The sequence below is a fragment of the Kutzneria sp. NPDC052558 genome, assembly GCF_044547355.1.
GTDB lineage: Bacteria > Actinomycetota > Actinomycetes > Mycobacteriales > Pseudonocardiaceae > Kutzneria.
This window is the reverse complement of record NZ_JBIUAG010000056.1, coordinates 1-47,190: the sequence shown is the minus strand read 5'-3', so window position 1 is coordinate 47,190 and position 47,190 is coordinate 1. Positions and strand designations below refer to the sequence as shown.

Sequence of the window (47,190 nt, the reverse complement as noted above, 5' to 3'; positions counted from 1 at the left end):
GTATCGAGGCAGGCGGAGCCTGCCCTATAGCGCCTTGATACGCCATCGCCCAGAGGTCTCCACAAAAAATCCACCCGGAGCCACCAACCACCCGCCCCACCCCACCCCCAACCACACAACGTCCCCGCCCCGCCGCCTCCAACCAAAACCCTCAACCCCCCACCACAACAACGAACACGCCCCGGCCAGCCTAAAAGCCCACAAAGCAAACAAAGCGAACAGTCAGCTGACCGCCGTCCGAGCCAACACAGTGTCCACAAACGCCAAGCATGTCGCGCGCATACGAGCCGCGGTGAGGCTCTGGGACCCGGCCAGCACCTGCACCGCGAGCCCGTCGATCATGCCGACGAGCATGTTGGCCAGCACGAGGGGGTCGCCGTCGGCGAGCTGGCCGCGCTTCTGGCCGTCGCGGACGATGTCGGCGACGATGCGGCGCCAGTCGCCGTAGAGGCGTTCGTTGAGTTCCCGCAGGCGAGGGGAGCGGGGGCTTTCGGCCCAGAGCTCGACCCAGACCTTCCACGCCTCGATGGTCTCGGGGGTGCCGGGCACGTACGAGTCGACGATCTGGCGCAGCCGGGTGAGGGCGTCGGCGCGGGAGTCGAGCAGCCAGCGGCGGCGTTCCAGGGAGCGTTCGAAGCAGTCCTCGAAGGCGGCCTGGGCGAGGTCCTGCTTGGTGTCGAAGTAGTAGTGCACGGTCCCGCCCGACACCCCGGCCAGCCGGGCGACGTCGGAGATGCGCAGGTTGCGCAGGCCGGCGTCGGCGATGACCTGGCAGGTGGCGCGGAGGATCTGGGCCCGCCGCTCGGCCTCGACGCTGGGGCGCGGCATGGGGCTACTCCTCGAGGTCGACGGGCGGCCAGATTAGCGTTGTCAGGGGCACGGGGTTCAATAGGACTCGATGACTGCCATCGACGACTCCCTCGAGCCGCTGCTGGGCCGCAAGACGGCGGACGCCCTCGCGGAAGGGCTGGGCCTGCGCACGGTCGGCGACCTGCTGCGCCACTATCCGCGCCGCTACGACGAGCGCGGCCGCCTGACCTCGATCGCGAGCCTGGAGCTGGACGAGCACGTCACGGTGCTGGCCGACGTGGCCAAGGTGACCAAGAAGCCGATGCGCACCCGGCGCGGCACGATGACCGAGGTGATCGTCACCGACGGCACGCGGCCGCTGAGCCTGGTGTTCTTCAGCCAGAAGATCCCCAACCTGAGCAAGCTGGTGCCGGGCAAGCGCGGGCTGTTCGCCGGCAAGGTCGGCAAGTTCAACAAGACGATGCAGCTGGCCCACCCCGAGTTCGAGCTGCTCGACGACGCGGACGGCGACGAGGCGGTGGCGTCCTTCACGCGCGGACTCATCCCGGTCTACCCGGCCGTGCACGGCCTGCCGACCTGGAGCATCGCCCGCTGTATGCGGCAGGTCATCGCGGTGTGGGACGGTGTGGTCGACCCGCTTCCCGGTGAGCTGATCAAGCAGCACAACCTGCTCGACCTGATGTCGGCGCTGAAGCTGATCCACCTGCCCGACAACCAGCAGATGGTCGAGGAGGCCAGGCGCCGGCTGAAGTGGGACGAGGCGCTGTCGATCCAGCTGGCCCTGGCCCAGCGGCGCAAGTCGGCGGCGGCCCGGCCGGCGATCCCCAGCCCCCGCCGGAAGGGCGGGCTGCTGGACGAGTTCGACGCGCGGCTGCCGTTCCAGCTGACCAACGGCCAGCGCGAGATCGGCGAGGTGATCGCCGAGGAGCTCGGCGGCACGCATCCGATGAACCGGCTGCTGCAGGGCGAGGTCGGCTCGGGCAAGACGCTGGTGGCGCTGCGGGGCATGCTCCAGGCGGTGGACGCCGGCAAGCAGGCGGCGATGCTGGCGCCGACGGAAGTCCTTGCCGCGCAACATGCCCGCTCGCTGCGGGACATGCTCGGGGATCTGGCCACGGCCGGCGAGCTGGGCGCGCCGGACCAGGCGACCCGGGTGGTGCTGCTGACCGGCTCGATGAACACGGCCCAACGCCGGCAGGCGTTGCTGGACATCGCGTCCGGCGCGGCCGGGATCGTGGTCGGCACGCACGCGCTGATCCAGGACAAGGTGTCGTTTGCGGAGCTGGGCTTTGTCGTTGTCGACGAGCAGCACCGGTTCGGCGTGGAGCAGCGGGACGCCCTGCGCGGCAAGTCGGGGGAGGGTGTCAGCCCGCACGTGCTGGTGATGACGGCGACGCCGATTCCGCGCACGGTGGCCATGACTGTGTACGGCGATCTCGAAGTGTCGGCGCTGCGTGAGCTGCCGCAGGGGCGGTCGCCGATCACCAGCTCGGTGGTGCCGGTCGCGGAGCGGCCGGAATGGCTTCGCCGGGCCTGGGAGCGGATCCGCGAGGAGGTCGCCAAAGGCCACCAGGCCTACGTGGTGTGCCCCCGCATCGGCGACGACGAGGACGCCGAACCCAAGGAGCCCAAGGGAGCAAGCTCCGACCAGCGGCCGCCGCTGGCGGTCATGGACGTGCTGCCCAAGCTGGCCGGTGGCGCGCTCAAGGGCCTGCGGGTGGAGATGCTGCACGGCAAGATGCCGCCGGAGGACAAGGACGCCGTCATGCGCGCCTTCGCCGCCGGCGACGTGCAGGTGCTGGTGGCCACCACGGTGATCGAGGTCGGCGTGAACGTGCCGAACGCGACGGTCATGGTGATCATGGACGCGGACCGGTTCGGCGTCAGCCAGCTGCACCAGCTGCGCGGCCGGGTCGGCCGGGGCAGCGCCGCCGGCCTGTGCCTGCTGGTCTCCGAGGTCCCGGTCGGCACGCCCACCATGGAGCGCCTGAAGGCCGTGGCCGACACCCTCGACGGTTTCGAGCTGGCCCAGATGGACCTGGAGCTGCGCCGCGAGGGCGACATCCTCGGCGCCGCCCAGTCCGGCGTGAAGTCGGGCCTGAAGATGCTGTCCCTGCTGGACGATCTCGACGTGATCGAGGAGGCCCGCGAGGAGGCGCAGCGGGTCGTCGGCGACGATCCCGACCTGGCCGAGCATCCCGGCCTCGCGCAGATGGTGCGCGAAGTCGTGGACGCCAGCCGGGCCGAGTACCTGGAGAAGAGCTGACCCACACCCGAGAACAGGTGTGGGCCGGCCCGGTGATCAGTGCTTGGTCAGCTGGTACAGCGTGGACGCGCCCGGCCTCAGCGAGATCGAGAGGCCGCCGGCGTCCCGCTGCGCGGACAGCTTGCTGCTGCGGCTGTCGAACTGGTTGACCCGGGCCACCGAGGAGGACCGCAGTTTCACCGTCGCCTTGGCGGCGGCGGTGTTGGAGCGGTTGACCACCAGCAGCCAGCGGTCGCCGGCCTTGTCCACGAAACGGCTGAGCACCACGGCGTTGCCGGAGGTGTCGGTGACGAAGTTGTCGGGACCGAAACGGGCGGTGCGGGCCGGGGCGGTGGACTCGTTGGCGTGCGTGACCGACTCCGAGGTCATGGCCCGCAGCTTGTTGCCCAGGCCGGCCAGGGTGCCGGTGTTGATGTCCTGCACGTCGTAGTAGTGCTGGGTCTTGCGGCCAAGGGAGTCGATCATGGCGGGTTGGAAGTTGTGGCCCCGCTCGGGAGTCGGCGTCCAGTAGGTGAAGTACTGCACGCCCTTGCAGCCGTAGGCCAGGCTGGTGTTGACCTGCCAGGCGATGTCGTCGTAGCTGGGCGAGCGGTGCCCGTCGAAGCCGACGGTCTGGATGAAGCCCCACACCGGCAGCCCGGCCTGGGCGCCGGCGGCCCGCATGTCGGCCCAGTTGTTGACGTAGTCGGGATCGACGGTGCCGTCCGAGAGCATCGGGTACCGGTCGAACGACAGCATCTGCGCGCCGGCCTTGCCGACGTACTCCAGGACGCTGGCCTGGTAGCCGGGCCCGGTGCCGGGCGGCAGGTTGCTGTAGCGAAGGTAGTACGGGTTGGCCGCCCGCAGCGCGGCGACGGTGGCGGTGAGCTGGTTGTACGACCAGGGCTCGGTGTCCTCCAGCAGCGAGAAGCCGGCGAAGGACGGGTGCGAGACGTAGGTGCCGAAGGCGCGGTTGGCCATGGCGACGGCGTCGGCGGTGCTGATGGACATCGGCACCGACCGGTCGTCGGTGATGGTGAACCAGTGGGCCAGATTGGCGATGTCGTGGTCGTCGCGCACGATGACGTGCATGCCGCCGACGGCGTCGGCCATGCTGAGCGCGCGGGTGACGATGTAGCCGTCGTCCAGGTAGTTGCCGGTGATGAAGAAATTGACGCCGGAATCCTTCATCTCCTGGATCCGGGCCTGGGTGATCTGGCTGGGCGGCGGCGGCCACACCGCGCCGATCGGAAACTGGTCCTGCGACAGGATCGGGGTGAGATTGACCTGGCGGCCGGGAGGAATGGCCGGACCGATGGGCAGCGGCGGCGGTTTGGCGACCGCGACGCCGGCGCCGGCGGCGACGACCGGCAGTGCCGCGGCCAGCGCACCGGCGGTGCGCAGGGCTCCGCGTCGCGTGATGCCTGACGAGTCCGATGAAGTGGCCATGTGGTGCTCCCTCCAGCGGCCGCGCAATCGATCTCTGGCCAGATGGTAGGGGCTGATGACCTTGAAACGTGACCGTCGCCTCACCCGGCTTTGGAAAAAGACCCAAACGAGTGGTTTGCTTCACGGCTTTGACGGGTGAAGACCAGAATTCCGTGGACCTTCGCCTGTGCTGGCAACACTTTCACGGCCGCAGCCCGGCCGCCACCATGGACACCAACAGGCGGTGGCTGGCGTCGATGTCCTCGGCCAGCCGGAAACCGCCGGAAATCTGCAGCGAGGCGAATCCGTGCATCGCGGCCCGCAGGCAGCGGGTCGTGTGCACCAGGGCGGAACCGTCCAACCCGTACCCGCGCAGCACGGCGAAGATCACCTCGATGACCCGGTTGCTGGCCTCGGCCAGTTCCGGTTCGGGGCGCGGTTGTTGCGGCAGCGCGGTGTAGCGGTGGGGAAACGCGACGGCGTAGTCCCGATAGGAGTCCATCAACGCCTGCACGGCCTCGTCGCCGCCGCGGCCAAGCACGGCCGCGGCCAGCGCGTCCCCCAGCTCGGTCAGCACCCGCAGCTGCACCAGCCCGCGCAGCGCGTCCAGGCTGGACACGTGCTTGTACAGCGACGGGGTGGCAACGCCGGTCCGGCTGGCCACGGCGGCCAGGCTGAGCGCCTCGGGCCCGTCGGCGTCGATCACGGCGATGGCCGCGTCCACGACGGCGTCGGGGGACAGGCCGACCCTGGGCATGTCAGACCTCCTTGAGGAACGCGGTGATCACGTCGGCAGTGGTGTCGACGCTGTCGGCCATCGGGTAGTGGCCGGCGCCGTCGATCATCTCAACCCGGGCCGGTCCGCCGAGGGTGTCGGCGATCCAGCGGGCCTCGGCCGCCGGGTCGGGGAAGTCGGAGTCCTTGGCGCCCATGACAACCAGCGCTGGGCAGGCCACCCTGGACACCCGGGCGGCGCTGTCGGCGCGCGAGCCGCCCATCATCGCGGTCAGCGCGGCCAGGTGCCCGGGTTGGCGCAGCGAGGCCTTGAGCTCGGCCACGTACGCGGCGAAGTCGGCCGGCTTCCGCACCGGGTAGAGGGTCTTGTAGTACATGGCCCACAACGCCGCGCTGCGGCTGATGAGCTTGGCCAGCAGGGCCACGACCGGGTTCATCTTGGCGTCCCGCACGAACGAGTCGAGCAGCACCAGGCCGTGCACCAGGTCCGGGGCCTCGGTGGCGGCCCACACGGCCGAGGCGCCGGTGTAGGAGTGTCCGATCAGGATCGCCGGCCGGCCGAGGTGGCGCAGCAGGGCCACGGTGTCCGCGCCGACGGCATCGGGGCTGTAGTCGGTGAACTCGGCCGAGGACTCGCCGCAGCCGCGCATGTCGCTGGTCACGACCCGGTAGCCGGCCGCCGCGAGCCGCGGGGCCAGGAACCGGTGAATCCGTCTGGTGTCGCCCAATCCGTGCAGGCAGAGCACGAGCCGGCCGTCGGCCGGACCCTGCTCGTCGTACGCGATCCGGCCGCCGTTCACGTCCAGGTGCTGGGTGGTCATCGCCGCCTCCTAGCTAATGTATGTAGCTAAAAAGCTAATGGCGTTAGCTTCCACTGTCAAGGGGCAGACTGGCCGCGTGCGCGACTTCGATGTGCTGGTGCTGGGGTCCGGCCCCGGCGGGCAGAAGGCCGCCATCGCGACGGCCAAGCTGGGCAAGAAGGCCGCCGTCGTGGAGCGGCGGGACATGGTGGGCGGGGTGTGCATCCAGACCGGCACGATCCCGTCCAAGACACTGCGGGAGGCCGTCCTCTACCTGACCGGACTCAACCAGCGCGAGATGTACGGCGCCAGCTACCAGGTCAAGGAGGACATCACCGTCTCCGACCTGCTGGCCCGCACCAACCACGTGATCGGCCGCGAGGTGGAGGTGATCCGCAGCCAGCTCACCCGCAACCACGTGGCGATGCTGCCCGGCATGGGGCACTTCGTGGACGAGCACACCGTCGAGGTGGTCGACGGCACCGGCCGCGAGCAGACGGTGACCGCCGACAAGATCGTGATCGCCACCGGCACGCTGCCGGCGCGGCCGTCCACTGTGGACTTCGACGGTAAGACGATCATCGACTCGGACGGCATCCTGGCCCTGGAGCGGGTGCCGCAGTCGATGATCGTGGTCGGGGCCGGCGTGATCGGCATCGAGTACGCGTCCATGTTCGCCGCGCTGGGCACCAAGGTCACCGTGGTCGAGTCCCGGGAGCGGATGCTGGAGTTCTGCGACGGCGAGGTCGTCGAGGCGCTCAAGTACCACCTGCGGGACCTGGCCGTCACCTTCCGGTTCCGGGAGACGGTGTCCGCGGTCGAGCGGCACGAGCGCGGCGCGCTGGCCGTGCTGGAGAGCGGCAAGAAGATCCCGGCCGAGGTGGTCATGTACTCGGCTGGCCGACAGGGCATGACCGAGACCCTGCAACTGGACAAGGCCGGCCTGGTCGCCGACAAGCGCGGCCGGATCGAGGTCGACGAGTACTTCCGCACCTCGGCGCCGCACATCTACGCGGTCGGCGACGTGATCGGCTTTCCCGCGCTGGCCGCGACCTCGATGGAGCAGGGCCGGCTGGCGGCGTACCACGCGTGCGGCGAGCCGGTGCAGGCCATGTCCTCGCTACAGCCGATCGGCATCTACACCATCCCGGAGATCAGCTTCATCGGGAAGACCGAGGACCAGCTGACCGCCGAGCGCATCCCGTTCGAGGTCGGCGTCTCCCGCTACCGGGAGCTGGCCCGCGGCCAGATCATCGGCGACTCCTACGGCGTGCTCAAGCTGTTGGTGTCGCCGGAGGACCGGTCGCTGCTGGGCGTGCACGTGTTCGGCACCGGGGCCACCGAGCTGGTGCACATCGGGCAGGCGGTGATGGGCTGCGGCGGCACCGTCGACTACCTGGTCGACGCGGTCTTCAACTACCCAACCCTGGCCGAGTCCTACAAGGTCGCCGCCCTCGACGCCATGAACAAGATCCGCCAAATCGAACGCCTTTCGGGCTGACCCGCGCTTGGAAGGGGGCTTTCCTACACTCGGAGTGGAGGAAAGCCCCCTTCCAAGCATCAGGGGGTTTGCTTGCGGGTTAGTTCACGGAGTCGTTGTAGTCCTTGATGGGCTGGGTGAGGGTGGCGGCGGCGTCGGTGAGGGCCTGGCGGGGGTCCTTGCCCTGGAGCACCGCGGCCTGCATGGCGTTCTCGGCGGCCTTGCGCACCTGGGGCATCACGCCGAACAGGCAGCCCTGGGTGGCGGTGGACAGCTTGGTGTTGTCGAGCTGGGTGATCGCGGTCTGGAACTGGGGCTTGGCCGCGACCCACTGCTTGTCGACGTCGGTGTCCAGCGCGGCTTTGCTGACCGGGAAGTAGCCGGTGGAGGTGTGCCAGGTGGCCTGGGAGTCCTTGCTCTCCAGGAACTTCACGAACTCCCAGGACGCCCGCTTGTGGGCGTCGTCCTTGCCCTTGCCGACGATCCACAGCGACGCGCCGCCGATGATCGGGCCGGCGCTGTCGGAGGCGTTGATCTTCGGGTAGAAGCCGGTGCCGACCTGGAAGCCGGCCTTGGTGAAGTCGCCAAGCGATCCGGTGGACTCCAGGGTGATGGCGTCCTTGCCGGCCACGAAGGCGGAGTCGCCGTTCTTGGTGTCGCTGTCCAGCTTCAGCGCCAGGCCCTGGTCGACCATGGACTTCCACCAGGTCAGCAGCTTGACGTTGTTGTCGGTGGCGAAGTTGGCCTCGGTGGCCCGGCCGTTGCGGCCGTTGTCCGGGTTGCAGTACTGGGCGCCGGCCACGGCGGTCCACTGCTCCAGGAACCAGCCGTAGAGCGAGGCCCCGAAGCCGTACTGGGTGACGTTGCCACTCGCGTCCTTGACGGTCAGCTTCTCGGCGTCGGCCTTGATCTCGTCCAGCGTGGTCGGGGGCTTGGCCGGGTCCAGGCCGGCCTTGGCGAACGCGTCCTTGTTGATGTAGAGCAAGGGCATCGAGGTGTTGAACGGCATCGAGTACAGCTTGCCGCCGACCGAGTAGTAGCCGGCGATGTTGGGCTGGATGTCGCTCACGTCGTACTTGTCGACGTCGATGAACGACTGGGCCGGCACGGTGGCCTTGGAGTCGATCATGAACTGGGTGCCGATGTCGTACACCTGGAGCAGGTCGGGCAGCTCGCCGCCCTTGAGCGCGTTCTTGTACGCCGACAGGGTGTCGTCGTAGTTGTTCTTGAAGGCCAGGGTGACCTTGATCTTGCCCTGGTTGGCCGCGTTGAACTGGTCGGTGAGCTTCTTGAGCGTCTCGCCGTTGGTGCCGGTCATCGCGTGCCAGAACGTGATGTCGGTTTCACCCTTGCCGTCCAGCGCGCTCGCGGCCGGGGCGGACAGGTCGCCGGAGCCGGACGCCGATGTCCCGGAGCTCGCCGCCGAGCTGCACGCGGTGACGGCGGTGGTGGCGGCGACCGCGACGGCCAGCAGCCCCAACTTGGTAGGCACCTGAGTACTCCTTCGATAGGTCACTTCACGGCCCCGGCCGTGAAGCCGCGGACCAGCCAGCGCTGGCCGAACAGGACGAGCAGCAGGGTCGGCAGCAGCGTGATCGTGATGCCGGCCAGCAACAGGCCCGGATCGGCGCTGTCGTTGCTGCGCAGGGCGAACACCGCGGTCTGCAGGGTGTTCAGCGAGTTGTTGGTCGAGGAGATGATCAGCGGCCAGAAGTACATGTTCCAGCCCTGAAGGAACGACCAGACGGCCAGCGCGGCGATGGCCGGCCGGCAGCCCGGCAGCAGGATCGTGAACAGGAACCGCAGGTGGCCGCAGCCGTCGATGGTGGCCGCGTCCCGCAGCTCGCCGGGGAACTGGCGGAAGGCCTGCCGCAGCAGGAACACGCCGAACCCGTTGGCCAGGAACGGAAGCACCAGCGCCAGCCGGCTGTCGCCGATGCCAAGGCTGCGCACGAACAGCGCGTTGGGCACCACGATCGCCTCGTACGGCACCATGATCGTGGCCAGGAACAGCCAGAACAGCGGCGTGCGCAGCGGGGTCCGCAGGAACACCAGCGCGTACGCGGCCAGGCACGACGTGACCAGGTGCGCCACCATGATCACGAGGCCGACGAAGAGCGAATTGCCGAACGCCGGCAGCAGCGGCACCACGGTCTGCCGCAGCGCCCCGAGGTAGCTGTCCACGGTGTAGTGGCCGAGCAGGTTGGGCGGCTGGCGCAGCAGGTCGATCGACGGCAGGAAGCCGCCGAGCACGGTCAGCAGCACCGGGAACAGCAGCACGACGGCCGCGATCACCAGCCACACGTAGGTGACCGCGCTGGTCACCCGCCCAGGTCGGTTCAACCGGCTCACCGGTAGTGCACCCGCCTCTCGATGACGCCGAACTGCACCGCGGCCAGCAGCACGCCGACGATCAGCAGCACCAGACCCTGGGCGCTGGCCAGGCCGTAGTTGCTGTTGTTGTTGTGGAACGCCTGGTTGAAGATCGAGTAGACCAGCGTGCTGGTCGCCCCGTTGGGGCCGCCGTCGGTCATCACCTGGGGCTGGCCCAGGCTCTGCAACGCGGTCAGCGTGGTCGTGACGATCACGAAGAACAGGCTGGGCGAGATCATCGGCAGCACGATGCCGGTGAAGTGGCGCACGCCGGTGGCCCCGTCGATGCGGGCCGCCTCCAGCACCTGCTCGTCCAGGCCGGCCAGCCCGGCCGCCAGCACCAGCAGGTTGAAGCCGGACACCATCCACACGGTCACGCCGGCCACCGTGACCAGGGCCCAGCCCGAGTCGGTGGTCCAGCCGGGCGCGCTCACCCCGACCAGTCGCAGCAGCCAGTTCACCGGGGACATGGCCGGGTTGAGCATCAGCAGCCACACCACCGAGGCGGCCGAGGCCGAGTAGGCGAACGGCAGCGTGAACAGGGTGCGGAACACCCGCATGCCGGGCAGCCGCTGGCTCAGCGGCACGGCCAGCGCCAGCGGCAGCAGCACCCCGGCGACCACGACCAGCAGGGTGAATCCGGCGGTGCGGGCCAGCACCGCGCCGAACTCGGGCGTGACCAGCTCCTGGAAATGGCGCAGGCCCACGAAGCGGGTCGGGTTGCCGAGGATGTCGCTGCCCATGGTGGCCAGGTAGACCGCCTGGAACAGCGGAAAGACCACAAAGGCGCCGAGGCCGGCGACGGCGGGCGCCAGGAACAGCATGGTGAGCGCGAGCTCCCGCGGCGGCCAGCGGCGGGTGATGACGGACTGTGACACGGGTGCGGAGTCTGTGTCGGTCACTGGGCCAATCGGGGGACGTTTGATGAACGCAGCATTGCTGACGGTCGACGTGGCGCTTACGTCACGCTCGGTCGAGAGCTCGTCACGGGGCATCCGCGCAGGCTAGGCCAAGGAACGTGACCGCGCTCACGTTCGGTCGCCTCGGGTCTAGTTCTATTACGTCCATCACTCGGGATGGTTCTCCCACATGAATGGAAACGCACGGTAGCGTGCCGAGCTGGACGGATCCCCAGGAAAAACGGGAGGAACGCCTGATGTTCCGCAAGGTGCTCGTCGCCAACCGCGGCGAGATCGCCATCCGCGCATTCCGCGCCGCCTACGAGCTGGGCGCCGGGACCGTGGCGGTGTTCCCCTACGAGGATCGCAACTCGCTGCATCGGCTCAAGGCCGACGAGGCGTACGAGATCGGCGAGCCCGGCCACCCGGTGCGGGCCTACCTCTCGGTGGACGAGATCGTCGAGGCGGCCCGCAAGGCCGGCGCGGACGCGATCTACCCCGGCTACGGCTTCCTGTCGGAGAACCCGGAGCTGGCCTCGGCCTGCGCGGCCGCCGGCATCACCTTCGTCGGCCCGCCGACCGAGGTGCTGGAGCTGACCGGCAACAAGGCCAGGGCCATCGCCGCGGCCAAGGCCGCCGGCCTGCCCACGCTGAAGTCCTCGGAGCCCTCGGCCGACGTGGACGCGCTGCTGGCGGCGGCCGACGAGGTCGGCTTCCCGATCTTCGTCAAGGCGGTGGCCGGCGGCGGCGGGCGCGGCATGCGCCGGGTGCTGGAGCCGGGCCAGCTGCGCGAGTCGATCGAGGCGGCGATGCGGGAGGCCGAGTCGGCCTTCGGCGACCCGACCGTGTTCCTCGAACAGGCGGTGGTGCAGCCCCGCCACATCGAGGTGCAGATCCTGGCCGACGGCGTCGGCAACGTGATCCACCTCTACGAGCGCGACTGCTCGGTGCAGCGGCGGCACCAGAAGGTGATCGAGCTGGCCCCGGCGCCGAACCTGGACCCGCTGGTCCGGGACAAGATCTGCGCCGACGCGGTGGCCTTCGCCAAGCAGATCGGCTATCGCAACGCCGGCACCGTCGAGTTCCTGCTCGACCAGCGCGGCAACCACGTCTTCATCGAGATGAACCCGCGCATCCAGGTCGAGCACACGGTGACCGAGGAGGTCACCGACGTCGACCTGGTGCAGTCCCAGCTGCGCATCGCCGCCGGCGAGACGCTGGGCGACCTGGGCCTGAGCCAGAGCGCGATCTACCTGCGCGGCAACGCCCTCCAGTGCCGGATCACCACCGAGGACCCGGTGAACGGCTTCCGCCCGGACACCGGCGTGATCAGCGCCTACCGCTCGCCCGGCGGCTCGGGCATCCGGCTGGACGGCGGCGCGATCGGCGCCGGCAGCACGGTCGGCGCGCACTTCGACTCCATGCTGGTCAAGCTGACCTGCCGCGGCCGCACCTTCGAGGCGGCAGTGGCCCGGGCCCGGCGCGCGGTGGCCGAGTTCCGCATCCGCGGCGTCTCCACCAACATCCCGTTCCTCCAGGCCGTGCTGGACGACCCGGACTTCCGGGCCGGCAGGGTCACCACGGCGTTCATCGAGGAACGGCCGGAGCTGCTGACCGCCCGGCAGTCGGCCGACCGCGGCACCAAGCTGCTGACCTACCTGGCCGACGTGACCGTGAACAAGCCCAACGGCGGCCGGCCGGCGGTGATCGACCCGTGGAACAAGCTGCCCAAGCTGGACCTGTCCACGGAGCCGCCCGCCGGCTCCAAGCAGCGGCTGACCGAGCTGGGCCCGCAGGGCTTCGCGACCTGGCTGCGCAACGAGCCGGGGGTGCTGGTCACCGACACCACCTTCCGTGACGCGCACCAGTCGCTGCTGGCCACCCGCGTCCGGACCAAGGACCTGGTGCAGGTCGCGCCGTACGTGGCGCGGATGAACCCGCAGCTGCTGTCGCTGGAGTGCTGGGGCGGCGCGACCTACGACGTGGCCCTGCGCTTCCTGGCCGAGGACCCGTGGGAACGGCTGGCCGCGCTGCGTGAAGCGGTGCCCAACCTGTGCCTGCAGATGCTGCTGCGTGGGCGCAACACCGTCGGCTACACGCCGTATCCCGAGGCGGTCACGCGGGCGTTCGTGGAGGAGGCGACCGAGACCGGCATCGACATCTTCCGCATCTTCGACGCCCTCAACGACATCGAGCAGATGCGGCCGGCGATCGAGGCGGTGCGGGAGACCGGCAAGTCCGTCGCCGAGGTGTCGCTCTGCTACACCGCCGACCTATCCGACCCGGGTGAGCAGCTCTACACCCTGGACTACTACCTGAAGCTGGCCGAGCAGATCGTCGGGGCCGGCGCGCACGTGCTGGCGATCAAGGACATGGCCGGCCTGCTGCGCCCGCCGGCGGCCGCGCGCCTGGTCACGGCGCTGCGCAAGGAGTTCGACCTGCCGGTCCACCTGCACACCCACGACACCGCGGGCGGGCAGCTGGCCACCTACCTGGCGGCCATCCAGGCCGGCGTGGACGCCATCGACGGCGCCACCGCGTCGGTCGCCGGCACCACCTCGCAGCCGTCGCTGTCGGCGATCGTCGCCGCCACCGACCACTCGGCCCGCACCACCGGGCTGGACCTGCAGGCGGTTGGCGACCTGGAGCCGTACTGGGAGGTCGTGCGCAAGGTGTACGCGCCGTTCGAGGCGGGCCTGCCGTCGCCGACCGGCCGCGTGTACCACCACGAGATCCCCGGCGGGCAGCTGTCCAACCTGCGCCAGCAGGCCATCGCGCTGGGGCTGGGCGACCGGTTCGAGGACATCGAGGCCACCTACGCGGCGGCCGACCGGATGCTGGGCCGGCTGGTCAAGGTCACGCCGTCCTCCAAGGTGGTCGGCGACCTGGCCCTGCACCTGGTGGGGGCGGGCGTGGACCCGGCCGAGTTCGAGGCCGACCCGGGCCGCTTCGACATCCCGGACTCGGTGATCGGCTTCCTGCACGGCGAGCTGGGCGACCCGCCCGGCGGCTGGCCGGAGCCCTTCCGCACCAAGGCGCTGTCCGGCCGGACCGCGCCCAAGGGCGTGGCCGACCTGTCGGAGCAGGACGTGGAGGGGCTGGCCACTGACCGTCGGGCCACCCTGAACCGGCTGCTGTTCCCGGCGCCGACCAGGGAGTTCCTCCAGCACCGCGACGCCTACGGCGACACCAGCGTGCTGCGCAGCAAGGACTGGCTCTACGGCCTGCGGCCGGGCGAGGAGTACTCGGTCGATCTCGGCCGGGGCGTGCGGCTGCTGATCACGCTGGAGGCCATTGGCGAGGCCGACGAGCGCGGCATGCGGACCGTGATGGCCGTCCTCAATGGACAGCTGCGGCCGATCCAGGTGCGGGACCGCTCGGTGGCGGCCGACGTGCCGGCGGCGGAGAAGGCCGACCGTGGCAACAGCAACCACGTCGCTGCGCCGTTCGCGGGAGTGGTCACGATGGCCGTCGCCGAGGGTGACAGCGTCCAGGCCGGGCAGACCGTGGCCACCATCGAGGCGATGAAGATGGAGGCGGCCATCACCGCGCCCAAGGCGGGCACGGTGCAGCGCCTGGCCATTTCCCGTCAGCAGCAGGTGGAAGGCGGCGACCTGCTGATCGTGTTGTCCTGAGCCACCGGTGCCCCCGTGCCGTCCGCGGCCGGGGGCACCGCTGTGTCCACAGTGGACCGTGATCTTGACGACACGCTGACGCGTCAGCCGGTAGAGTGACACGATGTTCCCCGTGTTGCCGGCTAGCAACGCGATCCCCGTGGCTGGTTAGGTGTGATTCGTGCTGGAGTTGCAGTCCGTGGCCCAGCGACAGGGCGCGGTTGTCCCCAAGTCCCCGTGGTTGCCGACCGCCTGCCAGGCGCTGTCCGACCTGGCCGGCCGCGTGCTCGGTCTGGACGTGCGCAGAGTTCCCGTGCGCGCCGGTACGTCCGCCCTTGTCGGCGGCATCCACAACCGTGAGGTGCTGCTGGCCAATCGCGGGTTCCAGGCGCAGTACCTGCGTCACGCCACCGGTCCCGTGCTGACCATCGGCGGCGACTGCGGCGTGGAGACAGTGCCGCTCGGCTTTGCCCGCAAGCGTTTCGGGCCGGCGCTGGGGGTCCTGTGGTTCGACGCACACGGTGATCTCAACACCCCGGCGACCTCCCCCTCCGGCGCGTACCACGGCATGGCCTTACGGCACGCCTTCGGCGAGGGCGACCGGGACTTCGTGCTCGACACCCCCGTGGTGTCCCGCCGCGTGGTGCTGGCCGGGGCCCGCGCGCTGGACCCGGGCGAGCAGGCCATGGTCGACCGGGGGCTGGTCCGGCACGTGCCGATCGAACGCGGCTACGAGACCTCGTGGATCCTCGACGCGGTCATCGCCTCCCGGGCCCCGCAGTTCTACCTGCACATCGACCTCGACGTGCTGGACCCGAGCGAGTTCGCCGACGTCACCTGCCCGGTGCCGGGCGGGCTGCTGATCAGCGAGCTGGTGGACGCGATCCGGGCGGTGGCGGCGATCCGGCCGATCATCGGGGCCGGCATCACCGAGTGCGCCACCGACAATCCGGACCGGTTGCAGGTGCTGGCCCCGATCCTGCGGGCGGTCGGCGCGGCCCTGCACGCCCATTCCACCGTCCTGCCCGCTCAGGCCGCTGTTCCTTATCCGGTCCGCCCGTGACTCCGCTTCCTCTATTGTCTCGCGGGTGACGTCCCCGAGATTCGACATCACCGCCGCACACCCGGAGTTCCTGCGGTTACGCACGGCGGTCGGCGCCGGCGACTGGGCGGCCGTGGAGCAGTTCTTCGCGTCCATGCCCGACGACAACTGGACCGCGCGGGCCACCTGGATCGTGGCCGAGGTCGCCGGCGTCGAGGAGTTCCTGCGGCGCGTGCCGCGGTCCCGGCTGAGCCGATTGCTGCTGGCCTCGCGGCATATCGCCCATGCATGGGAGATCCGCAGCGGCAAGCAGGCCAAGTACGTCTCAGCCCAGCAGTTCGCCGGCATGCACGACGCCCTGCGCGCGGCCGAGGCGATCCTGATCGACCTCACCGCGGAGGATCCCTCCGACACCATCGCCTGGCTCAAGCGGATCCCCGTCTGCATGGGGTTGCAACTCGGACAGAGCGAGGCGCGGCGGCGATATGACCGATTGGCCCGGCACAATCCGCATCTGCTGCCGGCCCAGACCGCCCTTGTGCAACAGCTTTGTCCGAAATGGAGCGGTTCGTGGGAATCGCTGCATGCTTTCGCGCGGGAATGCATGAACGCGGCCCCGCCCGGGTCGCTGAATCCGATTGTGGTCGGTGAGGCGCACCTCGAACACGCCCAGGCGATCGGCAAGGCCGGGCGGGCCGAGTACCTCGCCGGCGTCGAGGCCGAGCTCGACGAGGCGGTGCGCAAGTCCCTGCTGCACCCGGCGTTCCGGAAGGTCCCAGGCTGGGTGAGCGCGCACGGGGTGTTCGCCGTGCTGTCCTCGTGGGCCGGCAACCAGGCCAAGGCCGCCGTGCACTTCCAGGCGCTCGGCGACCTGGCCAGCAGCTATCCGTGGGAGAGCTGCTTCACCAATCCGGCCGCCGGCTTCCAGGAGCTCAGAGCGGCGGCGCTCGGGGGGAAGAGATGATCAGACAGACCGAGGTCGACGGCGTCCGCACGCTCGTCGCCCCCAATCCCGGACCGATGCGCGCCGGCCTGGTGTTCCGGGTCGGCTTCGCCGACGAGCCGCTGCCCCGCCGCGGCATCACGCACCTGGTCGAGCACTTGGCCCTGCACCGGCACGGCCAGACCGATCACCACGCCAACGCCGCCACCTCGGTCACCACCACCCACTTCTTCACCGAGGGCACGCCCGAGGAAGTCGTCGCCTACCTGTCCGCCGTCTGCGAGTCGCTGGCCAACCTGCCGATGGACCGGCTCCCGCTCGAGAAGTCGGTGCTGCGCACCGAGGAGGCTGGCCGGTCTACCTCGTCGCTGGCGCTGTGGCGGTACGGGGCGCTCGGCCACGGCACCGCCGGGTATCCCGAATGGGGCGTGGACGGGCTCGGCCCCGATGATCTTCGCCAGTGGGTGGCGTCCCGGTTCACCCGCGAGAACGCGGTGCTGTGGATCGCCGGCCAGGTGCCGCCCGGCCTGCGGCTGGCGCTGCCCTCCGGGCCGGTGAATCCGATCCCCGCGCCGACCTCGGCCCTGCCGACGACGCCGGCGTTCTACTCCGAGGCCACCACCTCCGTCTCGTTCAGCGGCATCGTGCGCCGTCGGCCGGAGGCCCCGCTGTTCGCCGGCCTGCTGGACCGGCTGCTGTTCCGCGCGCTGCGCCAGGAGGACGGCAACTCGTACTCGCCGTCGGCGACCTACCTGGCGCGGGACGCCGACTTCGGTCAGATCCTGGCCTTCGCCGACGCGTTGCCGGAGAAGCAGTCGGCGGTGCTGGGCGGCTTCGTCGACGTGCTCGCGACCGTGCGCCTCGGTCGGATCGACGAGGCCGACCTCGCCGCCGTCCGGGGCAAGGCGCTGGCCAACCTGGACCGGCCCGACGCGGAGGCCGAGATCCTGCCGTCCAGCGCCGTCGACCTGCTCGTCGGCAACCCGTGGCAGACGGTCGAGCAGCGGCGCAAGGCCGTCGAGGCGATCACTGTCGAGGACATGCGGGCAGTGGCGGTCGAGGCGATCTCCACCGGTCTGCTCCAGGTGCCGAGGGGTCTGGGCGCGGACTGGGCCGGGTTCACCCAGGCCCCGCTGTGGTCGACCACGGTGGTCCACGGCAACCGGCACGCGTCGTTGGAACACGAGGGGCGGAGCCTGGTGCTGGGCGACCAGGGCGTCAGCCTGGTGACCGGCGACGGCACGGTGACCGTGCTGTTCCGTGAGTGTGTGGCGTTGCAGTGCTGGCCCGACGGCGCGCGGCGGCTGATCGGCATGGACGCCTTGAGCGTCGGCGTCGAGCCGACCTTGTTCGACCTGCCGCCGACCGCGATCGGCTGGCTTGACGCGCAGGTGCATCCGTCGGTGCGGATCGTGATGCCGGCCCGGTCCCATGTGCCGCGCCCGTCGCCGAAGACCGAGGCCGCGCCGGCGCCGGCGCGGCGGAGTCGGTCCGCGGTCAACAAGATCGGGCTGGTCGTCGTCGGCTTGGCAGTGGCCTTCTTCGGCCTCCTGGCCTTGGTCGGCACCGTGGTGGCGGTCACGGACCCGCAACCCGATCAGGACGCCACGGGGGCGATCGCGCTCTGGGCCGTCACCCTGATCGCGGCCGGGCCGTTCGCGCTGCTGTGGTCGCGGGGCCGCCGGCGGTAGCCGTGGGAGCGGTACCACGACACGACGGCCACACCGGCGATAAGTGAAGGGCTTTCATCTATTGTCTCGCTGGTGATCATGCCCTCGGCTCGCCGGTTCGATCAGGCGGCGGCCTTCCCGGAGCTGGTCGAGCTGCGCGAGTCGACCCGCGCGGCCGACTGGACGGCCATCGAGCTGTTCTTCGCCGGCCTGTCCGACGTGGACATGACCGTGTACGCGGTCAAGGTCGTCGCCGATGTGGCCGGGGCGGAGGAGTTCCTGGAGCAGCTGCCGCCCTCGCCGCTGGCGCGGCGGCTGCTCGCCGCCCGCCACGTCAGCAAGGCCTGGGAGGTCCGCTCGGCCAAGCGGGCCCGGCACGTCACCCGCGACCAGTTCGAGGGCATGCACGAGCTGTTACGCCGGGCCGAGCCGATCCTGATCGAGCTCACGGCCGAGGACCCGGCCGACGTGGTGGCCTGGGCGTTCCGCCTGAACACCGCGCGCGGGCTGCAACTCGGGCAGAGCGAGGCCCGCCGCCGCTACGACCGGCTGGCCCGCGTCGCCCCGCACTGCTTCGCCGCCCAGAGCCGGCTGCTGCAACAGCTCTGTCCCAAGTGGAGCGGCTCGTGGGAGGCCGCGCACTCGTTCGCCCGGCAGTGCCTGGACGCCGCCCCGCCGGGCTCGCTCAGCCCGGCCGTCGTCGGCGAGGCGCACCTGGAGCACTATCTCGATCTGGAGGGTTCGGATCGCGGGCGGTACCTGGCGAAGGTGTCCGTGCAGCAGGAGATCCGCGCCGCCGCCGACAAGTCGGTGCTGCATCCCGGGTTCTTCGGCGGCTACCACTGGCCGCAGGCGCACGGGGTGTTCGCCGTGCTGTTCGCGGAGATGGGCGATCACCGGCGGGCCGCCGCGCACTTCGAGGCGCTCGGCGACGCGGGCAGCGAGTACCCGTGGACGATGTTCGGCGATCCCGCCGCCGGCTTCGCCCGGCTGCGCGGCCTGAGCGCCGGCGGCGCCCAGTGATCAAGGAGACCGAGGTCTGCGGCATCCGGGCCCTGATCGCCCCGGCCGACGGGCCGCTCACCGCCGGGCTGGTGTTCCGGGTCGGCTGCGCCGACGAGCCGCTGTCCCGGCGCGGCCTCACACACCTGGTCGAGCACCTGGCCCTGCACCGGCACGGCCTCATCGAGCACGACGCCAACGCGGCCACCGGCCTGACCACCACCCATTTCTTCACCAGCGGCAGCGACCAGGCCGTGGTCGGCTACCTGACCAGCGTCTGCGACTCGCTGCGGGACCTGCCGCTGGACCGGATGGCCACCGAGAAGACGATCCTGCGCACCGAGCAGGCCGCCCGCCCGGCTGACAGCCTGCTGGTCTGGCGCTACGGGGCGGTCGGCTACGGCGCGGCCGGCTATCCGGAGTGGGGCCTGGAGGCGATCACCGAGGCCGACGTCCGGGACTGGGCCGCGACCCGGTTCACCCGGGAGAACGCGGTGCTGTGGATCGCCGGCGAGGTGCCGGCCGGCCTGGAGCTGGCGCTGCCCTCCGGCCCGAAACACCCGCTGCCGCTGCCGACCTCGGCGCTGGCCGGCACGCCGGCGTTCTTCGCCGAGGGCAGCGGCAAGATCACCTTCAGCGCCGTGGTGGAGCGGTCCGCGCGGGCCGCCCTGTTCGCGTTCGTGCTGGAGCGGGCCCTGTTCCGCACGCTGCGCACCGAGGACGGCAACTCCTACGCGGTCGCGACCTCGTATGCGCCGAGGGACGGCGACGCCGCCACCATCACCGGGCTGGCCGACGCGCTGCCGGAGAGGCAGGACGCGGTGCTCGGCGGCGTGATCGACGTGCTGGCCGCGTTCCGGGCCGGCCGCATCGACCCGACCGAGCTGGAAGTGGTGCGGGACAAGGCGATCAGCGGCCTCGACCGGCCCGAGGCGATCCGGGCGATGCTGTTCACCGAGGCCGTCGACGTCCTGTACGGGCGAACCCGACCATCCCTCGCGGACTTCCGGGCCGAGCTGGCCTCAGTCGCCGTCGACGACCTGCACGAGGTGGCCGGGCAGGTCCTGGACAGCCTGCTGTTACAGGTGCCGCGCGGTCACCGGGCCGACTGGGCCGGCTTCGCCGAGGCCCCGATGTGGTCGGACTCCACGGTCACCGGCCAGGACTTCCCGTCGTTGCAGAACCCCGACCACACCCTGGTCGTCGGCCCCGACGGCGTCAGCATGGTCGGCCCGCACGGGGCCCTGACCGTGCGGCACCGGGACTGCGTGCTGATGCAATGCTGGCCCGACGGGGCCCGCCGGCTGATCGGCCCGGACGGCGTCAACGTCAGCATCGAGCCGAACCTGCACGACGTGCCGGCCGAGACCATCGCCGACCTCGACCGCAGCCTCCCCGACGCGGTCAAGGTCTGGCAGCCCGCCCGGCCCGCCGACCGCATCCCACCCCGCCGCGTCCCCCACGCCCCGCAACCACCTCCCAACCGCCCGCACCTGTTCGGCCGCCTCACCGCCCTCCTCCGCCGCCGCTGAACCCCGCGAGCCGAGTTCCGGCAGGATGTGACCCGTGACGAGGATCGTGGCCGGCGCGGCCGGGGGACGGCGGCTGGAGGTGCCGCCCAGCGGCACCCGGCCCACCTCCGACCGGGTGCGGGAGGCACTGTTCAGCGCCCTGGAGGCGGCGGTCGGCCTGGACGGCGCGCACGTGCTCGATCTGTACGCCGGTTCCGGCGCGCTGGGGCTGGAGGCGCTGTCGCGGGGCGCGGCCAAGGCGACCTTCGTGGAGTCCGACCGCCGGGCCGCCGACATCCTGCGCCGCAACACCAGGGCGCTGGGCCTGCCCGGGGCCGACGTCCGGCACGGCACCGTGCAGTCGGTGCTGGCCACCACGCCCGGCGACCGCTACGACCTGATCTTCGTCGACCCGCCCTACGCGCTGGGGGAGCCGGAGCTCGCCGCCGTGCTCGAAGCGCTGCCGGCCTGGGCCGCCCCGGAGGCCACGCTGGTGGTGGAGCGGTCCACCCGCGGCGAGGATCCGCGCTGGCCCGAGGGCGTCGAGCCGACCCGGAGCAAGAGGTACGGAGAGACGACCCTGCACTGGGCGTTGATCACTTCTAGGCGGTGACATGACCGTGTCCCTGTTACGGTCCCGGCCATGAGGCGTGCGGTTTCCTCCGGCACCTACGACCCGGTGCACAACGGCCACCTGGACATCATCAGCCGGGCCGCCGACGTCTTCGACGAGCTGGTCGTCCTGGTGGCGGTCAACAAGAACAAGAAGACCCTGTTCACGGTCGAGGAGCGGGTCGACATGATCCGCGAGGTCACCGCCCACCTGCCCAACGTGCGGGTGGACAGCTGGCAGGGGCTGCTCGTGGACTACTGCCGGGCCAACGAGATCAAGGTGATCGCGAAGGGCCTGCGCGCGGTCAGCGACTTCGACTACGAGCTGCAGATGGCCCAGATGAACAACCAGCTGACCGGGGTGGAGACCCTGTTCATGCCGACCAACCCGGTGCACAGCTTCATGTCCAGCTCGCTGATCAAGGAGGTGGCCACCTACCAGGGAGACGTGGCCCACCTGCTGCCGCCGCTGGTGCACGAGCGGCTGACCGGGCGGCTGGCGGAGCGGGCCTGAGCGGCTCCCACTGTCAACCGTCGATTCAGGTTCACTCCTCCTGGTGATCACCTGATCGCGTTACGTTGCCGGTATGAGCTACCTCACGTCACGAGCCGTGAAGGCCCTGCTGGCTCTTGCCCTCACCGTGGTCGGCGCCCTCGGCCTGGCCGCCGTCGGCGTCGCCGCGCCGGTCGCCCACCCGGCGGCCGCGCAGGTCGCCTGCGGCAACACCAGCAGCTACCAGAAGGTCAACCTGTCCAGCCTGCCCGCGCAGGCCGCCACCACCGTCAAGCTGATCCAGCAGGGCGGGCCGTTCCCGTACCCGCAGAACGACGGCGTGGTCTTCCGCAACGACGAGCACATCCTGCCCCTGTGCTCGTCGGGCTACTACCACGAGTACACCGTGCCCACGCCCGGCTCCTCCACCCGCGGCACCCGCCGCATGATCACCGGCTCCGCCGGCGAGTACTTCTACACCGGTGACCACTACGTCACGTTCTCCCTAGTCAACATCTCCCAGTGAGCCGGCCCCGGCGCCCGGCCGCCGCGGCCGGGCGCCGGACACGCCTTCCGAATGTCCCCGCCTCCGGCGGGTCGAGCGGGCAGACTGGACACTGCCAGCCGTATAGCCCTTAGAGGAGAGCGACGTGTACCGGGTGTTCGAGGCCCTCGACGAACTCGTCACGATTGTCGAGGAAGCGCGCGGCGTGCCGATGACCTCCGGCTGCGTCGTGCCCCGTGGCGACCTGCTCGAGCTGCTCGACGACATCCGGGACGCCATTCCGCGCGAGCTGGACGACGCCCAGGACGTGCTCGACCACCGCGACAGCATGATCTCCAAGGCCCAGCACGAGAGCGAGACCGGCGTCGGCAAGGCCCGCGAGGAGGCCGAGCGTCTGCTGGCCGAGGCCCGCGCCGAGGCCGACCGCCTGGTCGCCGACGCCCGCGCGCACGCCGAGCGCATGGTGGCCGAGGCCGAGAACGAGGCCGAGCGGGTCGTCTCCGCCGGCCGGCACGAGTACGAGGACCTGACCGGCCGGGCCCGCGCCGAGGCCGACCGCATGGTCCAGGCCGGCCGCGCCTCCTACGAGCGTGCCGTCGAGGACGGCCGCAACGAGCAGCACCGGCTGGTCCAGCAGACCGAGGTCGTGCAGGCCGCGCACGCCGAGTCCGCGCGCGTGCTGGACGCCGCCAGCGGCGAGGCCAACCGCCTGCGCGGCGAGTGCGACGCCTACGTCGACGCCAAGCTGGCCGACTTCGAGGACCTGCTGGCCCACACCCTGCGCACGGTGGGCAAGGGCCGGGCCAGCCTGCGGGCCCCGATGTCCGCCAGCACCGCCTCGGCCGCCCCGTTCGACTACGCCCGAGACTGAGCTACCCGCTCTGACCTGCTGATTTTCCTTCCGGCCATCTTCTTGAGTACGCTTGACCGGCTGGAAACGGTAAGTCACCCCACCAGCGACACAACCACCATGCCTAAGCAACGATCACACGCGCGCCCTCAGCAGCAGACCGCTGGACCCTGGGTCATCGACACCAGGGACATCGGTCGCCGACCCGGCTCCAGCCGCAGCTACCACCGAGTGGCTCCGGCGCCCGGGGGTTTCGGCTTTCCCGAGGTCATCGGGATCGAAGAGGGCAGCGAGGTCGTGCTGGACCTGCTGGTCGAGTCGGTAGTGGAGGGCGTGCTCGCCACCGGGACCGCGACCGCGGAGACGGTCGGTGAGTGCTCGAGGTGTCTTGACCCGCTTTCCGGCACGGTCGAGGTCCGCTTCACCGAGCTGTTCGCGTATCCGGACAGCGCGACCGAGGCGACCACTGACGAGGACGAGGTCTCGCGCCTTGTCGACGATCTGATCGACCTGGAACCCGTGGTGCGCGACGCGGTGGTGCTCGCGCTGCCGCAGGTTCCGCTGTGCTCGCCGGACTGTCGTGGACTGTGCGCCGAGTGCGGCGCCAAGTGGGCCGAACTGGGCCCCGACCACGCGCATGAGACGATTGATCCTCGCTGGGCTGCTCTTCAGGAGAAGTTCGGCGGGACCGAGGAGGAGAGCTAGTCGTGGCCGTCCCGAAGCGGAAGATGTCCCGCTCCAACACCCGTTCGCGCCGTTCCCAGTGGAAGGCCGTGGCCCCCACCCTGGTGGCGTGCTCCAACCGCGCCTGCCGTCAGCCGAAGCTGCCGCACATCGCGTGCCCGGCCTGCGGTCAGTACGACGGCCGCCAGGTCGTCCAGCCGGCCAGCTGACCGCCGCCTCCCGGCGAGAAGTGAAAAGCGCAGTGGGAGGTAAGGGATCACGGGGTCCGGCGCCGGATCGGGCCCTGTTGCTTGAGGCGCTCGGTGTTCAGTTGGACGCCGAGCTTCTCGTGTTGGCCCTCACTCACAGGTCCTACGCGTACGAGAACGGCGGCCTGCCGCCGAACGAGCGTCTCGAGTTCCTCGGAGACGCCGTCCTCGGACTCGTGGTGACGGACCACCTCTACCGCAGGCACCCGGATCTGCCCGAGGGGCAGCTGGCGAAGCTGCGCGCGAGCGTGGTGAACATGATGGCGCTGGCCGGCGTCGCCCGTGACCTCGGCCCCGGCGGCCTCGGCGCGCACCTGCTGTTGGGGCGCGGCGAGGAGCTGACCGGCGGTCGGGACAAGGCGAGCATCCTCGCCGACGGGCTCGAGGCGATGATCGGCGCCGTCTACCTGGAACACGGCATCGACGTGGCCCGGGGCCTGGTGCACCGGCTGTTCGACCCGCTGCTGGCCGCCGCCCCGCTCAAGGGCGCCGGCCTGGACTGGAAGACCAGCCTCCAGGAGCTGACCGCCGCGCAGGGCCTCGGCGTGCCCGAGTACCGGGTCGACGACGAGGGTCCCGACCACCGCAAGGAGTTCACCGCCACGGTGTTCGTCGGCGGGCGGGGCCTGGGCAGCGGCACCGGGCGCACCAAGAAGGAAGCCGAGCAGAAGGCGGCCGAGGCCGCGTACACCACGCTCAAGTCGGAGATCCCGCCGCCCGAGGCCGTCGAAGGCTGAGAACGGCGAGCCGCCGCTGTCCAGTGGTGCTCGGAAGGGGGCATTCCAGGCGTGCCGCGCCAGGAATGCCCCCTTCTGAGCATGTGTCGGCCTCGGCGGGAGAAGGGGACAACCATGCCGGAGCTGCCCGAGGTCGAGGTCGTCCGCCGCGGACTGGACACGCACGTCACCGGCCGGCGGATCACCGCCGTCGAGGTGCTGCACCCGCGGGCCACCCGCCGGCACGAGCTGGGGCCGGTGGACTTCGCCGACCGGCTGGCCGGCCGGCACGTGGTCGCCGCGCGCCGCCGGGGCAAGTACCTGTGGCTGGAGCTGGACGGGGCCGAGGCGATCCTGGCCCACCTGGGCATGAGCGGGCAGATGCTGGTGCAGCCCGAGGACGCCGCCGACGAGAAGCACCTGCGGGTCCGGCTGCGCTTCGACGACGGCGGGCCCGAGCTGCGCTTCGTCGACCAGCGCACCTTCGGCGGGCTGGCCATGGCCGACCTGGTCGAGGTGGACGGGGCCGCGCTGCCGGTGCCGGTCGCGCACATCGCCCGGGACCCGATGGACCCCGCCTTCGACCCCGACGCCGCCGTGACGGCGTTGCGGCGCAAGCGAACCGGCGTGAAGCGGGCCCTGCTCGACCAGACCCTGGTGTCCGGTGTGGGCAACATCTACGCCGACGAGTCCTTGTGGCGCACCAGGTTGCACTGGGCCCGGCCCACCGAGCGGCTGACCCGCGCCCAGGCCGGCGCGCTGCTGGCCGCCGCCTCCGAGGTGATGACCGAGGCCTTGGCCGCCGGTGGCACCTCCTTCGACGCCTTGTACGTCAACGTGAACGGCCAGTCCGGCTACTTCGACCGGGCGCTGGCGGTGTACGGCCAGGAGGGCAAGGCCTGCCGCCGCTGCGGCAGCGTCATCCGCCGCGACCCCTTCATGAACCGCTCCTCCTACTCCTGCCCGCGCTGCCAACCCATCCCGAAGAACCCTCACATCTAACCCCTCCTCAAGTGTAGGAAGGGGGCTTTCCTCCACTTGGAGTGGAGGAAAGCCCCCTTCCAAGCGTGGGAGTGGGCCCCTAGGGGGAATCCCGGGTTGTGCGGTAGTGCGCATTGCGGAATAGTGTGGCCAGCGCATCACCGGGAGGTTCGGGGTGGACACCAGCCAGCTGCTCAAGGGCGTCCTGGACCTGGCGGTCCTGGCCGTGCTCCGGGAGGAGGACGGCTACGGCTACGACGTGCTCAGACGGCTGCGGGCCAGCGGTCTGGACGAGGTGGCCGACGCCTCCGTGTACGGCACGCTGCGCCGGCTCTACAAGGCCGACCTGCTCACCTCCTACGTCGTGCCGAGCGAGGAGGGCCCGCACCGCAAGTACTACCGCGTCAGCGAATCGGGACGCGTTCGACTGGAGGAGTCGTGCAGGACGTGGCGGACGTTCGCGAAGACGATGGATCAACTACTGAGCGCTTCCTGACCAGGATGCGGGCCGCCCTGTCCGACCTGCCCCAGGCCGAGGTGGACGAGCTGCTGGAGGACACCGAGGAGCACGTCCGGGAGCTGGCCCGGGAGCACGGCGAGGACCAGTTGGAGCTGCGCCTTGGCCCGCCCGAGGCCTACGCGGCCGAGCTGCGCTCGGCGGCCGGCTACCCGCCGCCGCCCCAGCCGGACGAGCCGACCCGGCAGATCAAGCAGCCCCGCAGCGACGGCGTCGAGACGCTGGCCCTGATCGGCCTGATCGTCACCACGGCCAGCGCGCTGCTGTTCGGGGCCTCGCTGCGCAGCTACCACACCACGCCGTTCTTCCTGCTCACCGGCCTGGTCGGGCTGGCGGTCTCGCTGCCGATGCTGACCCGCGGCAAGGAGGGCGTGGACGCGGTGGCGCAGCTGCCGACGGTCCGGGCCCTCACGCCGTACCTGACGCCGGACGAGTCGACGCTGACCGGCAAGGTGCTGGCCTACGTCTACAGCCTGCAACCGGCCTGGTGGCTGCTGCGGGTGCTGCCGGTGGTGGCGCTCGCCCGCGGCGGCGCGATCGGGCTGGTGGTGCTGGGCGTGCCGGCGGCGATCATCTCGATCATGGTCGGGCATTACAGCCGGACCGACCGCCGGCTGCTGTGGCTGGTGGTGCCGGCCAACGCGCTGGTCGCCTCGGTCGGGCTGTACTACGTGGCCGGGTTCTGATCCGGCGACGGGTGCTGCCGGGCGAACCGGGACGCGGTCTGGTCGGCGAAGCGCAGGCCGGACAGGCGGTCCAGCAGCGGCTGGACCGCCAGCACCTGGGCCGCCTCCTCGGGGTCCAGCTCGCCCAGCCGCTGGGCGAAGACCTCGGCCTCGCCGTGCGCCAGCGTGATGATGGTGTCCCGGCCGAGGTCGGTCAGCGTCACCTGGATCGCCCGCCGGTCGGACGGGTCCGGCTCGCGGACCACCAGGCCCATCGTCTCCAGGGTGCTGACCATCGTGGTGGCGGTCGGCTGCGAGCACGGCACCTGCGCGGCCAGCTCGCCGACCCGCATCGGGCCGCTCTGCAACAGCTGGGACAGCACGATCAGCTGGGTCGGGTAGAGCCCGGTCGGCGCGGCCTGCCGGATGGTGCGCATCAGCCGGTGCAGGGAGATCAGCAGCTGGAGCGACTGCTGCTGGCTCACCTGGTGCTCGGTGGTCACGGCAGGCCTCCAGAAACCGGTCACATCGGACCGCCAGGATAGCCCGCCGCCGTGAGACGCCTTCCCCGTGCGCGAGGGGAGGAGTTGGTCTACCCGATCAGCTTCCGGCGGGGCTGGGACGACCGCTGACCGTTCCGACGCCGACACTCTCGGTGACGGTCTTGACGCCGATAACGGCCTGGTCACGACGGTGAGCCGCGGCCGCACGGGGTGAACGGCCGGTCAACTGGTCACGCTCCGCGTACTTGTCGCCCGATCGGGTGGAGAGCTGGCTCACCGGTCGCGTCAATTTCGCGTCAATGCCGCGTAGGGGGACGTCAAGACACCGTCAGGCGGCCTCGCCCGGGCTGAGCGCGGATGCACGCTTCTGGCGATCGCGGCCGCCGTCGGGGTGGCCGCAGGGGTGAGGGGAGCGGCGCGTCATGGCCGACCTGGCCTACGCCGTGCTGGTCATCGGCGTCTTCGGAGTGCTCGCGCTCATGGTGCGTGGATTGGAGCGGCTGTGATGGACGGCGCCGGTCTGGTGGCGAACGTCCTCGGTGGCGTGCTCGCCCTGCTGTTGCTGGTCTACCTGTTCGTCGCCCTGATCAAGCCGGAGAAATTCTGATGTCGGACACTGTTGCCGGCCTGCTTCAGGTCGCGCTGCTGATAGCCGCGCTCGCGGCGGTCTACAAGCCGCTGGGCGACTACATGGCCCGCGCCTACCTCAGCGCCAAGCACTGGCGGGTGGAACGCGCGCTGTACAAGGCGGTGCGCGTCGACGCGGACTCCGACCAGCGCTGGAGCACCTACGCCTACGGCGTGATCGGCTTCTCCTTCGTCTCGGTCGTGGTGCTGTATCTGCTGCAGCGCCTGCAGACCGTGCTGCCGCTGGGCCTGGGCCGGCCGGAGATCACCCCGGCCACCGCCTTCAACACCGCGGTCTCCTTCGTCACCAACACCAACTGGCAGTCCTACGTGCCGGAGCAGGCCTTCGGCCACCTGGTGCAGATGGCCGGCCTGACCGTGCAGAACTTCGTGTCGGCGGCGATCGGCATCTGCGTCGCGGTCGCCCTGATCCGCGGCTTCATGCGGGCCGGCATCGACCGGATCGGCAACCTGTGGGTCGACCTGACCCGCACGGTGATCCGGATCCTGCTGCCGCTGTCGTTCGTGTTCGCGATCGTCCTCATCGGACTCGGCGTGGTCGACAGCCTGTCCGGCGGCATCACGGTCACCGCGATCGACGGCAGCCAGCACACCATCGCCCTGGCCCCGGCGGCCAGTCAGGAGGCGATCAAGGAACTGGGCACCAACGGCGGCGGCATCTTCAACGCCAACTCGGCCCACCCCTTCGAGAACCCCAACGCCTGGACCAACATCATCGAGATCTTCCTGGAGCTGGTCATCCCGGTCGCGCTGACCCGCACCTTCGGCGTGATGGTGGCCGACAAGAAGCAGGGCTACACCATCCTGTCGGTGATGACGTTCCTGTGGGGCGGCATGCTCGCGGTGATCTGGTGGGCCGAGGCGCACCCCAACGGCCCGGCGGCCCTGCTGGCCGGCGGAGCCATGGAGGGCAAGGAAACCCGGTTCGGCATCCCCGGTTCGGCCCTGTTCGCCGACTCGACCACCGGCACTTCGACCGGCGCCGTCAACGCGGCCCACGACAGCCTCTCCGGCCTGGGCGGCGGCGGCGCGATGCTGAACATGCTGTTCAGCGAGATCTCGCCCGGCGGCACCGGCACCGGCATCTACAGCATCCTGGTGTTCGCCGTCGTCGCGGTGTTCCTGGCCGGCCTGATGGTCGGGCGCACGCCCGAGTACCTGGGCAAGAAGCTGGGGCGCAAGGAAGTCACCATGGCGTCGATCGCCATGCTGGCCATGCCGACCCTGGTGCTGGTGCTGGCCGGCATCGCCGCGGTGCTGCCCGCCACCGCCTCGGCGCTGACCAACAGCGGGGCGCACGGCCTGTCCGAGATCCTCTACGCCTACGCCTCGGCGTCCAACAACAACGGCAGCGCCTTCGGCGGCCTGACCGTGACCAGCGACTGGTTCCAGTCCACCCTGGGCGTGGCCATGGTGCTCGGCCGGTTCATCCCGATCCTGGCCGTGCTCTGCCTCGCCGGCGGCCTGGCCGCCCAGAAGAAGATCCCGCCCTCGGCCGGCACGCTGCCCACCAGCGGACCGCTGTTCGCGTCCATGGTCGGCGGCACCGTGCTCCTCGTCGCCGCGCTGACCTTCGTGCCCGCGCTGGCCCTCGGTCCCATCGCGGAGGCCATGTCATGAGCATCACCACCGAAAAGTCGCAGCGTCGCGTGGAGGAGGTGGACCGCCACCACGCGGAGAACGCGGGTCGCAAGCTCCAGGCCGGGGCCTTCAACCCGCGGCAGCTGGTCGGCTCGCTGCCGGACGCGCTGCGCAAGCTGAACCCGCGCCACCAGATGAAGAACCCGGTCATGTTCGTGGTCTGGGTCGGGTCGGCGCTGTCCACGGTCTTCGCCGCCACCTTTCCCACGGTGTTCTCCATCGTGGCCACGCTGTGGCTGTGGTTCACCGTGCTGTTCGCCAACCTGGCCGAGGCGGTGGCCGAGGGCCGGGGCAAGGCGCAGGCGGAGTCGTTGCGCCGCACCAAGAAGGAGTCGGTCGCCCGGCGGTTGCGGGAGGACGGCTCCGAGGAACGCGTTCCTGGCACGGAACTGACCATCGGCGACCTGGTGGTCGTCGAGGCGGGCGAGGTCATTCCCGGCGACGGCGACGTCATCGAAGGCATTGCCACGGTTGACGAGTCGGCCATCACCGGCGAGTCGGCCCCGGTGATCCGGGAGTCCGGCGGCGACCGCTCGGCGGTCACCGGCGGCACCACGGTGCTGTCCGACCGGATCGTCGTGAAGATCACGACCAAGCCGGGCGAGTCCTTTGTGGACCGAATGATCGCGTTGGTGGAAGGCGCTTCCCGGCAGAAGACGCCCAACGAGATCGCGCTGACCATCCTGCTCGCGGTGCTGACGATCATCTTCCTGCTCGCGGTCGTCGCGTTGCAGCCGATGGCCATCTACTCCGGCAGCCCGCAGTCGGTGATCGTGCTGACCGCGCTGCTGGTGTGCCTGATCCCGACGACGATCGGCGCGCTGCTGTCGGCCATCGGCATCGCCGGCATGGACCGGCTGGTGCAGCGCAACGTGCTGGCCATGTCCGGCCGCGCGGTCGAGGCCGCCGGCGACGTGGACACGCTGCTGCTGGACAAGACCGGCACCATCACCTTCGGCAACCGGCGGGCCACCGAGCTGATCCCGGTCGGAACGTCCACAAGGGACGACCTGGCCGCCGCGGCCCGGCTGTCCAGCCTGGCCGACGGCACGCCCGAGGGCCGCAGCATCGTCGAACTGTGCACGAAGGACTTCGGCCTGCCGGCCGAGCCCGACAACGCCGAGAAGTCGGCCGAGTTCGTCCCGTTCACCGCGCAGACCCGGATGTCCGGCATCGACATCGACGGCCGCCAGGTGCGCAAGGGCGCGGCCAGCTCGGTGCGGGCCTGGGTGCTTGAGCACAACGGCCAGGTGCCCGACCAGGTGCACGAGGTCGTCGACCAGATCAGCCAGGACGGCGGCACGCCGCTGGTCTGCGCCGAGCTCTCCGGCGGAGTCGCGGTGGTGCGCGGGGTGATCCGACTGTCCGATGTGGTCAAGCCGGGCATGAAGGAGCGTTTCGACGAGCTGCGGGCCATGGGCATCAAGACGGTGATGATCACCGGCGACAACCCGCTGACCGCGCGGGCCATCGCCGCCGAGGCCGGGGTGGACGACTTCCTGGCCGAGGCCAAGCCCGAGGACAAGATGGCCCTGATCCGCAAGGAGCAGGAGGGCGGCAAGCTGGTCGCGATGACCGGCGACGGCACCAACGACGCGCCCGCGCTGGCCCAGGCCGACGTCGGCGTGGCCATGAACACCGGCACGTCGGCCGCCAAGGAGGCCGGCAACATGGTCGACCTCGACTCGGACCCGACCAAGCTGATCGAGATCGTGGAGATCGGCAAGCAGTTGCTGATCACCAGGGGCGCGCTGACCACCTTCAGCATCGCCAACGACCTGGCCAAGTACTTCGCCATCCTGCCGGCCATGTTCGCGGCCATCTACCCGGGCCTGGGGCGGCTGAACATCATGCACCTGGCCACGCCGACCTCGGCCATCCTGTCCGCGGTCATCTTCAACGCGCTGATCATCGTGCTGCTGATCCCGCTGGCCCTGCGGGGCGTGCGCTACCGGCCGTCCAGCGCGTCCAGCCTGCTGCGCCGCAACCTGCTGATCTACGGCGTCGGCGGCATCATCACGCCGTTCATCGGCATCTGGCTCATCGACCTCGTGATCCGTCTCATCCCTGGAATCGGGTGACCCGCCATGCGTTCAGGACTGCTCAAGCAGACCGCGGCCGGACTGCGGATGGTGATCCTGCTGACCCTGCTGCTGGGGATCGTCTATCCCCTCGCGGTGTGGGGAGTCGGCCAGATCCCGGGGCTGTCGGCGCAGGCCAACGGCTCCATCGTCCAGGTCGACGGCCAGCCGGTCGGCTCCTCGCTGATCGGGCTGAACCCGGTGGCCAAGGACCCGGACAACGACCCGTACTTCCACACCCGGCCCTCGGCCACCGCGTCGGACTTCTCGGCCACCGACAACACCAAGCTCGGCCTGGCCGACAACGACGCGGCCACCTCGGCCCCGTCCAACCTGTCGGCCGACAACCCCGTGCTGGTGGCCCAGATCAAGGCGCGCAAGGAGGAGATCGCCAAGCGCGAGGGCGTGTCGGTGGACCAGGTGCCCACCGACGCCGTGACCGCGTCGGCCTCGGGGCTGGACCCGTCGATCAGCCCGGCCTACGCGAAGCTCCAGATCGCCAGGGTGGCCAAGGTGAACGGGCTGTCGGCAGACCAGGTGACGAAGATCGTCGACGACAACACCAGCGGACGGGCCGCCGGCTTCCTCGGCGAGCCGGGAGTGAACGTGCTGGCGCTGAACCTGGCCGTGCAGGCAGCGAAGCGCTGATCAGGGCAGACTGAGCCACGTGCAACCGGAGAAACCGCGGCGCGGCGAGCTGCGCATCTACCTCGGGGCGGCGCCGGGGGTCGGCAAGACCTTCGCGATGCTCGGAGAGGCGCGCCGCCGCGCCGACCGCGGCACCGACGTGGTCGTCGGGCTCGTCGAGACGCACGGCCGCGAGAAGACCGCGCAGCTGGTCGAGGGCCTGGAGATCGTGCCGCGCCAGCACCTGACCCACCGGGGCCTCGAGTTCGAGGAGATGGACGTCGACGCGATCCTGGCCCGCAAGCCCGAGGTCGCGCTGGTCGACGAGCTGGCCCACACCAACGTGCCCGGCTCGCGCAACGAGAAGCGCTGGCAGGACATCGAGGAGCTGCTCGACGCCGGCGTCGACGTGCTGTCCACGGTCAACGTGCAGCACCTCGAAAGCCTCAACGACGTGGTCGAGCGGATCACCGGGGTGCCCCAGCACGAGACCGTGCCCGACCAGTTCGTGCGCTCGGCCGAGCAGATCGAGCTGGTCGACATCACGCCCGAGGCGCTGCGCCGCCGGCTCGCCCACGGCAACGTCTACCCGGCCCGCAAGATCGACGCCGCGCTCGGCAACTACTTCCGGGTCGGCAACCTCACCGCGCTGCGCGAACTGGCGCTGCTGTGGGTGGCCGACCAGGTCGACGTGGCGTTGCAGCGGTACCGGTCCGAACAGAAGATCACCGAGACCTGGGAGACCCGGGAACGGGTGGTGGCAGCCATCACCGCCGGGCCGGAGAGCGAGACGCTGATCCGGCGGGCCCGGCGCATCGCCACCAGGGCCGGGGCCGAACTGCTCGTGCTGCACATCCTGCGCGGCGACGGGCTGCGTGGCGCGCCCGCCGACAAGGTGGCCAAGTACCGGCGGCTGGCCGACGACATGGGGGCGACCTTCCACACCGTGGTCGGCGACGACGTGCCGACCGCGTTGATGGACTTCGCCCGCGGCGTGAACGCCACTCAGCTGGTGCTGGGCACCTCCCGGCGGTCGCGGGTGGCGCGGCTGTTCGAGGAGGGCATCGGCGCGACGGTCGTGCAGGAGTCCGGGCCGATCGACGTGCACATGGTCACCCACAGCGAGGCCAAGCGGGCCTTCAAGTGGAAGCTCGGCCGCAGCCCGCTGGCCCCGCAGCGCAAGATCATGGGCTGGGCCCTGTCGCTGCTGCTGCCGGCCGTGGCCACCGGCATCGGCGTGCTGCTGCACGGCACCATCACCGTGTCCACCGACACCGTGGACTACTTCCTGGCCACGGTCATCGTCGCGCTGGTCGGCGGCGTCGGGCCGGCCGTGGTCGCCGCCGCGCTGTCGGCCGGGCTGCTCAACTTCTTCTTCACGCCGCCGCTGTACTCGCTGACCGTCGCCGACGGCGAGAACGTGATCACCCTCATCGCCATGGTGGTCGTCGCGGTGATGGTGGCGCTGGTGGTGGACCGGGCCGCGCGGCGGGCTGAGCAGGCGGCGCGGGCCCGCACCGAGGCCGCGCTGCTGGCCTCGTACGCGCGGACCGTGCTCACCAGCCCGTACCCGTTGGTGCGGCTGCTGGAGAAGGTCCGCGAGAACTTCGGGCTCACCTCCGTGGCGCTGCTGGAGCACAAGCACGGCAAGTGGGAACGGGTCGCCTGCGTCGGGCCGAAGCCGTGCGACGATCCCGATGAGGCCGATGTGGACGTTCCCGTGACACCCGAGGTGCACCTGGCATTGCGGGGCCGAGCGCTGGAGGCCGCCGACCGCCGCGCCCTGGAAGCCGCCGCGGGTCAGGCCCTGTTGGCGTTGCGGCAGCAGCGAATGGCCGCGCAGACCGCCGACGCCCAGCGCCGGGCCGAGACCACCGAGTTGCGGACCGCGCTGCTGTCCGCCGTCGGGCACGATCTGCGTACGCCGTTGACCTCGATCAAGGCCGCCGCCGGCAGCCTCCGCGACCCGGAGCTGCATCTGTCCGAAGAGGACACCGGCGAACTCCTGGCCACCGTGGAGGAATCGGCCGACCGGCTGGCCGGGCTGGTGGACAACCTGCTCGACTCCTCCCGGCTGGCCACCGGGGCCGTGCAGCCCCAGCTGCGGGCCGTGGCGTACTACGAGATCGTGGCGCTGGCCCTGTCCGGCCTCGACGACCGCCGCAAGGTGCTGGTCGACGTGGACGAGCGGCTGCCGCTGGTGCTGGCCGACCCCGGCTTGCTCGAACGGGTGATCGCGAACGTGATCGACAACGCCTTGCGCCACGGCAGGCCGGGGAGCAGCGTGAACGGCGAGCCCGTGGTCGAGGTCCGGGCCAGCACGCACGCCGCGCAGGTCGAACTGCGCGTGGTCGACCGGGGCCGGGGACTGCCCAAGGGGACCGGCGACGCGCTGTTCCAGCCGTTCCAGCGGCTGGGGGACCGCGACGCGACCAGCGGGGTCGGACTGGGGTTGAGCGTGGCGAAGGGATTCACCGAGGCGATGGGCGGCACGATAGCCGCCGAGGACACGCCGGGTGGCGGCCTCACCGTGGTGATCTCGTTGCCGGCCAAGGAGGAACACGTGACTGAGCTTGCGAGGCCACCATTGAGCACAGCGACCTCGGTCGCGGATGCGACGAGCGCCGGCGAGGAGGGTCTGTGACCAAGGTGCTGGTAGTCGACGACGAGCCGCAGATCGTGCGGGCCCTGCGGATCAACCTGTCCGCCCGGGGGTACCAGGTCCTGACCGCCCACGACGGCGCCAGCGCCCTGCGCGCCGCCGCCGAGACCAAGCCCGACGTCGTCGTGCTCGACCTGGGCCTGCCCGACCTGGACGGCACCGACGTCATCGCCGGCCTGCGCGGCTGGACCACCGTGCCCATCCTCGTGCTCTCGGCCCGCACCGACTCCTCCGACAAGGTCGAGGCCCTCGACGCCGGGGCCGACGACTACGTCACCAAGCCCTTCGGCATGGACGAGCTCCTGGCCCGCCTGCGCGCCGCCGTCCGTCGCTCCGCCACCTCCGCCGCCGACGGCGAGCAGGCCGTCGTCGAAACCGCGTCGTTCACCGTCGACCTGGCCGCCAAGAAGGTCCACCGCGACGGCCAGGAGGTGCACCTCACCCCCACCGAGTGGGGAGTCCTCGAGGTCCTCGTCCGCAACCGCGGCCGTCTCGTCGCGCAGAAACAGCTCCTCCAGGACGTCTGGGGCCCCCAGTACGCGACCGAGTCCCACTACCTGCGGGTCTACCTGGCCCAGCTGCGCCGCAAGCTCGAACCCGAGCCCTCCCGCCCCCGCCACCTGCTCACCGAACCCGGCATGGGCTACCGCTTCGAAAGCTGACCCCTCACCGCCACTTGACCGGCCGCCGGTAGGAACGGCCGCTGACCGGATCGACCACGTCGTCAGGAAGCAACGAGTTGCGGATGTGCTCGGCCGGCAACGTGAAGGCGCCACGGATCAGCGACCGGACTTCGAAGGAGCTGCGCGCCGGCGGAAAGACGGCGATCATGCCTCGGCGCGTGCCGAGACTCCGGGCCATGCGGATCGCCGGACAGAGGTCGCTGTCGGCGGACACGACAAGCGCGATGTCGGACGTCTGGGCCGCGGTGTCGGCGACGATCGAGACCGCGATGTTGACGTCGGTCTCCTTCTCCTCGTACTTGATCCGTTGGTGTCCGCAGTTCTGGCAGACGAAGTCCGAGCGGGTGTAGCGCCCCAACACGATGTCGATCTTCGCGCCGCTGTGGGCCTTGAGGGCGTTGAGGTAGTTCTGCTGCCGGAGGATCGCCGGATCGTCGTCGAGCACGAGGGCGGTGAAGTACCTGATCAGCACGATCTCGTCGTTGGGGCGCAGGCGCTGGATGAGATGTTCCAGATTCAGCCAGAGATAGCGATGGCGGTACTTGGCACGCAGGCCGTGGTACAGGTTGAAGCCGTCGATGTAAGCGATGACGCGAGCCACTGAACGTCCTAGTTTGTGTGACCGTGGAGGGGGTGTGTATGCTTGCCATACCCCGTCAACCGGTAACAGGGTTGACCCGACGGCCCCGCAAGGGGCCGTCTTGTTTTTCTGGGGTTCCATGCGGCCATCGGCCTGCGTGATGCGTCGAGTGTACGCCCTGTGCTCGTTCGAGCACCGTCCGCTACCTACCGCCGAACGGAGCCCCGGGCTCCCGCAGTGACGCCGGATGGGCGATCGACAGCGGACGGTCATGTAGTTGACCGGGGTACGACCTTTACAAATGGTGACAACTTGTCCCGATTGATGACACAACATCACCCGTTTGGACGCAAAGTGCGCGGATAGAGTGCGTAACAACTGCGGTGCGTACATCTATGTTCTACGTGATCGTGCGAGAGGTGCGGCTACCCCCAGGATCCCGGCCGCGACGACCAGCCTCTCGCAGGGAGGAGTTGGCCATGAGCTCACCAGAGGGCCACGAGGTGTCCTGTCTCGGGTTCGGCAAGAAGCGCCGGGCCCTGCGCGTGTGGTCTGCTGGCGACAAGGTGGTGCTGCAGGCGCCGCCGGGCGAGGTCGCGTTCCTCTCCGAGGAGGAGGTCGACCTGGTCATCTCCGCTCTGCTGGAGGCCCGCAAGGCGGCCAGGCAGACCGGCGCCCAGTGGATCGCCAACAGCGGCGGAGCCGCGTGAAGATTCATCACCCGTTCCGGTGATGAGCTAGGCCCGGGCCGGCCGTCCGCCAGCGGTCGGCCCGGCACTGCGCGTTCAGGTCGCGTCAGGGTTGTGCGCTGCGGCGTCCCATTCCGTTTACGCGCGCCTACCCTCGGTCGGGTGGGCAAGGTCAAGCACCGTCGGCTCGACCAGTTGGCCGACCTGTGCCGCCAGGTCGGAGAGGCCATGCAACGCGCCAGCGTGGCGCTGTTGGACGCCGATCTGGCGCTGGCCGAGAAGGTCATCACGGGCGACGCGGCGCTGGCCCGGTCCCGGGCCGCGTGCGAGGAACAGCTGCTGGCCGCCACCGATCTGCGAGTGGTGCTCGCGGCCGTGCACGCCGTGGACACGGTGGAGCGCATGGGGGATCTTGCGCTGCACATCGCCCGCGCGGCCCGGCGGCGTCACCCGGGGCACGTGTTGCCGGACGAGCTGCGCCCGCCGTTCGCGGACATGGGCCAGCTGGCCATCACCCTGGCCAACACCGCGGAGCAGGTGATCCGCACCGGCGACCCGGAACTGGTCGACTTCTTGGACGCCAGCGACGACGTGATGGACGACCTGCACCGCGCGGTGTTCACGGCGGTCACCCGCGAGGACTGGCCGCACGGCGTCGCCGTCGCGGTCGACGCCACCGTGCTCAGCCAGAACTACGAGCGTTTCGCCGACCACGCGGTCTCGCTGGCCCGCCGCACAAGCCTGTTCGCCCGCAGCGAGTTCGCGGCCTGATCAGCCCGCAGACTTGCTGGTCGTCGTGTCGGCGGTGGTCGTCGTCGTTGAGGTCGTCGTGGTGGTGGTCGTCGGTGTCGTCTCGTGCGTGGGCGAGGTCGGGCTGTTGCCGCCGTCGGTCGGGGTGATCGGCCCGGTGCCCTCGGGCGGGTTACTGCCGCCCTGGTTCGGCGTCGTCGTGGTCGTCTTCGACGCGCTGGTGGTGCTGGTCTTGGGCTTGGACGAGCTGGTGCTCGACGAGCTGGTGCTGGTGTCGCCGCCGCCGGCGGTGGCGCCGTCCGTGTCGGACGTGCCCGTCGACCCGCCGAACTGCTGCGAGGCCGGGTCCACGTTCTGGTGCGGGGACGACTGGGCGGGACCGCCCTGGCCGGCCGCCATCGCGGCCACCGAGGCGAACGCCGTCGCCACCACGACCCCGGCCGCGGCCATCAGAACCTTGGCCGACTGCCGCGGCGCGCCACTCCGCTTGGGTGGGCTCAGCAAAGCCCTCTCGGGTGGGCTCAGCTCGCTCACGCCGCCTCCTTCGTCGGCCGCGCGAGCGCCGCTACTGTGCTTGATGGTTCGCTCGCAAGCTCGCTCACGTGATCTCCTCGTTACCGCCCCGGCGAGAGAATACGGGTCGTGTCGGCTGCGGTGAAAAGCACTCAGTACGGGCGTCACGCGTTCCGGTGACAAAACGGGAGGGCATGCGGCTACCTGCCGAAGTCCTGCACCCAGTACCACCCCTTGGTGGTCACGCCGACTCCGATGGTGGCAAAACTGCAGTCCAGGATGTTGCGGCGGTGGCCGTCGGAGTGCATCCAGCCGTCCATCACCGCGTCCGCGCTGGTGTAGCCCTCGGCGATGTTCTCGCCGCCGGGGCTGGGGTAGCCGGCCTTTTCCTCGCGGTCAACGAAGGTGCGGCCGTCCTGCGAGGTGTGCGAGAAGTAGTTGTTCTTGGCCATGTCGTCGCTGTGGCCCTGGGCGGCCTGGTCGAGGCGCTTGTCCTCGGTCAGCGGCTGGCAGCCGGCGGCGGCCCGCTCCTTGTTCACCAGCGCCACCACCTGGGCGGCCGCGCTGGTGTCCACCGGCGGCGGCTTGCCGACGGTCGTGGTCGGGAGCGCGATGGTGGTGCTGCTCGGCGGCTCCGACGTGGTCGTGGTGGTGCTGGTCGCCGTGGTCGTGCTGGTGGCCGTGGTGGTCGGCGAGGCCGAGCTGGTGTCCACGGGCGCGCCGGCGGTCGAGGTGGCCAGGCGGTTGTTCAGCTCGTGGCCGGCGGCGCTGCCCAGCTGCTGCGTCGCCGCGGGCGCCGGGTTGAGCGGGCTCGACTCGCCGAGGAGCACGCCGGTCAGGGTCGCGGGCCCGACGGCGACCGACGCGCCACCGGCGCACACGGCGCCGAGGGTCAGTCCGACGAGCATGCCGGCGGTGGCCGGTCGTCTGCTTCGGGGGCTCACGGCGCGCGACCGTACCACTAATGGGTGACACACGGGCGGGCGAACGGGGTACAACGCCCTTGCTGCCCCCTTCCGGGCAGGTGGGAGGGCATGCGCGCGATCATTGCCAGATGACGGATTTCGACGGGCCGGCGGTCCGCCTCACCGCCTGGGTGCACGGTCGCGTGCAGGGCGTCGGCTTCCGCTGGTGGACCCGCAGCCGGGCGCTGGAGCTCGGACTGGACGGCGCGGCCACCAACCTGGCCGACGGCCGCGTGCAGGTGGTGGCCGAGGGAACCCGGTCTGCCTGCGAGAAGTTGCTCGCCGCGTTGAACTCCGATGCCACTCCTGGACGTGTGCAGTTGGTCGTCGAGCGATGGTCGGAGGCCAGGGGTGTCCAAAAAGGTTTTGAAGAACGCTGAACCGCCGGCGACCCGGCCCCGTATTGAACGTTCGTGGGTCAGAGCGCGAAGCGTAGTGACGAGTTGGCACGGCAGCTGTACGGCCGCTACCGGCGGCCGCTACTGGGCTACGTGCTCAGGGCGGTGCGCGGCGATTACCAGTACGCCGAGGACATCGTGCAGGAGACGTTGCTGCGCGCATGGAAGCACTCCGACTCCTTGGAACCCGAGCAGGCCGGCCCGTGGCTGTACACGGTCGCGCGCAACCTCATCATCTCTGGTCACCGCCGCAAGGAGGCCAGAGCTCCTGAGGTTCCGCTGGAGACCGATGAGCTCCCCTCGGGCTCCGACGAACTGGATCACGTATTGCAGGCCTGGCAGATTGCCGAGGCGATGCGGTCGCTCAGTCATGACCATCGCCAGGTCATCGTGGAGCTGTACTACTGCCGTCGGACCGTGTCCGAGGCTGCAACCGTGCTGGGCGTCCCCGCGGGCACGGTCAAGTCGCGCTGCTTCTACGCGTTGCGCGCGCTTCGGGGAGCGTTGGAGGAGCGGGGGGTGACCGAGCTATGAGTTGCCAGCACTCAGTATCCCTTGGCGTCTACGTGCTTGGCTCCCTCGAACCGGGGGAGCGCTCGCAGATGGAGCGCCATCTCGCCGGGTGTCCGTTCTGCCAGCAGGAACTGGTGCGGTTCTCGCCGCTGCCGGGCCTGCTGGGGCGGATCTCCTTGGCCGACTTGGAGGACATCGACGGGTTCGACCTGGACCCGAGTTCACTGGGGCCACCGGGCGATCCCGGTCTGCCCGAGCACCCGTCCATGCCGCTGCCCCGGCCGCGGCCGACGAACCCCAGCCGCATGCCGGACATGGGCCGGATGCCGGACCCGAACCTGGGCCGGCATCTGGTGCCGCCGGTGCCGGAGCAGCCCCGGCCGCCGCAGCGGCCCGCTGAGTCGCTGCGCTCGGCCCCGCAGCGGCCGGAACCGCCGGCGCCGCCGTCGGGTCCGGCGTCCAAGGGCCCGGCCAGCCGGCGTCGCAAGGAGACCGACCGCCGCACCAGCCGGCGCAACTTCTTCACCATGGCCGCGATTCTGGTGGCGGCGGTGGCGGTGAGCGCGGTGTTCGTGCAGCGCTCGCTGACCAGCACGCCGGTGGCCGAGCAGCCGACCTCGGTGTGGACGGCCACCGACCAGACCAGCAAGGTGGCGGCCAGCGCCGACCTGCTGACCAAGGCGTGGGGCACCCAGATCAACCTCAAGGTGTCCAACCTGCCGGCCGGTCAGGTGTGCCAGCTGTTGGTGCACAACAAGAACGGCCAGACCCAGAGCGCCGGCTGGTGGCGCAACGGGACCGAGACCGAGAGCACGGTGCCGGCGGCAACCTCGTTCAACCTGGCCGACATCGACCGGATGGACGTGGTCACCGTGGACCAGAAGTTCCTGGTGGACCTGACCCCGAAAGCCTGACGGGGCAAAGGGAAACAGCCGGCCTCAGCCAGAGGCCGGCTGTTCCTTCGCCACGCGTCCCGCGCGGGGCGATTGTCGCCCCTTGGCTGGGTTTCCCGGCCTACAGCGCCGGCTTCAACTGCACGTCGTCGGCGTTGACGAACTCGACGCGGTGCCCGTACTGGATCTCGTAGTAGCGCGTCTTGCCGTTGACCGGCTTGGTGTTCACGGTGCCGGTGGGGTCGTACACCGTGGCCAGGTACTGCGACGGGGCCAGGCCGCCGTACACGTAGCTCTGGCCCGCGTCCAGGGTGTAGGGCTGCGGCACGATGGCCTGCGGCGTCGTCCCGGGCGGATAGGCCGAGGCCTCGGGATAGGCGCGACCGTAGATCGGCACGGATGCCTTGCCCGGCTTGGGAGTCACGACCAGGCCGGCGGCGAACACCGCGTCCTTGGCGTGGAACCAGCCCTTCTGGCCGAGGTACCAGATGGCGATCCAGCCGCCCTTGCGGTCGGCGATGGCGTACTGCTGCCCCTCGGACACCCGGCTGCCGACGTCGTTGACGTCCATGGTCTGCGGCGCGCCGTTGGGGTGCAGGCCGAGGTCGGTCAGCAGCGGCGAGGTGTCACTGGGCTGCGAGTGCAGCACGACCTCGCTGGAACCCCTTGCCGGGCAAGGCGTTCCGCGCGTGACGCAGCCGGTGAACGGCACGTTGTTGGTGGCCATGTCGGGGTGGATGGTCAGCATGCCGAACGGCGGCGCGGGCAGCGGGACCGGCTGCGGCGCGCCCAGCAGCGTGAAGTAGTGGTCCCAGTCCCAGTAGGGGCCGGGATCGGTGTGCTGCGTGGGAATGAACGGCGGCGTGATGCCCGGCACGTTGTCGTGGCCGAGAATGTGCTGGCGGTCCAACGGGATCTGGTACTTGGCGGCCAGGTAGCGCACCAGCGTGGCCGACGCGCGGTACATCGCCTCGGTGTACCAGCCGGACTGGGCCAGGAAACCCTCGTGCTCGATGCCGATGGACCGGGTGTTGATGTACCAGTTGGCCGCGTGCCAGGCCACGTCCTTGGCCAGCACGTGCTGGGCGATGTGCCCGTCCTGGGACCGGATCGTGTAGTTCCAGCTGACGTACTTGGGGTCCTGGATCAGGTTGAGCGTGGTGTCCCAGGTCGCCTCGGTGTCGTGGATGACGATGTAGTCGATCTTCTGCGACGCCGGGCGGTCGGAGGTGTCGTGGTTGCCGTAGTCGTCGGGGGTGGGGCCGTACTGGGCGTAGGCGGCCGGATCCAGCTCGCAGGACAGGCCGCGCGGGCACTCGACGCCGGTGGAATCGGTCGGCGTCAGGTGCAGGCCGGCCAGCTGAGCGGTGTTCGGCTTGACCGAGGCGTCGGCACGCAGCGTGACCAGCTGACCATCATCTGTGGTGCGGGTCACACCCTGTCGGATGGTCTGGAAGACCTCGTCGGCGAAGTCGGCCGCCGAGCGGCTGTCGGTCGCGCCGCTGTACTTCGCCACAGCCGCGTACCAGTCGCCGGTGTTGGCGCTGTGCTGTTGCTGATACGAGGCGAGCAGGGCCGCGCCGGCCCGGATGTTCTGGCGGACGTCGCCGCGTACCGCGGCCGTCGTGGTGCCGGCCAACTGCGCGGCCTGCTGGGCCGTCTGGAGTGCCGCCGCCGGCACGCCAGCCGGCGCGGGGACCGTGTGTTGGGGCAAGGGGCGGCTGTCGTCGCCGCGGGCGTCCTCGCCGTCGAACTCGGCGCTCGGCGCGGAGGCGCTGGCGGTGGCGGTGGCGAAGTCGGTGAGGTGCATGGGGCCGTAGCCGGCGGCCACGCTGGGCGTGCCGCCGTAGGTGTTCCACTGCGACTCCATGTACGACACGCCGAGCAGCACCTCGGCCGGCACGCCGAACTCGGCGGCGGCCGAGTCGTAGGCCTGCTGTCGGTCGGAGAGGGGGGCGGGGGCCGCGGAGGCCGGGCCGGCCAACGGCAGCAGCAGCGCTATGCTGGCGGCCGCCGCCACCGCGGCGGGGGTTCTGGGCATGCGGGATTCTCCCTGGGTAGCCGGGACACCGCATACCGTGACGCCGAGCGTCGCGGGCGTCAAGAAATTACCGAAAATTGCGCCGTGCCAGTTTGTTTTTCACCATTCGGCCCAGCGTGCGACTGGTCCGCCCGCCCGCCGGGTACCCTCGGCCGATAACCCGGCCGGAGCAACCCACCGACGAAGGCTTACCGACGTGCACCTGAAAAGCCTGACGCTGAAGGGCTTCAAGTCCTTCGCCTCGGCCACGACGCTGCGCTTCGAGCCGGGCATCACCTGTGTGGTCGGCCCCAACGGGTCCGGCAAGTCCAACGTGCTGGACGCGCTGCGCTGGGTGATGGGCGAGGGCAGCGCCAAGGGTTTGCGCGGCGGCAAGATGGAGGACGTCATCTTCGCCGGCACCGCTGGCCGCGCCCCGCTCGGCCGGGCCGAGGTGACGCTCACGATCGACAACGCCGACGGCGCGCTGCCGATCGAGTACACCGAGGTGTCGATCACCCGCCGCATGTTCCGCGAAGGCGCCACCGAGTACGAGATCAACGGCAACTCCTGCCGTCTGCTGGACATCCAGGAGCTGCTGTCCGACTCCGGCATCGGCCGCGAGATGCACGTCATCGTCGGCCAGGGCCAGCTGTCGGCCATCCTGGAGTCCAAGCCCGAGGAGCGCCGCGCCTTCGTCGAGGAGGCGGCCGGCGTCCTCAAACACCGCAAGCGCAAGGAGAAGGCGCTCCGCAAGCTGGACGCCATGCAGGCCAACCTGACCCGGTTGACCGACCTCACCGCCGAGCTCCGCCGCCAGCTCAAGCCGTTGGGCAAGCAGGCCGAGATCGCCCGCAAGGCCCAGGCCGTGCAGGCCGACCTGCGCGACTCCCGGCTGCGCCTGCACGCCGACGACCTGGTCACCCAGCGCGGCGACCTGCACCGTGACGAGGCCGACGAGGCGGCGGCGCGGGCCCGGCGCACCGAGGTCGAGCAGCTGGTGCAGCAGGCGTCGGCCAAGCAGTCCGAGCTGGAGCAGCTGGTCGCCGAGGACGCGCCGATCCTCCAGCAGGCGCAGGAGACCTGGTACCGGCTGTCCGCGCTGGAGGAGCGGCTGCGCGGCACGGTGCGGCTGGCCATGGAGCGCGCCCGGCACCTGTCGGCCGCGCCGGAGGCCTCCCGCGGCGGGCGTGACCCCGAGGAGCTGGAGGCCGAGGCCGAGCAGACCGCGGAGCGGGAGGCGGAGCTCAACGAGGCCGTCACCGAGGCCCGGATCGTGCTGGCCGAGAGCAACGAGCGGCGGGCCGAGCTGGAGCGCATGGTCACCGCCGCCGAGAAGGCCCACCTGGCCGCGGTCCGGCTGATCGCCGACCGGCGCGAGGGCCTGGCCCGGCTCACCGGCCAGGTGGAAGCGTTGCGCAGCAAGAACAACGCGTCCGCCGAGGAGATCGAGCGGCTGTCCACCTCGCTGGCCGAGGCCGGCGAGCGGGCCGAGATCGCCCGGGTCGAGCTGGCCGAGGAGCAGGAGGTCACCGGCACCGAGGACGAGGGCGACGCCGGGGTCGAGGAGCGGCACGCCCAGGCCGTCGAGGCCGAGAAGGCCGCTCGGCTGCGGGTCGAGGAGCTGGTCAAGGCCGAGCGGACGGCCGACAAGGAGATCTCGTCCTGGAAGGCCCGGGTCGACGCGCTGTCGCTGGGACTCACCCGCAAGGACGGGGCGGGCGCGCTGCTGGCCGCCGGCGACCGGCTGCCGGGTCTGCTGGGCTCCGTCGCCGCGCTGCTGACCGTCGAGGCCGGCGCCGAGGTGGCGCTGGCGGCGGCGCTGGGCCCGGTGGCCGACGCCATCGCTGTGGGCGGCGGTTCGGACGCCGTCGCCGCGCTGGAGCTGCTGCGGACTTCCGACGCCGGCCGCGCCGGGCTGCTGATCGGCGCCGGGGGACCGGTGCCGGACCGCTCGACGTGGCCGATGCTGCCGCCGGGTGCGCGCTGGGCCGTGGATCTCGTACGGGCCCCCGAGGCGCTGCGGCCGGCCGTGGAACGGGCCCTGGAGAAGCTGGCCGTCGTCGACGACCTCGCCGCCGCGCGGCAGCTGGTCGCCATGGGGCTGCGCGCCGCCACCCGTGAAGGCGATGTGCTCGGCACCGACTGGGCCATCGGCGGCTCGGGACGGGCGCAGAGCACCATCGAGGTGCAGGCCGCCGTCGACGAGGCGCAGGACAAGCTGGCTGCCGCCGAGCGGGCGCTGGAGCACGCCAGCGCCGCGCTGGCCGGGGCCCGTGCCGAGCAGCAGACCCGGCGCAACGAGGCCGGCGAGCTGAAGGAGCAGCTCAACGAGGCCAAGGTGCGGCGGGCCCGGTCCGGCGAGCGGATCAACCGTCTCAAGGCGGCCGTCCGGTCGGCCGAAGCCGAGGTGGAGCGGATCAGCGCCCAGCGGGTCAAGCTGGAGCAGGCCCGTGAGGACGCCGTCGGCAAACTGGCCGAGCTGGAGGAGCGGCTCGCGGCCGTGCAGGAAGAGGCGGTCGAGGAGGAGCCCGACACCGCCGAGCGGGACGAGGCCGCCAACCAGCTCAACCACGCCCGGCAGGCCGAGATGGACGCCCGGCTGTCGCTGCGTACCGCCGAGGAGCGGGCGCGGGCGTTGCAGGGCAAGGCCGAGCAGCTGCGCCGAGCCGCCCGCGCCGAGCGGGAAGCGCGCGAACGGGCCGAGCGGGCCCGGGCCGCGCGGGTGCGCGGGGCTGCCGTCGCCAACGCCGTCGTCTCCGGCGGTGAGACCGCGCTCCAGCGGATCGCCTCCTCGCTGCACCGCGCCGCCGCCGACCGGGACGCCGCCCAGGCCCGCCGCGCCGACCGCGAAGCGGCGCTGGGCACCGTGCGCGGGCGGGTCCGGGAGCTGACCACCGAGCTGGAGAAGCTGACCGACGCCGTGCACCGCGACGAGGTCGTGCGGGCCGAGCAGCGGCTGCGGCTGGAGCAGCTGGAGACCAAGATCGCCGACGAGTACGGCATCGGCCTCGACGACCTCGTCGCCGAGTACGGGCCGGACGTGCCGGTGCCGCCCACGCCGACCGAGCTCGCCGAGTACGAGGCGGCCAAAGAGCAGGGCGAGCAGGTCACCGCGCCGCAGCCCATGCCGTACAACCGGGACGTGCAGGCCCGGCGGGCCAAGCGGGCCGAACGGGACCTGGCCCAGCTGGGCAAGGTCAACCCGCTGGCCCTGGAGGAGTTCGCCGCGCTGGAGGAGCGCTACAAGTTCCTGTCCACCCAGCTGGAGGACCTCAAGGCCACCCGGCGCGACCTGCTGACCGTGGTCAAGGAGGTCGACGACAAGATCCTCGAGGTCTTCACCGAGGCCTACTGGGACGTCGCCCGCGAGTTCGAGACCGTGTTCAAGGTCCTGTTCCCCGGCGGCGAGGGCAAGCTCGTGCTCACCGAGCCCGACGACATGCTCACCACCGGCATCGAGCTGGAGGCCCGGCCGCCCGGCAAGAAGGTCAAGCGCCTGTCCCTGCTCTCCGGCGGCGAGAAGTCCCTCGCGGCCGTCGCCATGCTGGTCGCCATCTTCCGGGCCCGCCCGTCGCCCTTCTACGTCATGGACGAGGTCGAGGCGGCCCTGGACGACACCAACCTGCGCCGGCTGATCTCCCTGTTCGAGCAGCTGCGGGAGAAGTCCCAGCTGCTGATCATCACCCACCAGAAGCCCACCATGGAGATCGCCGACGCGTTGTACGGCGTCTCCATGCGCGGCGACGGCATCAGCGCGGTGATCTCGCAGCGGCTGCGCGGCGGCAAGGTCGAGAAGGCTCCCGTCACCGCTCCGGAGCCTGACGCCCCGGCTGCTGAGGAAGTCGTGCTCGGCGACGCCGCCCCGAACGGCGCCGAGGCTGCGGATGTCGTTGAGCCCGAGTCTGAGGCCTAACCCGCCGAAGACCGAAACATATGGGCCCCCTGTCCCGGCAGAGTGGTTTGGTGGGTGTGGTTGTGCTTCTTGTGCCCGCGCCGCGCGGTTGCCGGAGGTGGAGTTTGCAGTTGAGGGGTGGCGGGTTGTTGTCTGTTTGAGGGGTGAGGGGCCGTTATCCAGGCGACTCCGGGTGGATTTTGCGCGGAGGCCTCTGCTTGTGTTTTAACCCTTCTTTCGTTTCTTGCCCTTCCTGGAGGCTGCGGTGGTCCTCTTCCCCGGGGTGTAACGCCTGGCCCGACGCGT

General features: G+C 70.6%; 42 protein-coding genes. 30 read left to right on the top strand and 12 right to left on the bottom strand.

The window, feature by feature from the left end; all coding sequences use genetic code 11:
- Window positions 1–222 precede the first annotated feature (222 nt).
- Window positions 223–828: a TetR/AcrR family transcriptional regulator gene (locus tag ACIG5F_RS47550; protein WP_396526980.1), complete on the bottom strand. Its 606-nt coding sequence runs from the start codon at window positions 826–828 to the stop codon at window positions 223–225.
- A 70-nt stretch (window positions 829–898) separates the two neighbouring features.
- Here ACIG5F_RS47550 and recG point away from each other — a divergent pair, with 70 nt between their 5' ends.
- Entirely contained in the window at window positions 899–3,076 is a 2,178-nt protein-coding gene (recG, locus tag ACIG5F_RS47545) for an ATP-dependent DNA helicase RecG (protein ID WP_396526979.1), read from the top strand.
- A 36-nt stretch (window positions 3,077–3,112) separates the two neighbouring features.
- Here the strand turns inward: recG and ACIG5F_RS47540 are convergent, their stop codons facing one another.
- The 3 genes from ACIG5F_RS47540 to ACIG5F_RS47530 form a co-directional block, all read right to left on the bottom strand.
- The gene (locus ACIG5F_RS47540) at window positions 3,113–4,504 is read right to left on the bottom strand and encodes a hypothetical protein (RefSeq protein ID WP_396526978.1); all 1,392 of its coding nucleotides are present in this window, start codon (window positions 4,502–4,504) and stop codon (window positions 3,113–3,115) included.
- Window positions 4,505–4,685: 181 nt separating this feature from the next.
- The gene (locus ACIG5F_RS47535) at window positions 4,686–5,240 is read right to left on the bottom strand and encodes a TetR/AcrR family transcriptional regulator (protein ID WP_396526977.1); all 555 of its coding nucleotides are present in this window, start codon (window positions 5,238–5,240) and stop codon (window positions 4,686–4,688) included.
- Window position 5,241: 1 nt separating this feature from the next.
- A complete protein-coding gene (locus ACIG5F_RS47530; RefSeq protein WP_396526976.1) occupies window positions 5,242–6,039 on the bottom strand; it encodes an alpha/beta fold hydrolase in 798 nt (265 codons plus the stop codon).
- Window positions 6,040–6,076: 37 nt separating this feature from the next.
- On the opposite strand from ACIG5F_RS47530, the gene sthA reads away from it, so the two are divergent.
- The gene (sthA, locus tag ACIG5F_RS47525) at window positions 6,077–7,519 is read left to right on the top strand and encodes a Si-specific NAD(P)(+) transhydrogenase (protein WP_396526975.1); all 1,443 of its coding nucleotides are present in this window, start codon (window positions 6,077–6,079) and stop codon (window positions 7,517–7,519) included.
- Window positions 7,520–7,598: 79 nt separating this feature from the next.
- Here sthA and ACIG5F_RS47520 read toward each other — a convergent pair whose 3' ends face one another.
- From ACIG5F_RS47520 to ACIG5F_RS47510, 3 genes are read right to left on the bottom strand one after another with little or no spacing between them, the layout of a single operon-like run.
- The gene (locus tag ACIG5F_RS47520) at window positions 7,599–8,990 is read right to left on the bottom strand and encodes an ABC transporter substrate-binding protein (RefSeq protein WP_396526974.1); all 1,392 of its coding nucleotides are present in this window, start codon (window positions 8,988–8,990) and stop codon (window positions 7,599–7,601) included.
- Window positions 8,991–9,010: 20 nt separating this feature from the next.
- The gene (locus tag ACIG5F_RS47515; RefSeq protein WP_396526973.1) at window positions 9,011–9,823 is read right to left on the bottom strand and encodes a carbohydrate ABC transporter permease; all 813 of its coding nucleotides are present in this window, start codon (window positions 9,821–9,823) and stop codon (window positions 9,011–9,013) included.
- A 23-nt stretch (window positions 9,824–9,846) separates the two neighbouring features.
- On the bottom strand, window positions 9,847–10,749 hold the full coding sequence (locus ACIG5F_RS47510; protein ID WP_396526972.1) for a carbohydrate ABC transporter permease: 903 nt from the start codon (window positions 10,747–10,749) through the stop codon (window positions 9,847–9,849).
- Window positions 10,750–11,027: 278 nt separating this feature from the next.
- On the opposite strand from ACIG5F_RS47510, the gene ACIG5F_RS47505 reads away from it, so the two are divergent.
- The 16 genes from ACIG5F_RS47505 to ACIG5F_RS47430 all read left to right on the top strand — a co-directional run bounded on the left by ACIG5F_RS47505 (window position 11,028) and on the right by ACIG5F_RS47430 (window position 26,844).
- A complete protein-coding gene (locus ACIG5F_RS47505) occupies window positions 11,028–14,405 on the top strand; it encodes a pyruvate carboxylase (protein WP_396526981.1) in 3,378 nt (1,125 codons plus the stop codon).
- 160 nt (window positions 14,406–14,565) lie between these two features.
- Window positions 14,566–15,447 (top strand): arginase family protein, encoded by an 882-nt coding sequence (locus ACIG5F_RS47500; RefSeq protein ID WP_396526971.1) that lies wholly within the window; start codon window positions 14,566–14,568, stop codon window positions 15,445–15,447.
- A gap of 25 nt (window positions 15,448–15,472) precedes the next feature.
- Complete coding sequence (locus tag ACIG5F_RS47495) at window positions 15,473–16,390, top strand: hypothetical protein (protein WP_396526970.1); 918 nt, start codon at window positions 15,473–15,475, stop codon at window positions 16,388–16,390.
- Window positions 16,387–18,060, top strand: a complete 1,674-nt coding sequence (locus tag ACIG5F_RS47490; protein WP_396526969.1) for a M16 family metallopeptidase — start codon at window positions 16,387–16,389, stop codon at window positions 18,058–18,060. The genes ACIG5F_RS47495 and ACIG5F_RS47490 overlap by 4 nt, the downstream gene beginning before the upstream one ends.
- A gap of 72 nt (window positions 18,061–18,132) precedes the next feature.
- Window positions 18,133–19,062: a hypothetical protein gene (locus ACIG5F_RS47485; RefSeq protein WP_396526968.1), complete on the top strand. Its 930-nt coding sequence runs from the start codon at window positions 18,133–18,135 to the stop codon at window positions 19,060–19,062.
- A complete protein-coding gene (locus tag ACIG5F_RS47480; RefSeq protein ID WP_396526967.1) occupies window positions 19,059–20,573 on the top strand; it encodes a M16 family metallopeptidase in 1,515 nt (504 codons plus the stop codon). Before ACIG5F_RS47485 ends, ACIG5F_RS47480 begins: the two co-directional genes overlap by 4 nt.
- A 34-nt stretch (window positions 20,574–20,607) precedes the next feature.
- Window positions 20,608–21,165, top strand: coding sequence for a 16S rRNA (guanine(966)-N(2))-methyltransferase RsmD (gene rsmD / locus ACIG5F_RS47475; RefSeq protein ID WP_396526966.1), 558 nt, complete (start codon window positions 20,608–20,610; stop codon window positions 21,163–21,165).
- Between the two features lie 30 nt (window positions 21,166–21,195).
- Window positions 21,196–21,678, top strand: coding sequence for a pantetheine-phosphate adenylyltransferase (coaD, locus tag ACIG5F_RS47470; protein WP_396526965.1), 483 nt, complete (start codon window positions 21,196–21,198; stop codon window positions 21,676–21,678).
- 73 nt (window positions 21,679–21,751) lie between these two features.
- On the top strand, window positions 21,752–22,183 hold the full coding sequence (locus ACIG5F_RS47465) for a ribonuclease domain-containing protein (RefSeq protein ID WP_396526964.1): 432 nt from the start codon (window positions 21,752–21,754) through the stop codon (window positions 22,181–22,183).
- Window positions 22,184–22,307: 124 nt separating this feature from the next.
- The gene (locus ACIG5F_RS47460) at window positions 22,308–23,033 is read left to right on the top strand and encodes a DivIVA domain-containing protein (protein WP_396526963.1); all 726 of its coding nucleotides are present in this window, start codon (window positions 22,308–22,310) and stop codon (window positions 23,031–23,033) included.
- A gap of 99 nt (window positions 23,034–23,132) precedes the next feature.
- Complete coding sequence (locus tag ACIG5F_RS47455; protein WP_396526962.1) at window positions 23,133–23,717, top strand: YceD family protein; 585 nt, start codon at window positions 23,133–23,135, stop codon at window positions 23,715–23,717.
- 2 nt (window positions 23,718–23,719) lie between these two features.
- Window positions 23,720–23,905, top strand: coding sequence for a 50S ribosomal protein L32 (gene rpmF, locus ACIG5F_RS47450; RefSeq protein ID WP_211765710.1), 186 nt, complete (start codon window positions 23,720–23,722; stop codon window positions 23,903–23,905).
- A gap of 32 nt (window positions 23,906–23,937) precedes the next feature.
- Window positions 23,938–24,681: a ribonuclease III gene (gene rnc / locus ACIG5F_RS47445; protein WP_396526961.1), complete on the top strand. Its 744-nt coding sequence runs from the start codon at window positions 23,938–23,940 to the stop codon at window positions 24,679–24,681.
- 114 nt (window positions 24,682–24,795) lie between these two features.
- The gene (gene mutM / locus ACIG5F_RS47440; RefSeq protein WP_396526960.1) at window positions 24,796–25,662 is read left to right on the top strand and encodes a bifunctional DNA-formamidopyrimidine glycosylase/DNA-(apurinic or apyrimidinic site) lyase; all 867 of its coding nucleotides are present in this window, start codon (window positions 24,796–24,798) and stop codon (window positions 25,660–25,662) included.
- A 154-nt stretch (window positions 25,663–25,816) separates the two neighbouring features.
- Entirely contained in the window at window positions 25,817–26,137 is a 321-nt protein-coding gene (locus ACIG5F_RS47435) for a PadR family transcriptional regulator (protein WP_396526959.1), read from the top strand.
- A 5-nt stretch (window positions 26,138–26,142) separates the two neighbouring features.
- On the top strand, window positions 26,143–26,844 hold the full coding sequence (locus ACIG5F_RS47430) for an HAAS signaling domain-containing protein (RefSeq protein WP_396526958.1): 702 nt from the start codon (window positions 26,143–26,145) through the stop codon (window positions 26,842–26,844).
- On the opposite strand, the gene ACIG5F_RS47425 is transcribed toward ACIG5F_RS47430, so the two are convergent.
- Window positions 26,826–27,326, bottom strand: a complete 501-nt coding sequence (locus ACIG5F_RS47425) for a MarR family winged helix-turn-helix transcriptional regulator (protein ID WP_396526957.1) — start codon at window positions 27,324–27,326, stop codon at window positions 26,826–26,828. The two genes, ACIG5F_RS47430 and ACIG5F_RS47425, sit on opposite strands and share 19 nt — an antisense overlap.
- Window positions 27,327–27,831: 505 nt before the next feature.
- Between ACIG5F_RS47425 and kdpF the strand changes: the two genes are divergently transcribed.
- From kdpF to ACIG5F_RS47395, 6 genes are read left to right on the top strand one after another with little or no spacing between them, the layout of a single operon-like run.
- Entirely contained in the window at window positions 27,832–27,933 is a 102-nt protein-coding gene (gene kdpF / locus ACIG5F_RS47420; RefSeq protein WP_043722762.1) for a K(+)-transporting ATPase subunit F, read from the top strand.
- Window positions 27,933–29,594 carry a potassium-transporting ATPase subunit KdpA gene (kdpA, locus tag ACIG5F_RS47415; RefSeq protein WP_396526956.1) on the top strand — a complete coding sequence of 554 codons (1,662 nt, stop codon included), beginning with the start codon at window positions 27,933–27,935 and terminating at the stop codon, window positions 29,592–29,594. Before kdpF ends, kdpA begins: the two co-directional genes overlap by 1 nt.
- Window positions 29,591–31,696 (top strand): potassium-transporting ATPase subunit KdpB, encoded by a 2,106-nt coding sequence (gene kdpB, locus ACIG5F_RS47410; protein WP_396526955.1) that lies wholly within the window; start codon window positions 29,591–29,593, stop codon window positions 31,694–31,696. Before kdpA ends, kdpB begins: the two co-directional genes overlap by 4 nt.
- Window positions 31,697–31,702: 6 nt before the next feature.
- On the top strand, window positions 31,703–32,344 hold the full coding sequence (gene kdpC / locus ACIG5F_RS47405; protein ID WP_396526954.1) for a K(+)-transporting ATPase subunit C: 642 nt from the start codon (window positions 31,703–31,705) through the stop codon (window positions 32,342–32,344).
- 19 nt (window positions 32,345–32,363) lie between these two features.
- The gene (locus tag ACIG5F_RS47400; protein WP_396526953.1) at window positions 32,364–34,967 is read left to right on the top strand and encodes a DUF4118 domain-containing protein; all 2,604 of its coding nucleotides are present in this window, start codon (window positions 32,364–32,366) and stop codon (window positions 34,965–34,967) included.
- Window positions 34,964–35,647 carry a response regulator gene (locus ACIG5F_RS47395; protein WP_396526952.1) on the top strand — a complete coding sequence of 228 codons (684 nt, stop codon included), beginning with the start codon at window positions 34,964–34,966 and terminating at the stop codon, window positions 35,645–35,647. Before ACIG5F_RS47400 ends, ACIG5F_RS47395 begins: the two co-directional genes overlap by 4 nt.
- Before the next feature lie 4 nt (window positions 35,648–35,651).
- Here ACIG5F_RS47395 and ACIG5F_RS47390 read toward each other — a convergent pair whose 3' ends face one another.
- A complete protein-coding gene (locus tag ACIG5F_RS47390) occupies window positions 35,652–36,269 on the bottom strand; it encodes an NYN domain-containing protein (RefSeq protein WP_396526951.1) in 618 nt (205 codons plus the stop codon).
- 458 nt (window positions 36,270–36,727) lie between these two features.
- Here ACIG5F_RS47390 and ACIG5F_RS47385 point away from each other — a divergent pair, with 458 nt between their 5' ends.
- Together ACIG5F_RS47385 and ACIG5F_RS47380 are read left to right on the top strand one after the other, a co-directional pair.
- Window positions 36,728–36,958 (top strand): hypothetical protein, encoded by a 231-nt coding sequence (locus ACIG5F_RS47385; protein WP_396526950.1) that lies wholly within the window; start codon window positions 36,728–36,730, stop codon window positions 36,956–36,958.
- Window positions 36,959–37,099: 141 nt separating this feature from the next.
- Window positions 37,100–37,708: a phosphate signaling complex PhoU family protein gene (locus ACIG5F_RS47380; protein WP_396526949.1), complete on the top strand. Its 609-nt coding sequence runs from the start codon at window positions 37,100–37,102 to the stop codon at window positions 37,706–37,708.
- Here ACIG5F_RS47380 and ACIG5F_RS47375 read toward each other — a convergent pair whose 3' ends face one another.
- Together ACIG5F_RS47375 and ACIG5F_RS47370 are read right to left on the bottom strand one after the other, a co-directional pair.
- Window positions 37,709–38,221: a hypothetical protein gene (locus ACIG5F_RS47375; protein WP_396526948.1), complete on the bottom strand. Its 513-nt coding sequence runs from the start codon at window positions 38,219–38,221 to the stop codon at window positions 37,709–37,711. It lies immediately after the preceding gene.
- A gap of 179 nt (window positions 38,222–38,400) precedes the next feature.
- Window positions 38,401–39,144, bottom strand: a complete 744-nt coding sequence (locus ACIG5F_RS47370; protein WP_396526947.1) for a CAP domain-containing protein — start codon at window positions 39,142–39,144, stop codon at window positions 38,401–38,403.
- A 110-nt stretch (window positions 39,145–39,254) separates the two neighbouring features.
- Between ACIG5F_RS47370 and ACIG5F_RS47365 the strand changes: the two genes are divergently transcribed.
- From ACIG5F_RS47365 to ACIG5F_RS47355, 3 genes are all read left to right on the top strand, one after another.
- Window positions 39,255–39,545, top strand: coding sequence for an acylphosphatase (locus ACIG5F_RS47365; protein ID WP_396526946.1), 291 nt, complete (start codon window positions 39,255–39,257; stop codon window positions 39,543–39,545).
- 33 nt (window positions 39,546–39,578) lie between these two features.
- Window positions 39,579–40,097 carry a sigma-70 family RNA polymerase sigma factor gene (locus ACIG5F_RS47360; RefSeq protein ID WP_116178414.1) on the top strand — a complete coding sequence of 173 codons (519 nt, stop codon included), beginning with the start codon at window positions 39,579–39,581 and terminating at the stop codon, window positions 40,095–40,097.
- Window positions 40,098–40,165: 68 nt separating this feature from the next.
- Window positions 40,166–40,990, top strand: coding sequence for a hypothetical protein (locus ACIG5F_RS47355; RefSeq protein ID WP_396526945.1), 825 nt, complete (start codon window positions 40,166–40,168; stop codon window positions 40,988–40,990).
- Window positions 40,991–41,090: 100 nt separating this feature from the next.
- On the opposite strand, the gene ACIG5F_RS47350 is transcribed toward ACIG5F_RS47355, so the two are convergent.
- Window positions 41,091–43,010: an N-acetylmuramoyl-L-alanine amidase gene (locus ACIG5F_RS47350; RefSeq protein ID WP_396526944.1), complete on the bottom strand. Its 1,920-nt coding sequence runs from the start codon at window positions 43,008–43,010 to the stop codon at window positions 41,091–41,093.
- Between the two features lie 196 nt (window positions 43,011–43,206).
- Here ACIG5F_RS47350 and smc point away from each other — a divergent pair, with 196 nt between their 5' ends.
- Window positions 43,207–46,905, top strand: a complete 3,699-nt coding sequence (smc, locus tag ACIG5F_RS47345) for a chromosome segregation protein SMC (RefSeq protein ID WP_396526943.1) — start codon at window positions 43,207–43,209, stop codon at window positions 46,903–46,905.
- The last annotated feature ends 285 nt before the right edge of the window (window positions 46,906–47,190 follow it).

What these genes read in the sequence shown, in the direction of transcription:
- ACIG5F_RS47455 (WP_396526962.1), top strand. Translation starts at nt 23,133, where the DNA reads ATGCCTAAGCAACGATCACACGCGCGCCCTCAGCAGCAGACCGCTGGA.
- ACIG5F_RS47350 (WP_396526944.1), bottom strand. Translation starts at nt 43,010, where the DNA reads ATGCCCAGAACCCCCGCCGCGGTGGCGGCGGCCGCCAGCATAGCGCTG.
- coaD (WP_396526965.1), top strand. Translation starts at nt 21,196, where the DNA reads ATGAGGCGTGCGGTTTCCTCCGGCACCTACGACCCGGTGCACAACGGC.
- ACIG5F_RS47550 (WP_396526980.1), bottom strand. Translation starts at nt 828, where the DNA reads ATGCCGCGCCCCAGCGTCGAGGCCGAGCGGCGGGCCCAGATCCTCCGC.
- ACIG5F_RS47355 (WP_396526945.1), top strand. Translation starts at nt 40,166, where the DNA reads ATGGAGCGCCATCTCGCCGGGTGTCCGTTCTGCCAGCAGGAACTGGTG.
- mutM (WP_396526960.1), top strand. Translation starts at nt 24,796, where the DNA reads ATGCCGGAGCTGCCCGAGGTCGAGGTCGTCCGCCGCGGACTGGACACG.
- ACIG5F_RS47430 (WP_396526958.1), top strand. Translation starts at nt 26,143, where the DNA reads ATGCGGGCCGCCCTGTCCGACCTGCCCCAGGCCGAGGTGGACGAGCTG.
- sthA (WP_396526975.1), top strand. Translation starts at nt 6,077, where the DNA reads ATGGCGTTAGCTTCCACTGTCAAGGGGCAGACTGGCCGCGTGCGCGAC.
- kdpF (WP_043722762.1), top strand. Translation starts at nt 27,832, where the DNA reads ATGGACGGCGCCGGTCTGGTGGCGAACGTCCTCGGTGGCGTGCTCGCC.
- ACIG5F_RS47365 (WP_396526946.1), top strand. Translation starts at nt 39,255, where the DNA reads ATGACGGATTTCGACGGGCCGGCGGTCCGCCTCACCGCCTGGGTGCAC.
- ACIG5F_RS47490 (WP_396526969.1), top strand. Translation starts at nt 16,387, where the DNA reads ATGATCAGACAGACCGAGGTCGACGGCGTCCGCACGCTCGTCGCCCCC.
- kdpA (WP_396526956.1), top strand. Translation starts at nt 27,933, where the DNA reads ATGTCGGACACTGTTGCCGGCCTGCTTCAGGTCGCGCTGCTGATAGCC.
- kdpC (WP_396526954.1), top strand. Translation starts at nt 31,703, where the DNA reads ATGCGTTCAGGACTGCTCAAGCAGACCGCGGCCGGACTGCGGATGGTG.
- ACIG5F_RS47535 (WP_396526977.1), bottom strand. Translation starts at nt 5,240, where the DNA reads ATGCCCAGGGTCGGCCTGTCCCCCGACGCCGTCGTGGACGCGGCCATC.
- ACIG5F_RS47530 (WP_396526976.1), bottom strand. Translation starts at nt 6,039, where the DNA reads ATGACCACCCAGCACCTGGACGTGAACGGCGGCCGGATCGCGTACGAC.
- kdpB (WP_396526955.1), top strand. Translation starts at nt 29,591, where the DNA reads ATGAGCATCACCACCGAAAAGTCGCAGCGTCGCGTGGAGGAGGTGGAC.
- ACIG5F_RS47505 (WP_396526981.1), top strand. Translation starts at nt 11,028, where the DNA reads ATGTTCCGCAAGGTGCTCGTCGCCAACCGCGGCGAGATCGCCATCCGC.
- ACIG5F_RS47385 (WP_396526950.1), top strand. Translation starts at nt 36,728, where the DNA reads ATGAGCTCACCAGAGGGCCACGAGGTGTCCTGTCTCGGGTTCGGCAAG.
- recG (WP_396526979.1), top strand. Translation starts at nt 899, where the DNA reads ATGACTGCCATCGACGACTCCCTCGAGCCGCTGCTGGGCCGCAAGACG.
- ACIG5F_RS47465 (WP_396526964.1), top strand. Translation starts at nt 21,752, where the DNA reads ATGAGCTACCTCACGTCACGAGCCGTGAAGGCCCTGCTGGCTCTTGCC.
- ACIG5F_RS47540 (WP_396526978.1), bottom strand. Translation starts at nt 4,504, where the DNA reads ATGGCCACTTCATCGGACTCGTCAGGCATCACGCGACGCGGAGCCCTG.